Below are 55241 nucleotides of genomic sequence, written 5' to 3' on the forward strand. Positions count from 1 at the left end.
TCACGCCGCACGCGGCCTACGAGGATATCGACGGCGAGTGCGAACTGGTGGCCAAGTTCGGCGGCCATCTGTGGCGCACGACCCTCGACCATTCACCGCTGGACGTGGTGGCCTGGCACGGCAATTACGCGCCGTACAAATACGATTTGCGCCGCTTTAATGTCATTGGCTCGATCAGCTACGACCATCCGGACCCGTCGATCTTCCTCGTGCTGCAGGCACCGAGCGAAAATCCGCTGTTCGGCGCCATCGACTTCGCCATCTTCCCGCCCCGCTGGCTGGCCGCCGAGCACACGTTCCGCCCGCCCTGGTTCCACCGCAACGTGGCCAGCGAATTCATGGGACTGATCCACGGCGTGTACGACGCCAAGGCGGCCGGCTTCGTGCCGGGCGGCGCCAGCCTGCACAACTGCATGTCCGGCCACGGCCCCGATGCGCAGACGTTCGAGAAGGCCTCGCACGGCGACACGTCCGCGCCCGTGAAAGTGGCCGACACCATGGCTTTCATGTTCGAGACGCGCACCATCCTCAAGCCCACGCCGTTCGCGCTGGATGGTGGCCTGCTGCAAAACGACTATTTCGCATGCTGGCAAGGCTTGCGCAAGCATTTTGATCCCGATCAAGCCTAGTCTAGCCTTGGTCAGGCGGCCTGCGCCCGCCCCAGCGTATGCGGGTTGGCGGGCCGCGCCAGTCCCAGGTGGCCGCGCAGGGTGCTGGCCGCATACTCGGTGCGGAACAGGCCACGCCGCTGCAGTTCCGGCACCACCAGGCGCGTAAAGTCCTCGAAGCCTTGCGGCAGCAGGGGCGGCACGACGTTGAAGCCGTCCGCGCCCCGTTCCACGAACCACTGCTCCATCACGTCGGCCACCGTCTTGACGGAGCCGATCGCTTGCAGGTGGCCGCGCGCCACGCGAAAGCGCAGCACCAGCTGGCGCAAGGTCAGGTGCTCGCGGCGGGCCAGATCCAGTTGCTGTTGAAAACGCCCCTTGCCATTGTCGCCCGCCTCGTAGGGCAGGTCGGGCAGGGGGCCGTCGAGCGGATAGCCGGACAAGTCGAAGCCGCCAAATTCCAGGTTGCTGAAGTCGACCAGGTCCTGCAGCTCGCCGAACTGGTCCTGCGCCTGCTGATCCGACTCCGCCACCACGACGGACAGGCCCGGCGTGACTTTCAATTGATCTTCGGCGCGGCCATATTTCGCCATGCGCCCTTTCACGTCCGCGTAATACGCCTGCGCCACTGGCAGCGAGGTGGCGGAGCAGTACACCATCTCGGCCAGCCGCGCGGCAAATTCGCGGCCCGTCTCGGAATTGCCCGCCTGGACCAGCACGGGGTGGCCCTGCACGGGGCGGGGCAAGTCCAGCAAGCCTTGCGAGGCGAAATACTCGCCCTGGAAATCGAGCGCATGGCCGGCTGCCGGCTGGTAGAACCGGCCGCCGGCGCGGTCTGGCCGGTCGAAGGCGTCGTCGTCCCAGCTGTCCCACAGGGCCTTGGACAGGGTGACGAATTCATCGGCGCGCGCATAGCGCTGCGCGTGGCTGCGCGGCGCATCGATGCCGAAATTGCGCGCCGTATGCTCGGCGAACGAGGAAACGACGTTCCAGCCCGCGCGCCCGCCGCTCAGGTGGTCGAGCGAGCTGAATTTGCGCGCCACGTGGTACGGGTGCTCGTAATTCGTGTTGACGGTGGCGATCAGGCCGATATGACGGGTGACGGCGGCAATGGCCGACAGCAGCGTGAAGGGTTCGAACGGCAGGCCGATGGCGGCGCGGCCCGTGTCGGGCATGACGTCGCCCGAGCGGCCGATGAAGTCGGCGATGAAAAAGCTGTCGAACCTGGCCGCCTCGGCCAGCCTGGCGGCGCGCAGCCACCAGGCCAGGTCGGGCCGTCCGCTGGCGCTGGCGGACGGATGGCGCCAGGCGGCCGGATGGTGGCCGTGGCGCTGCAAAAAAACGTTCAGGACGAGCTGGCGTGCTGGCATGGGGGAAGCTCCGTGGTGGGTTGGCAACATGATCTGCGTCAATGCTGATGCAAGCTTCGGGCCAGCATTGGACCGGCGTCCGCATATGCAAAATCCGGATAAGCTAGCGCGGCACCATTCGTTCACGCCTTCAGATGGCGCGCGGTATAGTCGGCCCATGGAACTCTTAGCCCACAATTTCAGCAGCGATTTCGCGCGCAGCGCCCACCTTGCCCGCGGCGCCAGCGCCGACGATGATGGTGCGCTCGTCGCCTTCCGCGACCCGCAGCAAATGAGCTTGCTGGTGCGCGCCACGGCCTTTGTTTTTGCCGATCCCCGTTCGCGCCAGTTGCACGAGCTGATCGAGCGCATCGCGCCCAGCGAGGCGACGGTGCTGATCACGGGCGAGACGGGGACGGGAAAAGAGCTGATTGCGCGCCACGTGCACGGCTTGAGCGGGCGCGCCGAACAGACTTTCGTGGCGATCAACTGCGGCGCGTTTTCCGAAACCCTGGTCGAGAGCGAACTGTTTGGCTATGAAAAAGGCGCATTTACGGGCGCGCAGCAGGGCAAACCGGGCTGGTTCGAGACGGCCAGCGGCGGCACCCTGTTCCTCGACGAGATCGGCGACTTGCCGCTGGCGATGCAGGTCAAGCTGCTGCGCGTGCTGCAGGAGCGCGAAGTGGTGCGCCTGGGCGCGCGGCGCGCCATCCCCATCGACGTGCGCCTGATCGCCGCCACCAACGTGGACCTGGCCGAAGCCGTGCGGGCCGGGCGCTTCCGCGAAGACCTGTATTACCGGCTACAGGTGATCGGCCTGCCGCTGCGCCCCTGCGTGAGCGCCCGGGCGACATCATGCCGCTGACGCGCCACTTCATGGCCATCTATGCGCAGCGCCTGCACCTGGGCGAGGTGGAACTGGGCCTGGACGCGCAAGAGGCCTTGCTGGCCTATCCATGGCCGGGCAATATCCGCGAACTGGAAAACGTCATCCACCGCGCGCTGCTCGTCTGCCGTAGCGGCGTGGTGCGCGCCGAGGACCTGAGTTTGTCTGGCTGGCACCGCGCTCCGGCGCCCGCGTCCGCCCCTGTGCCCGTGCCGGACGCGTGGGCCGGCGGCGCCGACATCGCCTACGCGGCCCACGGCGCAGCGGGCCAGGACGATTTGCTGGCCGCCGAGCGCTTTGCCCGCGCCTGGCAAGCCTTGCTCGACTCGGGCGAGGCCGTGGAATTCGAAGCGATGCAGCAGGAACTGGTGCGCGCCGCGTGGGAGCGCAATGAACGCAACCAGGTGCGCACGGCGAAACACCTGAACCTGAGCCGCAACATCCTGCGCACCTTCCTGAAAAAGGCGGGCGCCATCGACTAGCCGCGCGACTACTTTCCTGGAGCCGGACCCGCAGCAATGCGGCGCCGGCTTTTTTCATGGCTGCTGCGTGCGCAGCACATTGCTGCCGTGGGCGCAGCCGATTGCTGCGCAAGCAGCAGCTTCGGGCGTCGCTGGCTCTCCGACGCCTGGCATGTTTTCTGCGAGGAGGGAAGGGCAGGCCGCTGCGCCAATGTGCAGCGGTGTTTTCTTCGACCCACGACAGGAGTCCATGCATGACCATCGAATTCATCTGGCAATTGCCCACCAGCGGCGACGGCCGTTATGCGGCGCCCGGCATCACGCGCCGGGGCGAACGGGCCGCTGGCGTGCCCAGTCCCCTGCAGGCGGGCGTGAGCGACCCGCGCGGCGCGCGTCCGCCCTTCAATTACTTCGACTACCTGCACCAGATCGCCCGCGCGGCCGACCTTTCCGGCTTTGACGGCATCCAGATACGCCACGATACGCAGGGCGATGAAAGCTGGATCGTCGCCGGCTACCTGGCCCGCAGCACGCGCCACCTGAAGCTGATCGCCGAATTCGACGCGGCCTGGGGTTCGGCCGTGTACGCGGCAAAGAACGCCGTCAGCTTCCAGCGCTTCACGGGCGGGCGCTTCGCCTGGCAGATCGGCCACGGCGGCGATGCGGCAGCGCGCCGGCGCCGGGGCGATGCGGCGCCCGATGCCGACATTCTGCCCCGCATCGATGAATTCATCACGGTGGCACGCGGCGTGCAAAGTACGTCGCCGTTCAGCTTCAAGGGCAGGTTCTTCGAAGTGCAGGATGGCGGCTTCAAGGGCCCGCTGGCGAACCATCCCGTCAACGGCATCTACCTGACGGGCGAAAGCCCCGAGGCGCTGGCCCTGTCGGCGCGCCAGGCCGACGTGCACGTCTTCGATGCGGCGCCCGTGGCGGACTTGCAGCCTTCCATCGGCGGCCTGCAGACGCAGGCGCGCCAGCTGGGCCGCGCCGTGGCGGCGGGTTTGCGCATCGACGTGCTGGCCCGTGAAACGTTCGACGAAGCCTTGCGCGACGCGCGCCGTTACCGCAGCGGGGCCGGGCTGCCTGACGATGCGCCCTTCGATGACCGTGCCGCCGCCTTCTGGCCCGGCTTTGCGCAAGCGCAAACGGGCGCCCACGGGGCCCTGGTGGGCAGTTATGCGCAGGTCAGCGCCGCGCTGCAAGCGTACGCGCAGGCGGGCGTGTCGAGCTTCGTGCTGGCGGCCATCCCCCATTTCGAGGAAGCCTACCGCATCGGCGAACACGTATTGCCAGCCTTGCGGGCATCGTTGACGGCATCCGCGCTGCAAGCGGCTTGAATCCAACTTATTAAGGAGTACTCCACATGGCAATCGATTTTTCTGGCGCATCCCCACACATGGCGAACCGAGTTCGCACCGCGCCCGCACGCCGTTTCGCGGCGACTGGTTCCCCGGCAATGACAACCTGCGCCAGGCCGGCCTCGGTGGCGGCGGCGCCGACGGTTTTACGTATATTGACTACCTGGCGGAAATCGCCCGCGCGGCCGAACTATCGGGCTTCCAGGGCGGCCTGATCCCGTCGTTTCCCATGACGGATGAACCATGGGCCATTTCCGCGCTGCTGGCGCGCGAAACGCGCACCTTCCGCTTCATGATCCCGTTCCAGCCCGGCTTTCTGAACCCCGTGGTGGCCGCGCGCATGACGGCCAGCCTGCAGCGGGCCACGGGCGGGCGCGCCCTGTACAACGTGATCACGGGCGGCGGCGGCCCGGCGCAGCTGTGGTGGGGCGATGCGGCCGGCCACGACGACCGCTACACGCGCACGACGGAATTTCTCGACGTGGTGCGCGGCGTGTGGCGCGGCGGGCCGTTTTCCTACCAGGGCAAGTTCTACCAGGTGGAAGACGCGGGCCTGGCCACGCCATTGTCGGAGCAGGACTTTCCCGAGATTTACTTTTCCGGCTCGTCCGACGCGGCCCTCGGTTCGGCCTCGAAGCACGCCGATTACTACCTGACGTGGCTGGAACCGTTCGAGCAGCTGCGCGAGAAATTCGCCCGCGTGCATGAAAAGACGGCGCTGCTGGGGCGCAAGATCAAGTGCGCCGTGCGTGTCGACATCGTCGCCCGCGCCACGGAGGAAGAGGCGTGGGACGAGGTGCGCAAGGGTTTTGACGCCGTCGATGCGGCCACCCTGCGCCAGTTCCTCGGTGCCGATGGCGGCGATTCCGTGGGCGCGGCGCGCCAGCGGGGCAACCGCCCGACCACCTTGAACAGCTACAAGGACCTGATCACGGCGCCGAATATCTGGTCCGGCTTCAACCTGCTGCGCGGCGGGCAGACGCAGGGCATCGTCGGCAGCTACCAGCAGGTGGCCGAACGCCTCGATGAACTGGTGCAACTGGGCGCCGACGCCTTCATCCTGGCCAGCACGCCGCACCTGGAAGAAGCGTACCGCGTGGGCGAGGAAGTGCTGCCCCTCGTGCGCGGTCACACGGCGGCACTGCTGCGCGCCGCCTGATCCTTTCCCCTGTTGCCGCGACAGCAGCGCCACCGCCTGCTGTCGCGCAGGCAGCACGCGGCACCGGCGCTGCTGCCAAATCAACAGCGCTATCATCACGATAGTCTTCCTTTGAAATCAAACACTTAAGTTCTATTTTGCTGCGCTGCGGCAGCGGGCATGCGCCTTGCAATACTGGTCATCACCATCTCGCGTTTTGACTTTACTCAAGGATAATCACCCATGCGCCGTTCGACTGCTCCCGCCGACTCTTCCCCATTTCCTTTCCACCTGACGCCAGTGCGCCGCGCGCTGCGCTCGGCCTTCGCCATCGGCGGCCTGATGCTCGCCCCAGGTCTGGCCCATGCGGAAACGCCTGGCGCCGATGTCATTGCCGCGGCCGACGCGAATGGCGCTGGCGAGGGCGCCTCGCTGCAATCGGTGACGGTGACGGCGCAAAAGCGCGAGGAATCGGCACAGAAGGTGCCCAGCGCGATTACGGTGTTAGGCGGCAAGGAGCTGCTCGACACGGGTATCGGCCGCTCGGCCAGCGAAATCCTCAATTACGTGCCGAACGCTTCGGCCGGCACGCAGCAGCACGGCCGCCCGCGCTGGTGGATACGCGGCGTGGGCGCGGGCCAGCAGCAGGTGGACTTTCCGAATCCCGTCGGCTTCTACCTCGATGACGTCTACATCAGCAATTCCAGCGCCACGGGCTTTCCCCTGTTCGACCTGGACCGGGTGGAAGTGCTGCGCGGCCCGCAAGGCACCCTATGGGGCAAGAACACGACGGGCGGCGCCATCAACGTGATCTCGCGCAAACCCTCGTTCAAATCCAGCGGCTACGCCAAGCTCGACTACGGCAGCTACGACACCACCGTGGCCGAAGGCGCCATCGGCGGCGCGCTGGTCGACGAGGTGCTGGCGGGGCGGCTGTCCTTCCATACGGAGCAGCAGGACAGGGGCCGCTTCCACAACCAGTTTACGGGCGAGCGCGATGGAAAGCTCAAGGACAGCGCCATCCGCGGCCAGCTCAAGGCCCTGATCGGGCGCGACCTGACGGCGAACCTGAACCTGCATTACCGCGATTACACGACCAAGGGCGCCACCACCACCGTGGCCAGCTACGGTGCCAATGGCGTCTACCGCAACGGCTACGTCCCCAGCACCAATCCCGACGACGTCAGCACGAATGCGCCGGCCGACAGCGACGTGAAACAGGGCGGCGCCCAGCTGAACCTCGAATATGCGCTGGGCGAACTGACCCTCACTTCCATCACGGGCTATGAAAATTTCAGGAACGAAGCCACGGGCGACAGCGACAATACGCCGCTGGAAGTGGGCCGCAGCCGCGCCAAGGCCAGCAGCCGGCAAGTGTCGCAGGAGCTGCGCCTGACGTCGCCGCAGAACGGCGCCGTGAGCTGGGTGGCGGGCCTGTTCTACTTCAATGAAAAGATCGACGCCGATTCGGCCGGCGCGCGCCTGCCCAACGGCACGGTGCCGGCGCTGGCGGGCAGCACCCAGCCCGTCGGCTACAACCGCACCATCTACCAGCACAAGGCGCGCAGCGCGGCCATCTTCGGCAGCACGACCGTCAACTTCAGCGAGCAGCTGCTGTCCACGTTCGGCCTGCGCTGGACCACGGAAACCAAGGACCTCGATTTGCGGCGCGTGCAGGCCGCATCGAACACGGTGACGTTCGGCGACGCGGCCAACTGGTGGAACACGGTCCGGGGCGGCAATTACACGGCCGCTTCGGTGGCCAACAACAATTTCACGTCGAATCCATCGACCACGTGGAACGCGCTGACGTATGACGTGACGCCCGAATACCGCTTCAGCCGTACCCTGCGCGGCTACCTGAAATACGCGCATGGCATCAAGTCGGGCGGCTACAACACCAGCGCCACGGACGTGCGGGCATTGAACACGGTCAAGCCGGAAACCCTGAACTCGTTCGAGGTGGGCATCAAGTCCGAATGGCTGGACGGGCGCCTGAACTTCAACGCCAACGTTTTTCACTATGATTACAAGAACGTGCAGGTGAATATCACGGGCGTGTACAACGGCGACCCCACGCAAAGCGTCAATTACCTGCAGAACGTGCGCAAGGCCCATGTCAACGGCGCGGAATTCGAGGTCGAGGTGCAGCCGACGGACAACCTGCACGTCAACGCCAACCTGGGCCTGCTGCGCACGGAATTCGACGATTTCGCCATCCAGAACAATGGCGGCGACCGCTCCGGCAACGAATTCGTGCGCTCGCCCCACGTGACGGCCCTGCTGGCGGCCGACTACCGCTACCCGCTGGGCAATGGCGCGCAGCTGGTCTTCAGCGGCGACGTGCGCTACACGTCGAAGCAGTACTACTATGTCGACCCGCAAAATGCCGCGCGCGACCTGCTGAACCAGGGCGGCTTCGCGCTGGCCAATGCGCGCCTGTCGTACGTGCTCCCGGGCGGCAAGCAGCGCATCACGGCGTATGCGAACAACCTGGCCGACAAGGTCTACCGCAACCACACGCTTACCAGCTTCGTGCCCGGCGCCGTCAACGGCGACACGGTGATCATCGGCCAGGGCCGCACGGTGGGCGCGTCGTACGCGCTGCAGTTCTGACCGCGCAGGGCAGAGGCAGGGGCGATATGCTATAGTCGCCGGGCATGGCTGCCGCACCCGCTGCGCTGGCCATGCAACGTTCTCAGGGCGGGGTGCGATTCCCCACCGGCGGTAATGGCATGCGTGCCTAGCCCGCGAGCGCTTGCCGGCACGGTCTTCGGGCCATGACGGCAAGGTCAGCAGACCTGGTGTGATTCCGGGGCCGACGGTATAGTCCGGATAAAGAGAGAGCGGGATGGCATCATTGTGTCGACGCCGGCATCCGCCCGGCGCATGGACGGCCTCGCCGTCGGTGCGTCTGCGCGCGTGCCTGCATGCGCAGTTGGGCGTGGCTTTCATGTGCCCGTCATATCCCCTTCGATCCGATGCCCTGTTTTTATCATTCTTGAAAACAGGAGTCTTTTATATGTCACAAGCATCACACGCAACACCAGCCAAACGCATCGCCTTCATCCAGGCGGGCTGGCACCGCGACATCGTCGCGCAATGCAGGCTGTCGTTTATCGCGGAAATGGCCGCGCTGGGCTTCGCCGAGAGCGATATCGACGTCATTGACGTCGCCGGCGCCTTTGAAATCCCCCTGCATGCGCAATTGCTGGCCACAAGCGGCCGGTACGCGGCGATTGCCGCTTCCGCCCTGGTGGTGGACGGCGGCATCTACCGCCATGATTTCGTCGCCGATGCCGTCATTTCCGGCATGATGCAGGTACAGCTGGCGACGGGCGTGCCCGTGCTGTCGGCCGTGCTGACCCCGCACCACTTCCATGCGGGCCAGGAGCACCAGGCATTCTACTTCCAGCACTTCAAGGTCAAGGGCGTGGAACTGGCGACGGCCTGCGCCGCCACCATCCATTCGCTGCAGCGGCTGGCGCAACCGGCCAGCGTGCCGCAGGCGGCGCTGGCAGCCTAGCAGCCGGCCTGCCGTGAATCGATAGTGCCCGTGGGGCCAGCACATGTTGCCATGTGCTGGCCCCATTTCCTTATGCCGCCTGCCGCAGCAGCGCGTCGAGCCTGCGCTGCGCCTCTTCCAATGGCCGGCGGTCGATCCAGCTGTCGATATCGACGTCGCGGTCGAGAAAACCGTGCTGCAATTGAAAATCCTTCTGCTGGCGGAACAGCGCCACCTTGTCGTCGGACAGGTCGGGCGCCAGCGTCAGGTGAAAACCGTCGCGGTAGGCTTCGGCCACGGCGTCGGCGCCGGCCCGCGTCTCGCCCTGCAGGATGGCCAGCACATCTTCTTTGTGGCTGCGCGCCCAGTGCGCGGCGCGCAAGGTCTGCGTCAAAAAGCGCACGACCAGCTCGAAATGCTGTTCCAGCATGGATGCATGCACGGTGATCGGGCGCGGCGTGCCGTTGTTGACGCGGAAGCGCCGGTCGGGCAGGGCGTCGATGTCGATGCCCACTTCCAGCCCCGCCGCGCGCGCCGCCTCGGCCGCCGCCGCGCCTTTCACGTAGACGGCGTCGACTTCGCCGCGCAAGAGCGGCGCGATGCCTTGCCACAGGCCCGCGCCCAGATTGGCCGATGCCTGGGCGTCGCCCCCCACTTCCACCAGATGCACATCATCGAGCGTGAGGCCGGCCGACGCCAGCACGCCCTTGTAGCCGGCCAGGCTCATGCCGCGCGCGATGCTGCGCCCGCGCCGGTTCTCGCGCAAGTCCTCGGCGCGGAACACGGGCAGCGCCAGGCGCTTGCCCTGCAGCTGCGCGGCCGTGGCGATGCCGGAACCCGGGCGCACGAGGATGGCTTGCCATTCGTCGATCCAGGTCAGGCCGATCAGGCGCGTGGGCGCCCCTTGCGCGCGCGCGGGCAGGGCCAGCAGGTTGCCGCCTTCGCGCACGAGCGTGGACAGACCATGGTCGTAGTGGTGGCGCGCCAGCTCGCCGCCCACTTCCTGCAGCGTCTTCAAGGCGATGCCGTCGCGGGCGAATTCCTCGTCCAGCCAGCCAAGCTTGTAGGCCAGGCCCGTGGCCGTGGGCACGGGGCAGCGGGTGAACCAGACGGTATCGACGGCGGGGGCGGTTGCGGTAGTCATGGGATTCTTTCGTGGTGGGTGGAGCCTGGAAGCGTGCAGGAACCGTGCCCGCGCCGCTTGCTGGCTTGCCGACAGCCGCTGTGCACAACGCTGCTGCCGCGCCAGCAGCCGCTGTTGTGCAGGCAGCAGCGCTCCGCCATTTGTGCGGCCCCAGCGCTGGCACGCGTCTTGCGAAAGTAGACGGTAGACGAAACCCGGTCTCAACATCTTTACCGAATGGAGCATGACATGACGGACGTGGCACAAGCACAAGCACCAGAGCAAGTACAAACCCAGGAGTTGACGGCGGCCGAACTGGCCTTCGTGGAGCAGGTGCGTCGCGATGCGCAGACCGCCTTCGACGGCTTGCGCGAGACGGGCAGCCTGACGGCCAACGGCACGGTGGGCTTTGTCGAGCGCACGCCCGGCGGCGACAAGGTCGTGGTGGTCAACGACCCGGGCCCGTTCCGCCGCGGCCAGCCTCTGAAGGCGGCCGTGCTGGCGCTGGACGGCACGGTGCTGCTCGGCGACGCGAACAACGGCGGCGCACGCTATTTGAAGCTGTTCCGCGAGCGGCCCGAGGTCACGTCGATCTCGCACGTGCACTCGCCGTCCTTGGGCGCGTGGGCGCAGACGCACCGCACCCTGCCGATCCGCTACGTGCCCGTGCAGCGCTTCCAGCTGATCCGCGAAATCCCCATCTATATCGACCGCCGCCAGCCGGAAGTCGATTTCATCCTCGGCGAAATCGCCCGCAATACGCATGCCACGGCCATCCTGGAAGCGAATGGCGGCGCCACCGTGTGGGGCAAGCAGGGCTTGCTGAAGCTGGCCGAATTCATCCTGCTGCTGGAAGAGGGCGCAAAAATCCAGATCGCGGCCGAAGCCATCGGCGGCTCGCGCGACTTCGGCCCGGGCGTACTGCTGCAGCAATGGAAGATGAGCAAGCTGATCGACACGGCGCGCGCGCTGTCGCTCCTGCCTGCCACCGACCTGGTCAACACCTGACCAAACCTGCTGCGCGTCGCGCCTTGCGGCCTGTGATGCTCGCTGTGCATGTGCACAGCTGCGCTTCTCGGCCACAAATCGCTGCCGCTCGCGACGGTTTTGTCAGGTGTCGTTGTGTAAAAAATATTTAATTAAGAACAGGCCCCAGATGTCATTGAAATTCTTACGTTTGCGCTGGCGCAAAGTATTCGCTGCCGCCGTGGCGGCCAGCCTGCTGGCGCCAGCCATCGCGGCGGCCGCCGATCCGCTGCCGGCCGCCGTGCGCATCGCCGTCGTGGCGCGCACGGCATCGTCCGGCAAGACCGTGTTTGCCGGTTCTGCCGCCCAGGTGGCCGCGCAAGGCTGGCTGGCGGCCGAACTGGGCAAGCTGGGCGTGAAGCTGGAATGGGTGCCCGTCACCACCAATTCCGTGGCGACGCAAGTCAACGAGGCGTTTGCCAACCACTCGATCGACCTGGCCCAGTATGGCGACCTGCCATCGATCATCGCCAATGCCTCGGGCTTGCAGACGCGGCTGATTTTGCCTGGCGGCAGCTTCAGCAACACCTACCTGGTGGTGCCGAACGGCTCCACGGCGAAGTCGATCAAGGAGCTGAAGGGCAAGAAGATCGCCCTGCACCGGGGGCGGCCATGGGAATATCCGTTCGCGCGGCTGCTCGAAGCGAATGGCATGACCTTGCGCGACGTCAAGATCCTCAACCTGAACCCGCAGGCGGGCGCGGCGGCCGTGGCGACGGGCGGCGCCGACGCCCTCTTCACCCTCAGCGACGCCTTTTTGCTGGAAGATAAAAAGGTCGGCAAGATCATCTGGTCCAGCAAGGCGCCGCCGCAGGACTGGAAGATGCGCGCCGAACTGTGGGCCGACAGCGGCTTCCTGCAACGCTGGCCGCAACTGGCCCAGCTGGTGGTGACGGCGTATGTGCGCGAGCACCACCGGGCCGCCGGCACCGGTGGCGAAGACGAGTACGTGCGCACGGAGGCGTCCGCGGGCCAGGTGGAAAGCGTGGTGCGGCGCGAGCTGGCGGGCGACCATACGCCGTGGCAGGCGCGCTGGTCCCCCTGTTTACGGCCAGCCTGCGCCAGCATTACGTGGGCGAGGCGGCGTATGCGAAGAGCGCGGGGCTGATCGGGCGTCCGCTGCAAGTCGACAGCCTGTTCGCGCCCCAGTTCGTCAACCAGGCGCTGACGCAGCTGAAGCTGCAAACCTACTGGTCGCCATGACGGAGCGCGCATGAATACTCTCGTCAACGCCATCGCCTTGCCGCGTGCTCCCGCGCCGGCGCGTGCCGCGCATGGCCCGTGGCTGCAGCGCTTTGTGCGCTCGCGCTGGTCCGTGTGGGCCTCGCCGCTCGCCTTGCTGCTGCTGTGGACGGCCGCCACCACCTTCGAATGGATGCCTGCGCACATCTTGATGTCGCCCTGGCAAGTATTGCTGACGGCGGCGGACCTGGCCGAAAGCGGAGAATTGGGCCAGCACCTGGGCATCAGCCTGTTCCGCCTGCTGGCCGGTTTCGGCCTGGGCGCCAGCGCGGGCCTGGCCTTCGGCGTCGTGCTGGGTTTGTCGCCTGGCTTGCGCAGCTATGTCGATCCCACTTTCAATGTCTTGCGCCAGTTGCCAACCGTGGCCCTGATCCCTTTGTTTATCTTGCTGTTCGGCATAGGCGAGAGTTTCAAGGTGTTTATCGTGGCCAAGGCCAGCTTCTTCATCGTGGCGCTGGCCGTGCATGACGCCATCCGCAACCTGTCTCAGCGCTATTTTGAGGTAGCGCAAGTGTATTGCTTTTCGCGCTGGCAGCGCATCTGTTTCATCGTCCTGCCCGCCATCGTGCCGGCCGCGCTGACGGGCATGCGCATCGCCCTGTCGCGTTCGTGGATGGTGCTGGTGGGCGCGGAATTGCTGGCTGCCGACAGCGGCCTGGGCCAGATGATGGAAATGGGCCGGCAAATGTTCCGCCTCGACGTGGTGATGGTGGGCGTGGTGCTGACGGGCGTGATCGGCTTTGGCCTGGACCGGGCGTGCCATGCGCTGGAGGCAAGATTGATGCGCTGGAAGCGTAATGGGGAGTCCGCATGAGGCAGCGTGTAGTGTTGGTGATCAAGGGCGCGCTGCTGCCGCTGGCCTTGCTGGGCGCCTGGCAATGGGCATCGGGCCAGGGGCGGCCGCCGCCTACATCTTCGTCTCGCTGGGCGATCTGGCGCACAGCCTGCGCGACCTGGTCTTGACGGGCGAACTGTGGGTGCATCTGCGCGCCAGCCTGGGACGCACGCTGGCCGGCTTGCTGCTGGGCGGCAGCGCCGGCATCGTCACGGGCGCGCTGATGGCGCAGTCGCCGCTGGCGGACCGCCTCATCGGCCCGCTGTTCCACAGCATCCGTCAGGTCCCCCTGTTGGGCCTGATTCCACTGCTGGGCTTGTGGGTGGGCAATGGCGACGGCGCCAAGCTGCTGGTGATCGCCATCGCCGCCTTTTATCCTACCGTGCTCAACACGTATGCGGGCATGCGCCAGGTGGAGGGGAGATTACGCGAAGTGGGGCAGGTGCTGACCCTGACGCGCTGGCAGACCTTGCGCCAGATTCTGTTGCCGGGCGCCATGCCGGCCATCGTCACCGGTGTCACGCATGCGCTGGCGTTCGCCTGGCTGGCGTGCCTGGGCGGCGAACTGCTGTTTGCGGCCGGTCCCGGCATGGGTTCCTTGCTGCTCAATGGCGAAGTGTCGGGCCGCATGGACGTCGTCCTGCTGGCCGTGCTGGTGATCGCCTTGCTGGCGCAAGCGATGAACGTGGCGTTTGCGCGACTCGCGCGTCTGCTGGTGAAGGGGCGCAGCAGTGAGTAAATCCCTGCCATTCCAGCCCGACGCGGCCGTCAGTGCCCGCGAAGGGGAGCTGCGCGCCTTCCTGCTGCGCTTTATCGGCCTGACCTTGCTGTCGGGCGTGACCATCGGCATGAACAAGGTGCTGGCCACCTTGCTGGGCTTGCATTTGCACGTGAGCAATTTCCAGCTGGCCGCGATCAGCAGCGCGGAAACCCTGGCCATGGCGTTGGGCACCATTCCTGCCGGCTATATCTTGTCGCGCGGCAATCCGAAGCACCTGTACGCGGGCGTGAGCCTGAGCCTGGCGCTGGCCTTTTGCGTGCTGCCGTGGCTGCCCGGCTGGCAATGGGTGGCCCTGCTGATGTTTCTCGTGGGACTGTGCATCTCGCTGCGCATCGTGGCCATGAGCACGGTGTTTCTCGTGCGCCTGCCGGAACTGGGGCAGGGCAAGGCGGGCTGGTACAAAGGCACATTAATCCTCGGCATGCAGTTCCTGGGGCCTTTGTGCGGCAATTACCTGATCGCGCAGCTGGGCCTGAAGGCGGGCTTCCTGATTTCCGCCCTGATGTTTGCCATCCTGGCCGTGCTGGGCTGGCAAGTGTTGCCTGACAATACGGCACCCCGCAAGCAGGCGGGACAGGGTGCGCTGCCCGGTGCGGCCGGCCTGCGCGAACTGCTGCGACTGCCCATCGTGCGCGTGACTTACCTGTTCGAAATCCTTGCCAGCTTCACGGCATCCAGCGTGGGCGTGTTTTCCATCCTGCTGGCCATCCGCGTGCTGCACTGGCCTGCGCACCACTCCGTCTGGCTGATGGCCGTGCAGGGACTCAGCTGCGTGCTGGTGCTGCTGTTCCTGGGGCGCTTCGTGCTGGCCAGCCGTTACCGCGAGCAACTGTATGGCGGCGCCCACCTGGCCATCATGGCGGCCTTGCTGATCCTGGGCCTGTGGCCGTCCAGCATCGCCTACCTGGGCGCCTCCGTGCTGCTGGGCCTGGGCCTGGGCGTGAATAACCTCGTCAATACGGACAATATCGCCCGCGCACCTGTCGACAAGGCCCGCGTTTCCGCCCATCTGACCCTGTTCGGCATGGTGGGCGGCACGGCTGGCGCGCTGGCGGCCGGCCATCTGGCCGACGTGACGGGCTTGCGCAATGTATTTCTGATCTGGCTGTTTCCCTGGCTGGCCGCCTGGCTCTGTTTCCACGGCATCCGCTGGCTGCGCCGGGCGCCTCCGGCCGCCATTCCTTCCCTCGCCCCCACCGTAGAGAGCGCACCATGAATGATTTTGTTTCCCCCTCGACCTTGCTGCCGCAGCGGCAGCACCTGAACGGCGGCTTGCAAGTGCAGCACGTGAGCAAGTCGTTTGCGCTGAAAGGCGCGCCGCTGCTGGTGCTCGACGATATTTCCCTGACGATCGCCCCCGGCGAATTCGTCGCCATCGTGGGCGCGTCCGGTTGCGGAAAATCCACCCTGCTGCGCCTGCTGGCGGGTCTCGATACGGAGTACACGGGCTTGCTTCTGCACGATGGCGTGCCGATCCGTGGCACGGACTTGCGCCGGGGCCTCGTGTTCCAGGACCACCGTTTGTTTCCGTGGCTGACGGTGCAGCAGAACGTGGCCGTGGCCTTCAGCAATACCCGTGTGCCGCAGGCCGAGCGCGACGCCCGCGTGGCGGCGGAAATCGCGCGCGTGGGCCTCGACGGCTATGCGGATGCCTATCCGCATCAATTATCGGGCGGCATGTCGCAACGGGCGGCGATTGCCCGCGCCCTGGTCGGGCGGCCCGACGTGCTGCTGCTGGACGAGCCGCTCGGTGCGCTCGACGCGCTGACCCGCTTGCGTTTGCAGCAGGAATTGCGCCGCCTGTGGCAGGACGAGGGCATCACCATGGTGATGGTCACGCATGACATCGATGAAGCCGTCTACCTGGCTGACCGCATCGTCGTGCTCGATGCGCGGCCGGGCAAGGTGCGCCGGGTGCAGGACGTGCTGCTGGCCCACCCGCGCCAGCGCGGTTCGGCCGGCTTTGTCGCCATCCGCGACGGCTTGCATGCGGATTTCAGCGACCTCGACGATGCGCACGCGCCCGTGGCGCAGGAAGTGGATCCCAGCATCTTGTGGGATGGCAATGAATGGGCGCGCAGGATGGCGCTGTAGTTTTTTTGATATCCATCAACCTGGAGAGACAGCATGAGCAATGAAAGTCAGGCAGCAAACCAAGCACTCGACACCCTGTGGTACACGCGCTGCCCCGTCCCGACGGGCCTGGGCATTTCCCTGCAGCAAGGCTGGCTGGAAGAAGCCTTGCGCGCCGACGGTACCAGCTTGCGCTCCTTGCGCGAGTCGGAGCAGGAAGCCGTGCGCGAATCGCATTTCGACCATACCCTGCAGAACTCCGTGCGCCACGGCGGCAATATTCCCGCCCTGTGGGCGCGCGCGGCGGGACGCGACACGCGCGTGATCGGCCTGTCGTGGTCGGACGAGACGCAGCTGATATTGACCCTGCCCGACAGCGGCATTCAAACGGTGCGCGACTTGAAGGGCCGGCGTTTCGGCTTGCCCCTGTGGGCCAGGGCGCAGATCGACTTTGCGCGCGCGCAAGCCTTGCGGGGGCTGGAAAATGCGCTCAGCCTGGAAGGGCTGGCCGTGTCCGACGTGGAACTGGTCGATTATGTGATCCAGGCGGGCCAGAGCGAGACGGCGCCGGATCGGGGCGCGGCAACGAATCTGTTCAGCGGCGCGCGGCGCGGCGGGCAAAGCCCTGAGCTGCTGGGCTTGCTGCGGCGCGAGGTGGATGCCATTTTCCTGAAAGGTGCTTCGGCCGCCCAGCTGGCCCAGCAGTTCGGCTTGCACACGGTGATCGACACGGGCAGCCACCCGGAACCGTTGATCCGCGCCAACAACGGCACGCCGCGCACCCTGAGCGTCGATGCGCACCTGCTCGACCACCATTTTGCTTCCGCCGTGACCCTGGTGAAGCAGGTGCTGCGGGCCGAAGCGTGGGCACGCGGCCATGCGGACGAGACGCGGCGCTTCCTGGCGCGCGAATCGAATGCCAGCGAGCACTGGGTGCAAGTGGCCTATGGCAAGGATGCCCATCTGCGCCTGGACACGGATCTGGCGGAAACGTCGATCGCCGGCTTGCAGGATTTCAGCGACTTTTTGTTCCGCTGGAACTTCCTGCCCAGCAAGGTCGACGTGCGCGCGTGGATCGATCCCCGTCCTTTCGACGCGGCGCTGGCGCACACGCGCCGCGCGGCCTGAGCGGGAAGCACGTCAACGGTGGCCATGTTCGATGATGAGGAGAATGCGATGCGGCGACGCACGGTGATGGGCGGGCTGGCCTTGCTGCCCCTGGCGGGAAAGGCGGCCTCGGCTGCGGCGAAAACGGGGGGCGCCGCCGGCGGCCCTGCGCATCGCCTCGACGGGCTTTGCGGAAAACGGCAAGGCGGAACTGGGCGGTATCGCTTACCGCGTGCAGCAGGAAGGCTGGCTGGCCCGTGAACTCAAGCTGCGCGGCGTGCGGCTGGAATGGCTGCCCGTCACGGGCGACACGGGCGCGACCATGAACGAGGCGTTCGCCAGCGGGCGCATCGACATGGCCGCGTATGGCGACCTGCCGTCCGTCATACTCAACGCAGGCGGCGTGCGCACGCAGGTGATCGTGCCGGCGGGGCGGGGCACGGACCAGTTCTTGCTGGTACCCACCGCCTCGCGCGCCACGTCCCTGGCCGACCTGAAGGGCAAGCGCATCAGCGTGCACCGGGGCCGGCCGTGGGAGCTGGGCTTGCGCCAGCTGATCGCCGACCAGCGCATGTCGCCCACGGATTTTCGCCTGATTAATATGGATTTGAAGCCGGGCACGGCCGCGCTGGCCACGGGCGCCGTCGACGCCTTGTTCATGATCAATGGCTATCCGCTGGAAGACAAGGGCATCGGCCGCATCATCTGGTCCAGCAAGGGCTTGCCGGAGAGGAAAATGCGGGCGGAACTGTGGGCGCGGCGCGACTTTACGCAAGCCCATCCCGATATCGCCGAACTGGTGGCCACGGCCTGGCTGCGGGCCCAGCATTGGGCGGCGCTCGATGGCAACCGCGAGGCGATCATCAAGGATGGCACGCGCAACGGCACACCGGACAGCGTGGTGCGGCGCAGCTACGACGATCCGGGCCTGCAGTGGAAGGAGCGCTGGTCGCCCCTGTATGACGACGCCGTGTACCGCCATTACCGCCGGGTACTGGCGTTTGCGCAGGAACAAAAGCTGATCCGTCAGCCGTTGACGGCGGAAGAGTTGCTGGAACCGCGCTTCGTGGCGGCCGGCTTGAAAAAGCTGGGTCTGGCCAATTACTGGGAACCGGCCAAGGTGTAGTCCGGCCGCAGGGCGTGGCTCAGTGCGGCAGGCACACGCGCCCAGCCACATTGGCCACGCCATCGCCCGCATGCGCGCGCAGTTGCAGCAGCATCAGGGCCACGCCCAGCATCAGCGCCGCAGCGCAGAGTTTCTTGTGCATCGTCTTTCCCGTTTTCACTTCATTGTGAGTTTGCGGCCGTATTATTGCTCAAATTCAGTGTGCGGGATGAGCATTTTGCCAAGCGTGCTCTACAATTATGCATCTTGCGCATCCGCGCCATCTGAATGTAATGCATAGTATGTGAAGGGAATGACAAGCCTGTGACTTCCAAGCCGATCAAGATCGCCGCCACCGTCGTCGTGGCTCTCGCCGCTGGGGCCGGCATTTATAGCTATACCCGACCGGCCGCCACCGCCACCGCCACGCCGGGCGCCCCGGCCTCGGGCACCCCGGCCGCCGCGCCGCATTCCGGCGTCGACACGGCCGCCGTGGCCGCCCAATTCCGCGACTTGCTGGGCAATTTCCGCAAGATCATCGTGCTGCTGGCCGACGAGCAAAGCTTGCCCGAAGGGGCGCGCGACGAAGCCCGTAAAGTGGGGCAGGCCCTGTTCCATGAAAACCAGGAACGCATCGCCAAGCTCGATCTTGCGCTGGATCAATTGACGGCGTCCACCAATCCGGGCCGCTTCGAGGCGCTCGACAGTTTATTGACATATATCGAATCCGACCCGGGCCTGTACGACGCCGACCGCCTGGCTTTCCGCGAGCTGCTGCAAAGCATGCTGGCCGACGTGGCCAAGGATTCGTCCTTGCCGGCGATCAAGCTGCACAAGCGCATTTCCGAGGATCTCGACGCGCTGGGCGAGATCGAGCGCAATTACGAAAAGGAAATCCGGCAAATTTTCGGCAACCTGGGCCAGCGCGCCATCGAACTCAAGCGCGAACGGTGGGACGATTACGTGGCGCAGCTGAAAAAACTGTACAGCCGCGAACAGATTCTCAAGGAAAACGGCATCGTCGTGCCGTATGCTGTTCCTCCCGCCGGCTCCATGCCCGAAGCCAAGCCGGCGCCAAAAAAGATGAGGCGGAAATCTTCGGCCTGGGCTTGCCGAAGAAAACCATCGTGCTGACCTTCGACGACGGCCCGCACCGCCGCTACACGGAAGAAATCAGCGCCATCCTGAAACAATATGGCGTGCCGGCCGTGTTCTTCAACGTGGGCCGCAACCTGGGGTCGCTGGACGCGGAAGGCCATGCCAAGCTGGGCGCGGGCGCGGAAGTGAGCCGCAAGCTGATGAAGGAAGGCTATGCCGTGGGCAACCACAGTTTCAGCCACGCACAGTTGTCGAAGCAGACGGGCGATAAGCTGAAAGGCGAAATCCTCGGCACCGACACTTTATTGAAAGCCATCAGCCCCGAGCGGGCCGCGCTGTTCCGCTTTCCGTATGGCGCGCGCAACAGCGAAGGCATGGCCGCGCTGGCCGATGCGCATCTGAAATCCGTGATGTGGAATATCGATTCGCTGGATTGGGCCGATCCCGTGCCCAGCTCGATCACGAACCGGGTGCTGGCGTCCGTCGACAAGGCGGGGCGCGGCATCGTGCTGTTCCACGACATCCATGAACGCACGGTGAAAGCCTTGCCGGCCGTGCTGGACAAGCTGATCGCCGAAGGCTATCAATTCGCGGGCTGGGATGGCACCAGCTTCCAGGTGGCGAAAAGCTCGGCGCCGGCGCCGGAAAAAGTACCCGTCACCACGGGCTACGCCAATTCATGGGCCGTCGTGATCGGCATCGATGACTACGCGAAATGGCCGAAACTGCAATATGCGGTGCGCGACGCGCAAGGCATCCGCGAGACCCTGATCGAAAAATTCGCGTTTGCGCCCGAGCGCGTCGTGACCCTGAAGAATGGCGAGGCGACGCGCAATAACATCCTGGCCGCCTTCCATGACAAGCTGGCCCATGGCGGCGTGCAAAAGAACGACCGCATCTTCGTCTTCTTCGCCGGCCACGGCGCCACGCGCAAGCTGAGCTCCGGGCGCGACCTCGGCTACATCGTGCCGTTTGATTCCGACCCGGCGCAGTTCGCCACGGATGCGATCCCGATGACGGAAATCCAGAATATCGCGGAGTCCTTGACGGCCAAGCATGCCTTCTTCGTGATGGATGCCTGCTACAGCGGCCTGGGCCTGACGCGCGGCGCCGGTTCCAGTTCCTTCTTGCGCGATAACGCCAAACGCATCGGCCGGCAAATGCTGACGGCCGGCGGCGGCGATCAGCTGGTCGCCGACGGCGGGCCGAACGGCCACTCCGTGTTCACGTGGACCCTGCTGCAGGGCCTGGCGGGCAAGGGGACCTGAACGGCGACGGCCTGATCACGGCCACGGAACTGGCGGCGTATGTAGCGCCGGCCGTGTCCAGCGTGTCGAACCAGACGCCCGCGTTCGGCAGCCTGCCTGGTTCGGAAGGAGGCGATTTCGTCTTCGAATTGCCGGGCGAGACGGAATTCCTCAGCCCGAACACGACCCAGCTGTCGACGGAAGCCATTGCCCTGAACAGCAAGCTCGACGCCAAGCCGCAAGCGGCCAGCGTGACGGTGAAGGATTTGCAGGGCGGCGAACAGAAGATCGTCACGCCGGGCGCCGTACCGACCTCGACGCGCCAGCTGGCGCAGCGGGCCAACGACCGCGGCTTGCAGCTGTACAAGGAGAAACAGTACGCGCAGGCGGAAGCGCAATTTACGGAAGCGCTGAAATTGCGTCCCGACTTCGCGCTGGCGGCCAACAACCTGGGCTTTGTTTTCTACAAGCAGGAAAAATACCGCGAAGCGGCCCGCTGGTTTGAAAACACGGTCAAGATGGATCCGTCGCGCGCCATTGCCTATTTGAACCTGGGCGACGCGTATGCCAAGGCCGGCGATGCCGCGAAGGCGAAAGCCGCCTATAAAACCTATCTGGAACTGGCGCCGACGGCCTCGACGGCGCCGGCCGTGCGGCAAAAGATGGAGAAGCTGTAAGCGTGTCCACCGTCCACGTATTTGCCTGCAGCGGCCGCTTTGCCAGCTGGGAAGCGCTGCAGGCGTTCCTGGCGCCCGCATACACGGACGATGGCGATGCCGTGCCGTCGCCATTCTGCCTGGAAACGGGCCTGACGCGGTATGAGCCGGCCTGCATCGAGAGCGCGCTGCTGGCGTCGCCCGCGCCGCTGGCAGAGCTGCTCGATGGCATGTCGTACGCGGACAGTTGGCTGGCGCAGGCGTGCGCGGACGCGCAGGGCGTGCTGGCCGATACTGTCGTGTGCGTGTTTGCGCCGAATCAACTGGCGCATCCGCAGCGCAGCTCGCTGCACCACGTGGGCAGCTATGTCTGCGACGGCGGCTGAGCCTCATTTCCGCGTTGTTCATGTATGAGCTTGTTGACGCTGGCCAGCAGGCTGGTGCCCGAGGTGGTGATGAAACGGGCGCCCGCCGCCTGCGCTTCCGTGCCATAGCTTGCCAACGTATCCTTGTTGCAATAGACGATGATCGGTAATGCGGGCTGCGCCTGCCGCACTTCGCGCACCGTGCGCACGCCCGCATCCTTGACCCGGCGGCCGTTTTCCACCCTGGCCATGTCCGTGATGAATAGCGCGTAGTGCTTCTGTTGCAGCATGGCCAGTGCCTGCCGCGTCGACACGGCCTGGTCCACCTTGATGTTTTCCCGCTCCAGCTGCTCCATCAGCAAGGTATTGTTGCGCGGATGGTCGTCCAGCCACAACACGAGGCTGACGGGCCGTTGCGCCGTCGGCGCGGCGGCCAGGGCCGTGACGGCGGCGGCGCCATCGGGCGGATGCGCCAGCAGCAGCTGCGTGACGGCTTCCTGCATGTCGTCGAGCGACTTTTGCTGTAAGCGGCTCAGTTCCGTCACTTCGATTTCCTTGCCGCTTTCGAGGCGCACGGATTCGTTCTTGACGAGGCTGTCGGCCCGCTTGATCATGATGGACAGGTAAATGCGCGTGAGCAGGTAGCCGATCAAAAAACCATGCACGGAAAAGAACAGCATGATGCCGCCGACGATGGCCATGGCCGTGGGCGTGTCCGTGGCCAGGCTGGGCGCGATGAAGGCGGCCATGCTGCGCGCGCTGCCGGGCAGGCTTTTGAGCTCGATCAAGCCCACGCCGACGATGATTTTCGTCAGCCAGTCCGACACTTCCACCAGGTTTGAATTGATTTCCATGGGCGTGGGCGTGCCCAGGAACAGGGTATTGCTGGGGTTGCCGGTTGCCGCGTCGGCGCTTGCCGGGGGCGGCTCGTCCGTGGGACGGCTTTTGCCATTGGCCAGCTCGTCGGGCGGGGCGGCGTTGACGGTGCCCGAGGGCAGACTGCGCGGTATGCCGAACAGAAAGCCCAGCAGCATGCCGCTGACGCAAAAGCCCAGGCTCCACAGCAGGGCCGGCACGGCGTGGTAGTAGGGCGGCAGCAGGGCGCCCGCCAGCACGGCCAGCAAGCCCGCCAGCAAGATGAACAGCAGGATATAGGGCAGCACGTCGCGCTTGCGCACGACCGCCGTGACGCTTTTGCCCGCCTTGCCGCTGCTGTCGCTCAGGTCCACGGTCGCTCCTTGAAAAATGCTGAATCCAGGCAGCCAGCCTGCCGCGTATATATCCCGTAGGAGCCTGTACTGACATCATAAAAAGGGGAGACGCGATGCGGTTGATAAAACGCAAACAGCTGGCAGCTTGTGCCTTGTTGCTGCTGACCGGCGCCGGCAAGGCGGCTGGGCCGGAGGCCGCATCGTCCACCGATGCGTCGCGTACCGTGCGCGTGACAGGCCATTATGACAACGCCGTTGGCACCTCGGATGCGGCCAGCCAGGGCGTCATCACCAATGAGCTGATCGTCAACCGGCCCGCCTTGCGCACGGGCGAATTGCTGGAATTCGTGCCGGGCCTGATCGTCACCCAGCATAGCGGCGACGGCAAGGCCAACCAGTATTTCCTGCGCGGCTTTAACCTCGACCATGGCACGGATTTCGCCACCTACGTCGACGGCATGCCCGTCAACATGCGCACGCATGCGCATGGGCAAGGTTATTCGGACCTCAATTTCCTCATTCCCGAGCTGGTGCAGCGCATCGATTACAAGAAGGGGCCGTATTTTGCCGGCGAAGGCGACTTCGCTTCGGCCGGCGCGGCGCGCATCCGCCTGGCCGACAAATTGCCGCAAGGCCAGGCCAGCGTGTCCGTGGGCCAGCACGGCTATGTGCGGGGCGTCGTGGCCGATTCCGTCGCTGCCGGCCCCGGCACCCTGCTGTACGGCCTGGAAGTGAACCGCAACAACGGCCCCTGGGATGTGCCGGAGCGCGTGCGCAAATATAGCGGCGTGCTGCGCTACAGCCAGGGCACGCAGGACGACGGCTTCAGCGTGACGGCCATGGCCTACAAGAATAGCTGGAACGCCACGGACCAGGTGCCGCTGCGCGCCGTGGAGTCCGGCCAGATCGGCCGTTTCGGCTCGCTCGCGCCCAGCGACGGGGGAGATACGTCGCGCGCCAGCCTGTCGTATGCGATGCGCCAGCGCACGGAAAATCGCCTGTTCGAGTTTGACGCGTACCTGATCCGCTCACAGCTGGAGCTCAACAGCGATTTCACCTACTTCCTGGCCAGCCCGGCCACCGGCGACCAGTTCCAGCAAAGCGAGCGGCGCACGGTGGCCGGTGTCAACGCCAGCGAAAGCTGGGCCACGGAGCTGTTCGGACTTCCCCTGCGCAACAAGCTGGGCGTGCAGGCCCGTTATGACCGCCTGTCGCCCGTGGGACTGTACAGCACGGTGGACAGAGTGCGGCAAGCCACGGTGCGCGAAGACACGGTGCGCGAGGCCAGCGTCGGCCTGTACGGCGAAAACACGACCCAGTGGCTGCCGTGGCTGCGTTCCGTGGCGGGCGTACGCTACGACGCCTACCGTTTCAATGTGGCCAGCAGCATAGCCGGCAACAGCGGTGCGGCGAGCGACCACGTGGTGTCGCCGAAACTGTCCTTGATCCTGGGGCCGTGGAGCAAGACGGAGTTTTTTGTGAACTACGGCAAGGGTTTCCATAGCAACGATGCGCGGGGCACGACGCAGACGCGCTTGCCCGATGGCTCGCCTTCCGCGCCCGTGACGTCCCTCGTGCCGAGCAAGGGCATGGAACTGGGCGCGCGCACGGAATGGCTGCCGGGCCTGCAAAGCTCGCTGGCCCTGTGGCGGCTCGATCTCGCGTCGGAACTGCTGTTCGTGGGCGACGCGGGCGAAACGCAGCCCAGCCGTGCCAGCCGCCGCCACGGCATCGAGTGGAACAACCATTATGTTGCCGCGCCGTGGCTGCTGTTCGACCTGGACCTGGCCGCCTCGCGCTCGCGCTACACGCAAAACGATGCAGCCGGCAATTATATTCCTGGTTCGATCGACAGGGTGGCGTCGTTCGGCGTGACGGTGACGGACCGGGGCCCGTGGTCGGGCGCCTTGCAGCTGCGCTACTTCGGCCCCCGTCCCTTGATCGAAGACAATAGCGTGCGCTCGGCCTCGACGACCCTCGCGTATGCGCGCCTCGCTTACCAGCTCAACCGCAGGACGCGGCTGTCGCTCGACGTCTTCAACCTGTTCAACAAGCGTGCCAGCGATATCGACTATTACTATGCGTCGCGCCTGTCTGGCGAGGCGGCGGACGGGGTGAATGACCGGCATTTTCACCCGGTCGAACCGCGCTCCGCGCGCCTGACCTTGTCGTATGCGTTCTGATAACGGTAAACTGGGGCATGACCGATCACCTAGTACAAACCAGTAAATTCCTTTCCCTCATACTGCGCCATGCGCCTGAAAAAATCGGCCTCGCACTCGATGCCCAGGGCTGGGCCGACATCGGCCTGCTGCTGGCGCTGGCAGCCCGGCATGGGCGCCACCTTTCCCGCGAACAATTGGATGACGTGGTGGCGCGCGACAGCAAGACGCGCTACGCCATCAGCGACGATGGCTTGCGCATCCGCGCCAACCAGGGGCATTCCTTGGCCGCCGTCGATATCGCCTTGCCGCCCGCCACGCCGCCCGCCATGCTGTACCACGGCACGGCCAGCCGCTTTGTCGAGGCGATCCATGCCGCCGGCTTGCTGCCTGGAGCGCGCAAGCACGTGCACCTGTCGTCCAGCCGCGAAACGGCCGTGGCCGTGGGCGCGCGCCATGGCAAGCCCGTCGTGCTGACGGTCGATGTGGCCGCCATGCAGGCGCAGGGCCACGTGTTTTATGTGTCCGACAATGGCGTGTGGCTGACGCAGGCCGTGCCGGTAGAATTTATCAGCTTCCCCTGAGGACAGGCCGAGCTGCGGCTTCCACGCCCGAATAGGCGAGCACGGCATCGGGCAGGCGCGCGCCCCGGATGGCGATGGCGGCGATCGATTGATTCAGTTCGCTCAGTTCCGCCGGGGTAAAACGCACGCCAGCCGCGCCCAGGTTGTCTTCCAGGTGCGCCATCTGCGTGGTGCCGGGAATGGGCACGATCCATGGCCGCTGGGCCAGCAGCCAGGCCAGGGCGATACGGGCCGGTGTCGCCTGCTTGCGCGCCGCCCAGTTTTTTGCCAATGTCACCAGCGCCAGGTTGTGCGGCATGTTTTCCGGTGCAAAGCGCGATTCGACCTGGCGGATGTCGCCCTCGGCAAAACGGGTTTTCGCGTCGATGGCGCCCGCCAGGAAGCCCACGCCCAGCGGGCTCCACGGCACGAAGCCGATGCCCAGCTCTTCGCACAGGGCCAGCACGCCGTCTTCCGGCCCGCGCCACAGCATCGAGTATTCGCTTTGCACGGCGGAAACGGGCAGGGCCGCATGGGCGCGCCGCAGGGTGTTCAAGCCCATCTCGGACAAGCCCCAGTGCAGCACTTTGCCTTCGCGCATCAGATCCTGCACGGCGCCGGCCACGTCTTCGATGGGCACTTGCGGGTCGACCCGGTGCTGGTACAGCAAGTCGATGCGGTCCGTGCGCAGGCGTTGCAGCATGCCGTCGACGACCAGCTTGACGTGATCGGGGCGGCTGTTGGTGCCGGGGCGGCGCTCGCCCGTCTGCTGGTCGATGTTCCAGCCGAACTTGGTGGCGATGACGATGTCATTGCGGAATGGCGCCACGCCTTCGCCCAGAATCCTCTCCACCTCGTGCGGGCCGTAGGCTTCGGCCGCGTCAAACAAGGTGACGCCCCGTTCGTAGGCCGTGCGGATAATTCTATGCATTTCAGGACGGCTGGGTATCGTCGTCTGGTAGCTGCGGCTCATGTTTTGCACGCCCAGGCCCAGGCTGGACACTTCCAGCGTGCCCAGCTTGCGGCGGCCCGCCACCGTTGCCCGCAGAGCCTGGTCTTGCGCCTGGGCGATCAATGGCGTGGCGGCCAGGCTGCCCGCCGCCAGCAGGAAACCGCGGCGGCCCGTGCTTGTATCTTTTGTTGGCATGTGTGTTTTCCCTTAAATATCAAGCTTGCGTTCGGCCATCCATTGGACGATGGCGGGATCGCGGTGCGAAAAGAAGCTGCTGTTGCCCGTTTCCAGGGTGGCGATGGCGGCCATGTCGGCTTCGTCCAGGTCAAAGTCGTCAATCGCCAGGTTTTCCGCCATGCGCTCGCGGCGCACGGTTTTGGCCAGCACGGCCACGCCCCGCTGCGTCAGCCAGCGCAGGACGATTTGGCCCACGGACTTGCCGTGTTTGCCGGCGATGCCCAGCAGCAACTCGTTGTTGAACAGCTTGTTGCGGCCTTCGGCGAACGGCGCCCACGCTTGCGGCTGCACACCGTGCTCGAGCATGAAGGCCACGCTGTCGGCCTGCTGGTGGAAAGGGTTCACTTCGATCTGGTTGACGGCGGGCGCGATGTCGTTGAAGGCGATGATGTCCATCAGGCGGTCGGGCTGGAAATTGCTCACGCCGATGGCGCGCAGCTTGCCGCTGCGATACGCATCCTGCATGGCGCGCCAGGAGCCGTGCACGTCGCCGAACGGCTGGTGGATGAGGAACAGGTCCAGATAGTCGAGTTGCAGGCGCCGCAGCGACTGCTCGATGGCGTCGCGCGTGCGCTCGTAGCCCGTGTCCTGCACCCACAGCTTGCTGGTGACGAACAGCTGCTCGCGCGCCACGCCGCTGTGGCGGATGCCCTGGCCGACGGCCGCCTCGTTCAGATAGGACGCGGCCGTGTCGATCAGGCGGTAGCCGGCGCCAATGGCGTCGATCACGGCGCGTTCGCATTCGGCCGGGTCGGGTATCTGGAAGACGCCGTAGCCGGCGACGGGCATGCTGATGCCGTTGTTCAGGGTGACGCGGTCCATGGCAAAGCTCCTTCGGTTATTGACAGGAACTACTCTAAGGCACCATCCACCCGTTGATAAGCCATTGTAATCGGCATGATCTTATAAGCCGTGCTAATGAATCGGATGCGATCACGCGCTGATCAGCTTGATATCGGCCACCCGCTCCACCAGCCACACGCACGCCACCAGGGCAATCGCCAGCGAACCGACGGTCAGCACTTGCCGGTACAGCCAGGTCTTGCGCAGCAGCCAGGCGAGGGGCAAGAAGGCGGCGACGATGGCCAGCTGGCCCAGTTCCACGCCCACGTTGAAGCCCAGCAAGCTGGCCAGCAGCGAGCCTTGCGGCAAGCCCAGGTCGCGCAGCACGCTGGCAAAACCGAAACCGTGGATCAGGCCAAAGGCAAAGGCGGCCACGGGGCGCTTGCCGCGGAACAGGGGCAGCAGGTTGTTCAGCGCGGCCAAAATGACGGAAGCGGCGATGGCCGACTCCACCCAGCGCGAAGGCAGCGAGACGAGCGACAGGCTGGCCAGGCTCAATGTGATGGAATGGGCCAGCGTGAAGGCCGTGACCACTTTCAGCACGTCATAGAAGGCCGCCTTCAGCCCCTGCTGCTGTTCGCGCAAGCCCGGCAGCAGCACGGCCGGCAGCAGCAGCGACAGCAAAAACAAAATATGGTCGTAGCCGATCCAGATATGCCAGATGCCGTGCTTGACGTACGCGCCGAACTGCGCCAGGCGGTCGGGCGCGGCCAGGGAGATAGTCTGGCGCGGGCTGTCCGGATCGAAGATGGCCGTTTGCGTGGCGCCGCCGCTGTCGATCTTGAGCAGCCCCTTGTGCTGCGGATCGAGGTCGGCGAACAGCGTATAGCCAATGGTCAGATTGGCCGGCGCAGCGCCCGGGCAGTCGGCGCGAAAGCGCAGCACGTTGTAGGCGCCGTCCGTGTGGTTGTCGACCAGCTGTTCAACGGCTTGCAAGGGGCAGGCGCCCTGGTCGCTGGCCAGCTGCAGGCGCTGCAGCACGTAGGCGGCAATGGCCGCGTGGCGGGCGCGGATTTCGTCCCAGGTCAGGGCGCCGTCGCCATTGCCGTCGAGGCCGATGGCGAAATCGAGGTCGCGCAGGGCGATATCCCATTGCCCTTCGACCTGCTGGCCGTGCACGGCCAGGCTCAGATAGCTGTCGCTGGGCTTGTGCGCTTGCGCGGGAGCCAGCCAGGCGCACAGGAACAGGATGAACAGGCAGCGTTTCACAGCACACCTGCTTTCTTGATAAAACTGATTTTTTGTCCATCCTGCGGCCCCAGCTGCCTGGCAAGCCGCTGCAGGGCCACGTCTTCCACGCCGTTGGCCGCGATCCAGGCCAGCACCGGTTGCGCGGCGCCGTAGTTGCGCGCGGCCAGGGCCGCTTCGAGCAGGATGCGCATGTCGGGCACTTCCTTCTGGATGGCCCAGTTTTTCTGCGCCAGTTGCAGCGCGGACGGCACATCCTGTTGCAAGAACAGGGCGAAACGGGCTTGCTCGCGCTGGTGCACGGTGTCGCCCCGCTGCATGGCGGCGGTGAAGCGGGCCGCCAGCTCCGCCTTCGCCGCCAGGAAGGCCGCTTGCTGGCCGGGCAACGCCTGCAGCGCCAGCGCGTAACGCAGCAGCAGGGCGTCGATGCGCTGCTGGTCCTTGAGTAACTTGACGACTTCCTGCGGGCGCTGCCGGTCGAGCAGGAAATCCGCGTAGGCACCCAGCAGATAGCTGTCGCGCGGCTGCCGCGCCAGCGCGGTCTTGTAGCGGGCTTCGGCCAGCGTGATTTCGCCGCGCCGCGTGGCCATTTCCGCCAGCAGGGTGGCGGCCCAGTTTTCCAGCTCGGGCGCCGCGCCGGCGCTCCTTTGCAAGGTCAGGTCCAGCAGGCGCTCGCTGGCGGCGGCGCGGCCCGTGACGCTGGCGATATTGGCAAGGCAGGTGACGGTGACCAGCTGCGTGGAAAGCGCCGACAGGCGCGCGCAGCTGGCCGTCGCCTGCGCGTAATCGCCCTGCACGGTGAGGACGGTGGCGCGCGTCAGCCAGGCCTGGCCGTTGTGCGGCTGCTGCGCGATGACGGCGTCGAGGTCTTGCAGGGCGAGACCGAACTTGTGGGTGCTTTGCAATATGGTGGCGCGCAGCAGGCGCACGGGCAGGGGCGGCGCCGCTTGCCGCCACCAGGGCGCCAAGGCCGCTTGCGCGTAGCCGAGGTAGCGCGGGTCCGTTTCGCTGCGCGCCAGGGCGATGTAGCGCTGCGCCAGGCTTGCCGCCAAGGTCAGGTCTTGCGGCGTAGCATTCAATTGCTGTCGCAGGCCGCGCAGCTCGCTCTGCGTGGTGTCGGCGCGGCGCGGCAGCTGTTCGATGACGGCGCCGCCATCTTTCGGCGTGTAGGGCGCGGCCCAGGCCAGCAGGGGCAGGCAGGCGCACAGCAGGGAAATCGGTGTTTTCATCATGGATGCCATCAACAGTCATTGATGCGGGCGCCGGAGAGCGGACTCCCCGGCGCCAGCAAGGGCCTTACAACGGCACCGGTTCCGTGTCTTCCGGCGACGTCGCCATGATGGCGTCGATGGCGATGTCTTCCTTGTCATCGCCGGTGTTCGCGATAACGTTGCTGACGGCCGTATAGAAGGCGTCGAGCATGGTCACGGGGGCGGCGTGGTGCCGCCGTTGCCGTTATCTGCGCCGTGGCTGCTGCCGCCGCCACCGCAGCCTGCCAGCAGGGCCGTGAGCGCCAGGGCGCTGAGTGCATGGAGCTTTTTCATCGCGTTCTCCTTGTTACATCTGCGGCGAACCGGCGATGGGGTTTTTCAGGTAGGGAAAGCCTGCCGTGAAGTAGGTTTCATCGAGGAAGGCGCCGTCCGTGAAGTGCAGGCCACCGGCCGGCGCGTCGGCCGGAGCGCAGCCGATGTTCAAGGTGCACAGCTTGCCCATGGCCACGCGCAGCACCACGTCGACCACGTCGTCGCCGGGACGCCGGCCGTTCGGGAAGCCGGCGTTATCGCCGCCGATCACGCCCAGGCGGTTTTGCGCACCGACGTTGGTGGGCGCGATCGACGTATTCAGGCGCAGCATTTCCGATGCCGTCACGGTGACGGGCTGGTTCACGCCCTTGATGCCCGTCAAGAAGGTGGCCACCAGGTCGTTGCGGGGGAAGTTGGTGGGCGCCTTGGCGCCTGCCGAGCCGAACAGCACTTCCACCAGGGCGGGCACGGTGGGATTTTTCACGTAGTCGGCAAATTGCGCATCGCCCGACGGCTTGCTGGCGTTGAAGCGGTCCTTGTCCTTCAGGCCGATCACCACTTCATTTACCAGCGGCATGCCCAGCCGCGACACCTGCACCCAGGCGCCGCCTTCCTTCGACGCCGGAATGGCGCCCGGTGCCGGGTTCAGCAAACGTCCCTGGCGCAGGCTGGCCGTGGTCCAGCCGCCGATGACAGGGTCGCTACCGGCCGTCAGGCAGGCGGTCGGCACTTCCATTTCGAGGGCCGTGACGTTCTTGCGCGCCAGGTCGTCCCTGGCGGCCGACTCCGCATTCGCGGCAAACTCCGTGGCGGGCGCCTTGATGTTAATCAAGTCAAACGTTTCGCCCAGGTTCACCACGAACGGGTCCTTGCGCTGGCCGACGAACATGCGCGCCGGCGTGGCGCAGCCGGGGATGTTGACCGTGTAGACGTGCTGCGCGGCATACGCGGCATAGTTGGGGATGGACTTGTTGCCGATATTGTCGACGGGCTTGTCGAACACGCTGCCGCCGCCGCTGGCATTGGTGACGCTGCTGCGCGTGCCGCTGCGGCGGTCGCCCCGCACCACCGTCACGCTGTAGGTTTCGCGCACGTTCAGGCCCGGCGGGTTGACGGAATCGATGGCGCCGCCGTTGATGACGAGCGGAATCGAGACTTTCTTGCCGCCGACGGTGAACTGGTCATCCTTGATGGTGTTGGTGAAGCGGAACTGGAAGGTGAGGTCTTCCTTGCCGTCGCCATTGTTGTCGATATGGATTTCGTACAAGGCGTTCGGGTCCATGGCGAAATAATTCGGGCCGCCATAGGCGTCCTGCAAGGGAAGGTAGTCGGCCACCAGGGTGGTGTAGGCGCCGCGTCCCGCCTCATAGCTGCGGAACATATAGAAGTCGGTGCCGTCGACCTTGGGGCTTTGCGTGATGAACGGCGCTTCGCGGTGGCTGGAAGCGTAGGCGGCTGGCGCGATGGCCAAAGTGAAGGAAACGGCGAGAAGGTTGCCCAGGAGTGCGGCGCCCAGTGCGGTTTTCGAGTGTGACAATGACATTTCGATTCTCCCGATTTTTGTTAGCGTTGACAGACAAGTCCAAGAAACTGCAGGCTGCCTGACTTATACGAACGGCTACAAAAAACGGATTCAACTCTTTGTCAAAGTCTGCAACTGACCTTGGCGGCCCCTTACCAGGCCAGCACTTTGGGACCGAGGGCCGCGCCGATGGCGGTCGGCACCAGCATGCCCAGTACGTACCAGAAACCGACGAAGCTGGCCGCCAGCTCGGGGCAGTGCAGGCAATACACGAGGGCCGCCACGGCACCGGCGGCAAAACCGGCGGCGGCGCCGGCCAGGCGCAGGCGCGTGGGCGCCAGCTGGCGCATCAGGCGCAGCACGGCGGCAAGGATGGGCAGCGACAGCATGGCGATCAGCAGGGGGCAGCTGCGCCAGGTGGCGCCCCAGAACAGCTCGGCGCGCTGTTCGGGCGGCGCTTCCTGCACGATGACGGCGCCCAGCGTCCACATCAGCAGCACGGGCATGGCGAGCAGCAGGGGCAGGGTGCTGGTGGCGGCGCCCGGCACGCACAGGCGGCGGCTGACGTGCCAGGCCGCCAGGCACAGGCACACGACGAAGCCCACCTTGATCCAGAAGTCGGGCAGCAGGGCCAGCTGTTCCAGGTTGGGCCGCACGCCCAGCAGCATGGCCATCAAGGCCACGCTGGCCAGCAGGCCGGCGCCCAAGGTGCCTGCCGCGCGCCAGTGCGTGCCGGGTGGCGCCGCGGCGGCCACGTCGGGGCCGCTGGCCAGCATGGCGATCAAGTCTTCGGTTTTCATGGTGCGTTTCCTTCTATCCTTAAATGGGCCGCCAGGGCCTTCAAGCCGCGATGCACGGCCACCTTGACGCTGGCTTCCGAAATGGCCATGGCGGCCGCCGTGTCGCGCACGGACCAGCCGTCGAGCTTGGTATGCACGATGGCGTCGCGCTGCTGCGCCGGCAAGGTGGCCAGCAGCTTGCCCAGGTCGCGGCTGGCCTCGGCCGCCTCGGCATCGGCGCTGGAAAACAGTTCCTGCGCGCTATCTTCTTCGTCATACGGCAAATGCTGCGCCTCGCGCCGCCCATGCCGGCGCAGCCAGTCGATCATCTTGTAGCGCGCGATCGCATGGATCCACGATGTCAGCGGCACGCCCGTGTCATACGTCAAGCGCTGGTTGTGGATGGCTAATAAACATTCCTGCACCAGGTCTTCCACCTCGTCCGGCCAACGCTGCAGGCGGCGCCGGAAAAACGCGCGCAAATGAGCGCTGCTTGCCTGCAAAAAACTGCGATACGCCGCCGCATCGCCATCGAGGCCGCGCAGCATCAAGCCGTGCAGCCGCAATTCCGTGCCGTGCAACTGCTCGCTTATTGGTATTCGTTGCATGCAAGCCTTTGGTGACAGGCGTTGAAAAAAATAAATCTTAAATTATTTGAGGGCGGCTGTAACCAATCCGCATGGCGCGGCGAATTGACAGGCAAGCACGTTTCTTCATTCACTATAACGGGTAGTCATCATGCATATCAAGCACCGCCTTGCCGCCAGCCTCGTTCCGCTCTGTCTGTGGGCCGCGACGGCACCCGCGTACGCGCAACTGGCGTCCGGCCAGCGCTGCGAAGTCAAAAGCGGTGCGCGGACGGCGGCGCTGGTGGAACTGTACAGCAGCGAAGGCTGTTCCAGCTGCCCGCCCGCCGACCGGCGCCTGAACGCCTTGCGCCAGGAAGCGGGGGCGGACAGCCTGGTCGTGCCGCTGGCCTTGCACGTCACCTACTGGGACCAGATCGGCTGGACGGACCCGCTGGCGCAGGCGCAATTCGATGCGCGCCAGGCCGAGCTGCTGCGCCACCAGCCGCGCCACGTGGCCTATACGCCGCAGTTCTTCGTCGGCGGCACGGAATTGCGCGGCTGGGATACGCAGTTGCCGGCCGCCATCCGCCGCATCAACGCGACCGCCGCGCCCGTCGCTATCCGCCTGTCCGCCGTGCCGGCGCCGGGTGGGACGCTGCTGCTGGAAGCCGATGCCAGCGCGCCGGACGCGCGGACGGACGGCCAGCTGTATGTGGCCGTCAGCGAAAGCGGCATCGTCTCGACCGTGCTGCGCGGCGAAAACCGGGGCGCCACCTTGCGCCATGATGCGGCCGTGCGCCTGTGGCTGGGGCCGGTTGCGCTGGCGCAAGGCCGCGCCCGGCTGCGCCGCGAAGTCAGCCTGCCGGCCAGCTGGCGCCCGGAAAACCTGCAAATCGTCGCCTTCGTGCAGCGGGCCGACAGCAGCGCCATCCTGCAAGCCGTCAGCACGGCATCCTGCGCGAAAGGGGTGATGTGATGAACGGACAAGCGAACGTGATCCACCCCGTTTGGCTGCGCGTGACGCACTGGCTCAATGCCGTGGCCGTGGTCGTGCTGGCCACCAGCGGCTGGCGCATCTACAACGCGGCGCCATTCTTCCCCTTCGAACTGCCGCGCGCGCTGACCCTGGGCGGCTGGCTGGGCGGCGCCCTGCAATGGCATTTCGCCGCCATGTGGCTGCTGGTGGCAAATGGCCTGTTGTATCTGGTCATCAATATCGTCTCGGGACGGCTGCGGCGCCAGTTCTTTCCCCTCTCGCCGCGCCTGCTGCTGGCCGATTTCACCGCCGCGCTGAAGGGTAAGCTGGCCCATGCGGACCCGCGCCGCTACAACATGGTGCAGCGTGCCGCCTACCTGTTCGTCATGTTTGATTGCATCGTGCTGGTGCTGTCCGGCCTGGTGCTGTGGAAATCCGTGCAGTTTCCCCTGCTGCGCGAGCTGCTGGGCGGCTACGAGAGCGCGCGCAGGGTCCACTTCATCGCGATGGCGCTGCTGACGGGTTTTGTCGGCGTGCACCTGCTGATGGTGGCGCTGGTGCCGCGCACCCTGGTCGCCATGCTGCGCGGCCGCTAAGGAGATGAGCATGAAAAAATCCATCCTCGTGCAAGCACAGGGCCAGGCCATGCTGACCGACGCCTTGCGCCAGATCAAACAGCCGTCGCGCCGCCTGTTCCTGCAGCGCAGCCTGACCCTGGGCGGCCTGTTCTTGCTGACGGGCTGCAACGCCAGCGACCCGTCCAGCATCGAGACGGCCTTGATGGCCGTGTCGCGCATGAACGACCGGGTGCAGGGCTGGCTGTTCGACCCGAATAAACTGGCGCCCACGTATCCGGACTCCATGATCACGCGGCCGTTTCCCTTCAACGCCTATTACGGCGAGGATGAGGTGGAACAGGTCGACGGCGACGCCTGGCGCCTGGAATTGAGCGGCTTGATCGCCGACAAGAAGCCGTGGACCCTGCCGCAGCTGCGCGCCCTGCCGCAGGAAACGCAGGTCACGCGTCATATCTGCGTGGAAGGCTGGAGCGCCATCGGCAAGTGGGGCGGCGTGCCGTTTTCCCATTTCCTCAAGCGGGTCGGCGCCGACACGACGGCCAGATACATCGGCTTCCAGTGCGCCGACGATTATTTCACGAGCATCGACATGGCCACGGCCCTGCATCCGCAAACCATCCTGGCCCTCACGTATGACGGCCAGGAATTGCCGCCGAAATACGGCTATCCGATGAAGCTGCGCATGCCGACCAAGCTGGGCTACAAGAACCCGAAGCACATCCAGGCCATTTTCGTCACGAATACCTACCCGGGAGGGTATTGGGAAAACCAGGGATACAACTGGTTCGGCGGTTCCTAGGAAGGCCGGGGAGCCGGCCAGGGCGGCGTTGCATTGCTTTGCCTTGTCGTACTAGTCGTACTGCCTGCGGCAATGCGCCTGGCCCTGACCACCTCCCGGCCTTCCTTATGTTCAGCAGCAAGCAGCACCCTGTAGCACAGCAATAGTTTTACCACCGGGCAATCTCGCCCATCCAACACTGAGACAAGGACTTATCATGAAAACCACCATTACTGCCATCCTCGCTTCCGCCATCCTCATGTCGGGCGCCGCGTTTGCCCAGGACGCCATGCAGAAAGACGCGATGGCCAAGCCTGCCTCGGCCGACGCCATGCACAAGGATGCGATGGACAAGGACGGCATGCACAAGCCGATGGCCAAGAAACACATGAAAAAGGATCACATGGCCAAGGACGGCATGGCAAAAGATGCCATGGCGAAAGACGGCATGAAAAAGGATGAAATGAAAAAGGATGAAATGAAAAAGGATGGCATGGCCAAGGATGCGATGGCCAAGTAGTGCAGGGGCCTGGCGCCGTCAACGCGATGGCGCCAGGCCGCGCGCGTCTTCCAGCGTTCACCCATGCTGCCGCCCGATGCGAAGTTGCTAATTGGTGTAAGCTGGACGCCTCCTGATTTCCCGCATGCACAGTCATGACCGAACCGTCCGTTGCCACGCTGTCCCCCGAAGCACATCCTTCCGATAAATCGATCCGCCGCCGCTCGCTGTTCGCCGCCTGCAGCGCGCATGCCGTGCATGACGGCTTGACGGACGTGATCTATGTGCTGCTGCCCATCTGGCAGGCGCAGTTTGCCATCAGCTACGCCATGGTGGGCCTGTTGCGCGGATCGTACTCGGGCATGATGGCCGGTTTCCAGCTGCTGGCCAGCCGGCTGGCCAGCAGCTGGGGACGCGAGCGCATGCTGGTGGGCGGCACGGCGCTGGCCGGCGTCGCCTACCTGATCGCGGGGCAGGCGGGCGGCCTGGCCGTGCTGCTGATCGCCTTGCTGCTGGGCGGCCTGGGCGCCAGCACCCAGCATCCGCTGGCCTCGTCCATCGTCACCGACACGCACGAGGCGGGCGGCGGCGTGAAGGAGGCGCTGTCGCACTACAATTTTGCGGGCGATATCGGCAAGACCCTGATTCCCGCGCTGGTGGGCTTGCTGTTGCTGGTGTGCAGCTGGCAAGCGAGCGTCTCGCTGCTGGGCTTGCTGGGTCTGGCGGCGGCCGGCTTGCTGTGGTGGCTGCTGCCGAAACCGGAAGACATCCAGGCCAGCCAGAAGAAAGCGGTCAAACCCATCACTGGCAGCGGCGCCAAAGGCAGCTTTCGCGCGCTGCTGGCCACGGGCACCCTGGACAGCGCCGTGCGCATGGGTTTTCTCACCTTCCTGCCGTTCTTGTTGAAAAGCAAGGGGGCGGGCACGGCCGGCATCGGCGTGGCCTTATCTCTGCTGTTCGTGGGCGGCGCCTTCGGCAAGCTGCTGTGCGGCTACCTGGGCGCGCGCATCGGCATGATGAAGACCGTGTGGCTGACGGAATCGATGACCTCGCTGCTGATCGTCGCGGCCCTGTGGCTGCCGCTGGCCGGCATCATGGCCATGCTGCCGTTGCTGGGGCTGGCGCTGAACGGCACCTCGTCCGTGCTGTACGGCGCGGTGCCGGAACTGGCCGAGTCCGGCAAGCGCGAGCACGCGTTTGCCCTGTTCTACACGGGCAGCATCGGCGGCGGCGCGCTGTCGCCCGTGCTGTTCGGCGCGCTGGGCGACCATACCAGCGTACCCACGGCCTTGCTGGCGCTGGCGGCCGTATTGCTGCTGACCTTGCCGCTGGCGTGGAAGGTGCAGCGGGGCCTGGCGCATGGCAGCGCCGCATGACAGGATGCCTCGCATGAGTCTGCCATTGCCGCGCGATAAACACGATACGGGCAATGCGCAAGCCCTGAGCGCCTTGCCATGGGAGGAAATCCGTCCCGCCATGCCGCAGATCCTCGAGTGGGTGCAGGACGCGAACTGGCCCGTGGCCGCCATCCTCCTGCCTTTTCTGGCCGGCATTGGCCCACGCCTGGCTCCGTATCTCAAAACGGTGCTGGCCAGTGACGATGAACAGTGGAAATATGTTGTTTTGCTGGGCATCGTGCGCCATTCCCCCGGGCTGGCAGCGGCCCTGGACGGGGAATTGCAGCGTTTCGCCCTGGCGCCTACGACTGCCGAGCTGGAGGAAGGCGTGGCGGAGGCGGCCCGGGAAATTTTGGCGCGCAGCGCTGCCGGTGCGGCGTGACTTGCCCGCCAGCACTTCCATCGTCTACACTCGCCGCATGAAAAATTTTGCAAAGCGGCGCGACCGCTACGACTTGTTCCGGGCGTTTGACAATCCCCTCGTCAACATCAACTTCCAGCTCGACGTGCCGGATTTCCGGCCCTGGTGCAAGGAGCGGAACGTTCCCGTGTTTCACTTTTTCCTGTTTTGCCTGCTCAATACGGTCAAGGACATCGACAACTTCATGTACCGCATCTGCCAGGGCGAAGTGATCAGGATCGACGACTTTCCCGCTTCCTACACCGTCATCAACGGCGACGAGAACCTCAATTACACGCGTTTTGCCATGACCGACCAGCTCGACCTATTCATCGAACGCAGCCTGGAAGCGAAGCGCATCGCCGAAGCGAGCTGCGCGCTGATCAACACGGGCGAGGGAGAGAGCGAACGCGAGCAGCGCAACAATATCTTCATCACCTGCCTGCCATGGCTGGAGCTGGCGGCCATCGAGCACCCGATCTGCCGCCACCGCGACGCCGACATCCCGACCTTTACCTGGGGCAAATTCGGCCCCGCGCAGCAGGATGGCCGCATGCGGATACCGTTTTCCGCGCAGGCCCACCATGGCTTTGTCGATGGCTACCATGTGCAGAAACTGGCGCAGGCGCTGGCGCAGCGCATCGCCGCCATCATTTCCTAGGCTAGATAGTCGCTGGGCGCCTGGCCTAGCACGCGGCGGAAGGCGGCCGTAAAAGCGCTGGGACTGGCATAACCGAGATCGAGCGCCACGCGGGTGACGGCTTGCCCCTCGGCCAGCCGCGTGATGGCGGCCAGCAGGCACGCTTGCTGGCGCCACTGGGCAAAGGCCAGCCCCGTCTGGGCGCGGAACTGCCGCGTGAACGTGCGCCGGCTCATGCCCGCCTGCATCGCCATCGCGTCCAGGCCGCTGTCCAGACGCGGTTGCCGCAGCATGTCCATGCACAGCCGCGCCAGCCTGGCGTCCAGCGGCAGGGGCGCGCTCAGGGGCAGGGGACTGGCAGCGGCGATCTCGTCGAGCAGCAAGGCCATCAACCGCCCGGCGCGCGATGCCTGCACATACAAGGCATCGACGGTCACGGCCTCGGCCAGCAGCTGGCGCAGCAGCGGCGTGGCATCGAGCACCTGGCAATCGGGCGGCAAATCCATGCCGGCGATGGCGTGCGGATCGATAAACACATTGTGCATGGTCACGGCGCCGTGCATGCGCATGCCGTGGACGAGCCCGGCCGGTACCCAGCAAGCCCGTTGCGGCGGCACCAGCCAGTTGCCCTGCGGCGTGTGCACGCTGATGACGCCGCGTGCCGCATAGGCGAATTGCCCACGTGCATGGCTGTGGCTGGGAAATATCTCGCCGGAGGCATGGTCGCGCGCGGTGGCGATCAGTGTTCGCGGCACTTCCGTATAAAAATTATCCATGGCCCGTACTCTACAGTATTTGACCTGCCATCGAAGGCGGGCCGCTTGCCGGCCGCTTACCATCACACTCTTTTTCAGGAGTGAACATGCACAATACCTATCATCGCGTGGGCCATGGCCCCCACGCCGTCATCGTCCTGCACGGCTGGTTCGGCGACGCGCACGCGTTTGCGCCGATGGAAGCGGCCCTCGATGGCGGCGCTTTCAGCTATGTCTTCATGGACAATCGCGGCTATGGCGGCATGCGCGGCGCGGCGGGAACATATTCGATGGAAGAGGTCGCCCGGGACGCCCTGGCGCTGGCCGATGCGCTGGGCTTTGCCACGTTCAGCGTGGTTGGTCACTCCATGGGCGGCATGGCGCTGGAACGGCTGGCCTTGCTGGCGCCCTTGCGTTTGCGCAAGCTGGTGGCCGTGGCGCCCGTGCCCAGCTGTGGCGTGGCGCTGCAGGGGACGGCGCGCGCGCTGTTTCTCGACGCCAGCGGCAATGTGCAGGCGCGGCGCGCCATCATCGACCGCAGCACGGGCGGGCGCTTGTCGGCCGCCTGGCTGGACTGGAAGGCGCGGTATTCGTGGGGAAGTTCGGATCAGGCCGCGTTCGCCGCCTATTTTCTCGCGTGGAGCGAAACGGATTTCAGCGGCGAAGTGCAAGGATCGGCGCCGAACCTGCCCTTGCTGGCGCTGGTGGGGGAACACGACCCCCGTTTTGATGCGGACTTGATGCGCCGCACGTATCTGGCGTGGTACCCGCAAGCCCGGCTGGAGGTGCTGGGCAATGCGGGACACTATCCGATGAATGAAACGCCGCTGGCCCTGGCGGCCAGCATCGAGGCGTTTCTATCGGCGCAGTGACCTTATGCGGCCTTGCTGCGCAGGCGCAGCAGGCTCAGGCCCAGCAGCACGAAGGCGCCGCCCGTGATGCGGTTGAACAACTTGGCGCGGCCCGGCGTGGCCAGCTGGGTTTTCAGCAGGCGCGCCAGGTTGGCGTAGAACAGGTGGGCCAGCATGGCGCAGGCGACAAACGAGGTCGTCAGCACGGTGAACTGGATGGCCACCGGCTCGCCCGGCGTGATGAATTGCGGAAACAGGGCCGAGAAGAACAGGATGGCTTTCGGATTGGTCAGCGCGACCGTCAAGCCCTGGCGGAAGAGTTTCCAGAACGAATTGGGATTCGCCGCGCCTTGCACCACGGGCGCATCGGCCACGACGCTGGTCTTGCTGCGCCATTGCTTGATGCCCAGGAACACCAGATACAGGGCACCGGCCAGTTTCAGCAGCATGAAGGCCGTGGCCGAGGTGGCCAGCACGACGCCCATGCCGGCCATGGCCACGCCGGAAATGATGAACAAGCCGAAACCGTTGCCCATGCTGCTGATCATCGCGCGGCGCGGGCCGACGGCGATGGCATTCGAGATGGCCAGCAAGACGGCCGGGCCGGGAGAAAACGTGACGAGCAGGGCGACGCTGCAGAAAAGCAGCCAGTTCGAGAGGTGCATGGGTGTTCCTGGGTGGGGCCGGAGCCGGATTGAGAGTCAAAACACGCTTATTGTACGAAGTTTTCGACTCCCGCGCCGGCGGCCCCGCCTGAATCAGGCTTTGCTTCAGGCAAACAGGCTGGCGACCACATGGTTGATGGCGGCGCCGCCGGCGATCAGCCAGCAGAACAGCAGGCCGGCCAGCAACAGGGGCTTGATGCCGGCGCGGCGGATGGCCGACATGTGCGTGGTCAAGCCCAGGGCCGCCATGGCCATGGCCAGCAGGGCCGTGTCGATGTCGGTGATGGTGGCGACCATGCTGGCTGGCAACAGGCCCAGCGAATTGAAGGCCACCACGCCGATGAAGATGAAGGCGAACCAGGGGATGGCCAGCTTGGCCGTCTTGTCGTGGCTGCCGGCCTTGGCCTTGCCGCGCGCCAGCAGGGCCGACAGGATGACGAGGAACGGTGCCAGCATCATCACGCGCACCATCTTGGCGATCACGGCCGCATTCGCCGCCTCTTGCCCGATCGACTTGCCGGCCGCCACCACTTGCGCCACTTCATGCACGGTCGAACCGATGTACACGCCGAAGGCCGTGGGCGTGGCGCCCAGCACTTGCCAGCCCAGGTTCAGCTGGTACAGCACGGGATACAGAAAGATGGCGATGGTGCCGAACACCACGACGGTGGAGACCGCCACGGTGACATCCTCGCTGCGGCCCTTGACGACGGGTTCCGTCGCCATCACGGCCGCCGCGCCGCAGATCGAGCTGCCCGCGCCGATCAGGATGGCGCTGTTGCGTTCCAGCTTGAACACCTTGGTGCCGAGGAACATGGCCAGGCCAAACGTGGAGGTCAGCACCAGCGCGTCGATGGCGATGCCTGCCAGACCCACTTGCCCGATGTCCTGGAAGGTCAAACGGAAGCCATACAGGATGATGCCAAGACGCAATAACGTCTGCTTGGAAAAAGCCACGCCCGCACCGCAGGTGGGGGCCAGGCCGCCATACACGCTGTTGCCCAGCACAATGCCCAGCATGATGGCCAGGGTCAGGGCGCTCATGCCGTGGCTTTGCATCCATTCCAGCTTGCCCAGCGCGATGGCGCCCCAGGCGATGATGCCGCTCAGCAGCAGGCCGGGAAGGAGGCGGCCGTAGCGGTCGCTGAAACTTGTTGTGTTGCTTGTTGAGAGGGAAGACATGCCGTACTCCATGGTTCTTGGTTCGTATGGCATGACTGTACAGTTCGCTGATTAAATGGTAAAACGGATTGTTTTTGTATGTTTAACCCGGAAAATAGGTAAATTGAGAGAGGAAACAGCATGGCTTTGACTTTGCGGCAACTGCAGATTTTCCTGGCCGTGGCGGACACCGGCAGCACCAGCGCGGCCGGCGAGCTGATCGCGCTGTCGCAATCGGCCACCAGCGCGGCCCTGAACGAACTGGAAACCCTGCTCGGGGCGCAACTGTTCGACCGCGTGGGCAAGCGATTGCTGCTCAACGACAATGGCCGTCTGCTGTTGCCGCAGGCGCGGCAGATGCGCGACGGGGCCGCCAGTATCGAGCGCCAGTTCGCGGGCGCCGACCCGTCTGTGCCCGTCAGTCTGCAGATCGGCGCCAGCACGACGATAGGCATCTATCTGCTGCCGCAGATCCTGGCCCAGGCGGCGCAGCAGTACGGGCGCAGCATTCCGCAGGTGACGATTGCCAACACGGCCGACATCGCGGCCGCCGTGGCGGAGTTCCGTGTCGATATCGGCCTGATCGAAGGACCGTGCCACGAAGCGGGCTTGCTGGTGGAGCCGTGGCTGACGGACCAGATGCTGATCGTGGCCGCACCCGCGCACCCGCTGGCGCAGTTGCGCCATCTGCTCAGTTTTGCGGAGTTGAACCAGGCGGGCTGGCTGCTGCGCGAAGCGGGCTCGGGCACGCGCGAAGCCGTGGAGCAAGCGCTGGTGCCGTATCTGCACTATCTGCGCGCCGCGGGCGAGTTCAGCAATTCGGAAGCGATCAAGTATGGCGCGGCGGCCGGTCTCGGCATCGCCTGCCTGTCGCGGGTCGTCGTGGCCGATTTGCTGGCCAGCGGGCAACTGGTGGAACTGGAAACCATGCTGCCGCCCCTGGAGCGCAACTTTTATCTGATTCGCCAATCGAAGAAGATCCTCTCGCCCCGTTTGAGGGGTTTTCTGGAACTGTGCCGCCACGCCTCGCGCATGGCTTGACGTTTTTCCATATATGGAATAAATTCCCTTATATGGAAAATTCGACACTCGCAGAGAACGATACGGAACAGCGTCTGGCCGCGCGATTAAAACAGTTGCGCGTGGAGCGGGGCTGGTCGCTGGACCAGTTGGCCCACTTGAGCCAGGTTAGCCGTGCAACCTTGTCGCGCCTGGAAAACGGCGAAGTCAGCCCGACGACTAGCGTGCTGGGCAAGCTGTGCGCCGCGTATGGCTTGGCCATGTCGCGCCTGCTGCGCATGGTAGAGGACGATTTTCCGCCCCTGCTGCGGCGGGCCGAGCAAAGCGTGTGGACGGACCCGGAGACCGGTTTTGTCCGCCGCTCCGTCTCGCCCCCGTCGCGCGCGCTGGCCGGCGAAGCGCTCGCATGCGAGTTGGGTGCGGGCGTGACGATCGCCTACGCGGCCTCGCCCCGGCCCGGCATGGAACACCATCTGTTGCTGCAGGACGGCAAGCTCAACGTAACGGTCGACGGCCGCTCCCACGCTTTGATGCCCGGCGATTGCCTGCGCTACCAATTGCATGGCGCCAGCGCGTTCACGACGCCAGCCGACAGCGGCGCCCGCTATTTTTTGTTCATCGTCTGAGGTTGATATGTCCCCATCGCTACGCTATTTTTCGTCCGCCGATATTCTCGAACGCCTGCCGGAACTGGGCGCCTTGCTGCAAGACTGCGTGCACGACGGCGCCAGCATCGGTTTCATCCTGCCGTTCGATACGGCGGCCAGCCAGGCGTTCTGGACGGACAATGTGCTGCCTGCCGTGACGCGCGGCGTGCGCCTGCTGCTGGTGGCCGAAGTGGCGGGCAAGGTGGCGGGCGCCGTGCAGCTGGACTGGGACACCAATCCCAACCAGGCGCACCGGGCCGAAGTGCGCAAGCTGCTGGTCGCGCCCGCCTTTCGACGGCATGGCATCGCCCGCCAGCTGATGCAGGCGCTGGAAGAACAGGCACGCCTCTTGCCGTGCAGCCTGCTGACCCTGGACACGCGCAGCGGCGACCACGCGGAACCGCTGTACCTGTCGCTCGGTTACGTGGTGGCGGGCAGCATCCCCGGCTACGCGCTGGCGCCGGCCGGCGACAGGCTGGACGCCACCACCATCATGTACAAGCAACTGCAGCCATGACCTGGCAAGGCAAACTCTGGCATCACAAGGACCGTACGATGCCGCTGCCCGCCACTGTGGGCTGGCTTGTTGCCAGATAAAATCACCCACCTGATTACAGATCCCTCCTACCCCGATACCCGGCATCGTCCGACTGGCGCGTGCCGGCGCCGCGCCTACACTGTTCCTTGCAGAGACCCGGCGGCGGGTCCTTTCTTCTATCAGGAGGTTGATATGGCGAATATCCAGGCAGGATCGGACGGTGCGGCAAAACAGGAAATGACGGCAAAGCGCCTGAACGTGGTCGACTGGATCTCGATGATCCTCTTGATCGTGGGCGGCTTGAACTGGGCGCTGGTGGGCCTGTTCGATATCGACATCGTGGCCCGCATCCTGGGCGCCATGACGACGGCGTCGCGCGGCGTGTACGTGCTGGTGGGGCTGGCGGCGCTGTATTCCATCTATCTGTGCGTGCGCAAGCTGCCGGCCAAGCCTTAGGCGGGAGGTGACATGCCTGTCGGTGCCAGTCCCAAGCGCGAACGTGAATTCAGGAAGCTGGAAAAAGAATTCAAGCGGGAAGGGCGCTATCCGGGCCGCGAGGACGAAGTCGCGGCCCGCATCGTGAACACGCAAAGGGCGCAGGCGGGTGAAACGCTGGAGGCACATGGCGAGAAAGGGGCGGGCAAGCCTGTGGCCAAGGCAGCTGACGCACCAGCGGCACGCGACTTGCCGATTGCCGGCTATCAGCACCTGACGGTGGCGCAGATACGCGACAAGCTGGACGGCCTGTCTGCCGCCCAGCGCAAGCGCCTGCGCGAATACGAGGCGGCGCACAGGAAGCGCAAGGGCGTGTTCGATGCCTTGGATCGCTAAGGGGAACGATGCGGATCCATCTGCCTGCGTGCGCCATGCTTGTGCTTGGCCTGATGCCTGTCTGGCTTTATACCTGGCTTCTTGCGTTTTACGGTTTTACGCCTTGCTGCGTGCGCAGGTAGGCCAGCAGGTCGGCCACATGCTGGGCATTGCCGATGCCCCAGAAGCGCATGTTGTTTCCCGGGATGAAATCGCTCGGTGCTTTGAGGAAGCTGGCCAGGTTCTGCTCGGTCCAGATGATATTCGCGTTTTTCATGGCTGCCGAGTATTTGTAGTCGGTAGTGGTGCCGGCCTTGCGGCCGATCACGCCTGTCAGCTTGGGGCCGAAGCCGCCGCGCGCCGATGGTCCCACCTGATGGCAGGAGGCGCACTTGCGAAACGCCGCCTTGCCCGCTTCCGCATTGCCCTGCACGGCAGGCTTAGCGGCAGGCGCGACCGCGTTGGCCATGGCGGCTGGCGCCAGCAGCAGGGCTGTCGCGGTCAGAGGGAAAAGCAAGCGAAAAGCAAATGGAGATGTCATTGGCGAGGCGGAATTGGACTGAATGGGCTGTATGGCAAGCGCTGACATATTTTACAGGCCGGCATCAAAAGCTGCCTGTCTGCTGTGCAGCGAAGCAGGCATCGCTGCCGGATGCAGTGAATGCAGCTAAGTAATTCACAATAATTTCCTGAGGATTACTTAGCGCTTGCCGCCCTGTGCGCCCAGCGCCGCCATGGCTGACGCGAACACGATGCAAGCGATGGCCAGCCACTGGGTCAGGCTCAGCAATTCTCCCAGCACGACCATGGCGGCCAGCGCGCTGACGGCCGGCGCCGCGCTGCTGAACATGCCGAACACGCCCTGCGGCAAGCGGCGCAGGGCAAAGATTTCCAGCGAATATGGCAGGGCGCTGGACAGCATGGCGATTGCCAGGCCCATCAAGGCAATCGATGGCGCCAGCAGGGCCGTGCCCGAATACGCGACACCGATGGGCACCGTCACCATGGCCGCCACCGTCATGCCCCAGGCCACCGCCTGGCCGCCCTGCAAGGTCGAGGCGCGCTTGCCGAAGATGATGTACAGCGCCCAGCACAACGCCGCCCCGAGCGCGTAGGCTACGCCCACGGGGTCCAGGCTGCCCGGGCTGCCTTGCAGGGGCAGCAGCAAATACAAGCCGAACACGGCACAGGCGACGGCGAATAAATCGCGGGGCCGCCGCGACGACAGCATGGCCACAGCCAGCGGCCCCGTCACCTCGATGGCCACCGCAATACCGATCGGTATCAGCGCAAATGCCCGGTAAATCAGCAAGTTCATCAGCCCCAGCACGGAGCCATAGACCAGCAAATTCAGCACATCCTTGCGCGTCAGCCGGTAGCGCCACGGCCGGAAGATGGCCAGCAGGATCAGCGCCGAGAACCCTACGCGGTACGCCGTAATCCCCTCGACCCCGATGACGGGAAACAGATTCTTCGCAATCGCCGCCCCCAGATTGACGGAAATCTGCCCTCCCAATACGGCCAGGGAAGGGAGCAGGATGCTGTCGGGGAGAGAGGAGGTCGAGGCGGGGGAGGTCATGGGACGGTATTTTAATATGCCTGAGGCTGGCAATCGCTGGCAGATTGGTAAGCCGGGGAGATTTAACGAGGTAGTTGCTGACATGACTGGTGCATTGCGGCTTCTTTTTCGATATCATGTTGCAAGATACGCTACAGTTGTGGAATCGTTTACTACTAATGGTCAGAAGTAGCCGCTCCTAATCGAACAGCCTTTACCATTTTGAGTCTTAACACTTTCGGGAGCTGCCATGCAAATGGTCCGGGTAAATTCCAGCGCCATTGTTGCAATTGGTTACGACGAGCAAACAGCTCACATGCGCATCCAATTCCAGCAGGGACATAGTTATGATTTTTGCCGAGTACCTCCAAATGTGCATGCTGCGTTCATGCGTGCCTACTCCAAGGGTATTTACTACAATGAGCACATCAAAGACCGATACCAATGCTAATCGGAATTTTGACTAAAAGAGTCGGCAATCGGCCAACAGCGGGCATTTATGGATAGCATGAATTTTAAAGTACGCCCTCGATATGCGAGCGTCCCGGCGCTTGCTTTCGCAGCAGGATGTGTCCCCGTCTCCAAAATCGCGCTGATGTACTGGCAGTACCGGCTGCCGTGGCCCTTCCCTGAATTTATTGAGCCAATTTCCCTCTTTCTGGCACTGGGTGCTGCAGTTCTCACCGTAAGCTATTTTTCCTATTCTTTGGTGAGGAAACTGCTTTGGGTTGTGGCCGTTAGCGTTTGGTCTTGCTTAGCGTACCTTATTGTTTCATTTGTACCTGGCTGTATGTGGGCACCTGCGTGCCTCTAAGGTCCGCATCGGCCAGATCGAAATTGTCCGCTTCGGGGCGGAAGCGGGCATTACAAATTTTACGTGTTTTTCGGAGTAAGTGACGGTTTAAAAACTTCATAGCAACTTTCAGGTCAAAGCATCTTTGATGTTTTGGAGTGATTGACGATGTGGACACAAGAGAATCGAAGCCGGCATCAGCAGGTGAGGACGGCACTCAAACGTGGCTATCCCACAGATGTGAAAGATGAAGAGTGGCGTCTGATCGCACCGCTGCTGCCAAGGCAAGCGAAGACGGGAAGACCTCGCAAGACAGATTTGCGCACGGTGATCAATGCGCTGCGTTACATGGTACGGTCCGGATGCGAGTGGCGCATGCTGCCCAATGATTTCCCGCCGTATCAGACGGTTTATTACTGGTTTCGGCGGCTGATGCGGCGCATGCTGTTTCGTACCATTCATGACTTGGCGCTGATGCTCGATCGTATGTGCAATGAACGGGAGGTGCTGCCGAGTGCCGGTGTTGTCGATAGCCAGAGCGTGAAAGCGCCAGGGGCACGAACGAGAGGCTATGACGCCCACAAGAAACTCAGCGGGCGCAAACGCCATATCGCGGTCGATACGGACGGTCGCTTGCTGGCGATGAACCTGACGCCGGCCGATATCGCCGACTCCACTGGTGCTCAGATGGTGCTCGACGGCCTGATTAAACGCTGGCCATGGGTGAAGCATCTGTTTGGGGATGCGGCATATGACCGCACACAGTTGATGGACAAGGCCGCGTTTCTTGACTTCACGGTGGAGGTCGTGCGGCGCCTGCAAGGGCAGCAAGGTTTCGCTGTTCAGCCCAGGCGCTGGGTGGTCGAGCGAACGTTTGCATGGCTGATGCGTTACCGGCGCCTGGTGCGCGACTACGAGCAGCGCATTGATGTTTCGGAAAATATGATTTACCTGGCCATGGGTTCGTTGCTGCTGCGTCGACTAAATTTCCGCTAAGTTTTTAAACCGTCACTAAACGGCCCTTTCTTGCTTTCATTGACATTATTAAAGGCGGTAAAGTTTAATGTCATTGCTGTGCGCATTGACAATAGTTGAATGAATATGGTGAAGACAGGGCAATTCTGCATTTCTTGCTGTTTATCGCACCGTATATTTGCTTGTAACTCAGGAGTAGTATTGAATGACTGTTTTCAGTATCGGCAACACCAATTTTGAAGTGGATGTAGCGAAATCAAACATTAGTCTGGAAGCCCATGGCAGCGGAATGCTGGAGCTAAACATCGATATTCATGGCGACGACGATGTGTTTATGCGCTTGACCGAGCCGGAGGATGCGGAGTGGTCGTGGGCGCTGTATCCGCCGGCCTTTTTCCTGCATGGCTTGCGCATACCGGAAGGGCAGGGAGGATCGCTGGCGATCGGGATGCTGGATATGCATCCAGAGGCGGAGGAATCGGGTATCTATCTGATGGAATATGGTGACGTGTCGGCCGTCAACATCATTGAATTGTCGGCGGATCGACTAGCCATGTCGGGCATGGTGGACTTGTGCGGCAAGCGCCTGCCATTTCATATCGATATGCCGCGCAGATAGTATCGGGGCCGGGCTCGTCGGGATTGGAATGCGCCCCATTGGTGCGCATTCCCCGGCGGGGCCGGCCCCGCTCCAGTCTGATTATTCCAGCTTCAACGCCTTCGCCACATCCCCCCACGCCACATATTTGAAGTTCTGTGGTCCGTCCGGCAGGCGCTTGTAGCCGTCCTGGATCACCAGCATGCCTTGCGCATACGCGCCGCCCAGGTTGGCGGAGGTGACGTCGAGGCCATCCGTTTCCGACGTGCCGTCTATGCCGGCCGGCAAGTTGAAGCCTACCTTGAAGCGGCCGCGCACCTTGTAGGGCGCTTGCGCGTCGAGCACCACGTAGCTGTTGTCGCCCTGGCTGGAGACGATCAGGTAGCCGGTGCCGGGCTTGGCGCCCGGCTGGCGGTAGATGGCCATGCCTTCCACGTCGGCCGCCAGGTTCGCGCCCACGGGCAAGACCATGGTCAGCTCGTCCGGCTTGGCGGCGTCGGCCGAGGTGGTCCAGATGCCGCGCGTTTCCTCGCCCAGGAACAGTCTGGCGTTGGCATCGTCGGCCACGCAGCCTTCCGGCTGGGTGGCGACCTTGAAGCTGCGCAACAGAGTCGCGCTGAACTTGTCGCCTTCCAGGCCGATGCTGTATTGCTGGAAGGTGCCGTCCTTGTCGTTGATGAACGCCTGCACGCCGCCGGCCGCTGGCTGATACAAGCACATGCCGTAGATGCTTTTCAGGCCGGTAGCAAAACGGCCCGCTTCCGCCACCTCGCCGCTGGCATTGATGGTAAATAACATCATGCTGTTGTCGTCGCGCTGCGTGGCCACGGCCAGGTCGACCTTGCTGCCGCCCAGCTGAATGTTCTGCCGCACGTCGACGTTGTTCAAACGGCCCACTTCCAGCAGCTGCGTCTGCTTGCCTTGCAGGTCGTAGACCAATAGCCCCTGTTTCTTGTTGGTGCCGAGAATGCGCGCATCGGCCGGGTTGCTGGCCAGCCAGATGGCCGGGTCGTCGGCTGCATCGCCCTGGCGCGCCATCGGTTCCGTCTGCGCTTGCGGGGCGATGATGGCCTCCGCCGGCGCTGTTTTCGCCTTGCCTGTCCATTTCACGGGCCGCGCCTGCCAACCGTTCTTGCCGCGCAGTAGCAAGGCGTCCTTGTCCAGCGCCAGCTGGCTGTCGCCCTTGCGCACGTTCAAGGCGACGGTTTGGGTTGGTTGCGCCGTCCACTGCCCGCCTTGATGAGCAAACAGGTGCAGCTTGTCCGCCTTGCCGTCGAGCACGGCCACGCCGCTGGGCAGCACGGCCAAGGCGCCGGCGCCGCCGTCCAGCTGGCCATACGGCTTGCGCAGGGCCACCACTTCGCGCTTGCCCATGCCTTCGGACTCGGCCTCATACGCCCATACGCCCATGTTGGCCTCGCTCACCAGCAGGCGCTGGGCGCCATCGTCGGCGCGGCAATGTTTCGCGTGCGGGGGCAAGGCCAGTTTGCGTACCAGGCTGCGCTGCTCGCCCTGCATCACCCACTGTTCCGCCTGCCCATCCTTGCCGATCAAGAACAGATGATCGAGCTGCTGGGCGTCGCGGTACAGGCACGACGCTTCCACGGAAAACGTCGGCACGGGAAACGGCGCCAGTTTCACGAGCTTGCCAGCCTGCACGTCGACGGACACGGGCAGCGGGCGCTGCGTGTCCGCTTCCAGGAACACGGCCAGCACCTTGCCGCCATCGATGCGCGTGTCGAGCTGCTTGGCGCGCACGGCGATGCGGTCCTGTTCCTGGCCGGCCGCATTGAACAGGCGCAAGCCGTGCTTGTCCAACGTCAACCAGCCGCCGCCGGGCAGGCGGGCCAGTTCTTCCGCCTCCTGCGTGAAGGCCGGCAAGGCGTTGGCGGGCGCGGCCTGCGCGATGCCGCCCAGGCAGAAGGCAGCCAGCAAAGCGCTGCAGAGTACGGTTTTTTTCATGTTATTTGAAATCATCATCAGAAGGCGCTGGCTTTCAGGCTCACTTTGAACGTGCGGCCGTATTGTTCGTTCTGCACGTTGTATTGCTTCGTGCCCTGGTAAACATAGTATTTCTCGTTGTTCAGGTTGGCCGCCTCGAACGTCACCTGGAACTGCTTGCTGATCTGGTACGACAGCGAGAAATCGAGCTGCTTCTGGCTGGCGACGATATGGTCCTGGCTCTGGTCGAGGATGTCGCCACCCATTTCCAGCAGGTAAGGCGACTTGTAGTTGAGGGCCAGGCGGGCGCTGACGGGCCCCGTTTCATAGCCCAGCATCAGGTTCATCACCTGATTCGACTGGCCGGGCAGGCGGATGTCGCGGTTCATCTGCTGCTTGCTCGCCTTGTCGTAGCGGCCGATTTGCGCGCGCGAGGTGCTCAGGGTGCCGTTGACGCCCACAAGGAACTTGTTGAAGGGCGCCGGCAGCATGCGCAACGGCTGCATGTAAGCCAGTTCGATGCCTTTGACTTTCGCCGCGTCGCCGTTCGCATACGAGGTGGCCGTCGTGTAGCCCGTCCAAGCTCCCGTGCCGGCCAGGTTGGTCGTGTACGTGAAATTCTTGATGTCCTTGTAGAAGCCGTAGGCCGACATCACGCCGTCGTTGCCCAGCACGCGCTCGATACCGAGGTCGAGGTTGTTGGCCTTCAAGGGTTTCAAGTCCGGATTGCCGATCACGGCTTCCGTGTTGCTGGCCAGGCTGATGCCGGGCGCCAGCTGGCTGAAGTTGGCGCGCACCACGGCTTGCGTCCAGGCGGCCCGCACGCTGGTCTTTTGATCGACGTCATAACGGGCTTGCAGGTTTGGCAGCCAATTGGTGTACGAACGTTCGCGCGTCAAAGGCGTGGCGACGCCGGCGCTGTCCACTTGCGAACCGGCGGCCTCGAAACTGGTGCGTTCGGCGCGCACGCCGCCCAGGATGTGCCAGGCGTCGAAATCATAGCTGTTCTGCACATACATGGCGTTGATGTCTTCATGCATGCGGTAATCGTTGATGATGGATTCCGTGGCCAGGCGCGCCTTGTCGCGGTCCAGTCCGGCGACCCTGGCGCGTATCAGGGCCGGGTCCAGCGCCACGCCGATGTTGCCCAGGTCGTAGTCGAGCTTGTGGCCCTGCACGAAGTTGCTCATCGAGGTGGAGCCGGCGCCCCAGTAATTGCCGCTGGAAGCCTTGCTGCTGTTATACGCCCATTGATCCGTGTCATTGCTTTTTTCGCGGCGGCTGACTTTCGCGCCGAATTTCAGGGTGGCGATGTCGAACTTGCGCGCTAGGTCGATGCGCGCGTGGTGTTCATTGTCCTTCGAATAGCGCTTTTGCAGGGTGATGGCGTTCAGAGCATAGCTGGCCGGATCGTACAGCGAGGCGGGGCCGCTCAACAATGGTTGCTCGGTGCCGTTGAAGCTGATGCCGTTAAAGTTGCTGACGCCGCGGAAACGGCCGTCGTTCAAGGATTCCGGCGTGTCTTCCGTGGCGCGGCTCAGGCCGCCTTTCACGTCCAGGGTCCAGTCGCCTGATTTCTGCTGCGTGCCCAGCACGAGCGAGCGCACTTGCTGCGTGTACTTGCGCTGGCGGATGCGGCGTTCGGCGCGCGCACTGGCCGTCTGGCCTTCGGCCAGGCTGCCGCCCGCGATATTGCTGATGGTCAGGCGGTCGCGCACTTCATCGTCGGAAAATTCGCTCACAAAAGAGCGCAAGAACCAGCTGTTGCCCGCTTCGGGACGGTAATCGAGGTTGACGGCCAGGGCGCCGCGCTTGCGCACGGGCAGGTAGTCGCGCAATTCCAGGCCTGACAATTTACCCTTGCTCCAGGCGCCGCCCGTTTCCACGTCATCGGAGCCGAACGAGCGCTTTTCCGCGCTCAGGCCGGCGGCCACGCCCAGTTTGCCGTCGAGGAAGCGCTGGGCCCACAGGGCGCCGCCGCTGGGGCTGGTCTTGCCCGTCTTTTCATCATGGCTGGCGGCCACGTTGGCCGACAGCAGCTTGCCCGGCAAGTCGAAGGCGGACAGCGATTTTACCTCGACCGTGGCGCCCAGCGAGTTGGCGTCCATTTCCGGCAGCAAGGTTTTCGAGACTTCCAGCGTGCGGATCAGGCCGGCAGGCAGGATATCGAGTGCCACGGCGCGGCGGCCCGCTTCCGGCGACGGCACCAGCGCGCCGTTGATGGTGACCGCGTTCAGGTCCGGGCCCAGGCCGCGCACCGTGATGTAGCGGCCTTCGCCCTGGTCGCGCTGCACGGACACGCCCGGCAAGCGGGCCAGTGCCTCGGCCGCGTTTTTATCGGGCAAGCCGCCGATATCGTCGCTGCTGATGACGCTGATGATGTTGTCGGCTTTCTCTTGCGCGGCGATGGCGTTGCGCAGGCTGGCGCGCTGGCCGCTGACGACCACGGTGGCGGCCGGCTGGCCGTCGTCCTGTGCTTGTGCCTGGCTGGCGCCGCTGAAGACAGCCATGACGGCCAGGGCCACGGCCGTCAGGCGCAGCGGGGAGGGGAAGGAAGGGTGCATGGTTTTCATGAAGAGCTCGGTTAGGGAGGAAGGAACCGGGCGGATTCTAGGCAGCAAATATGACGGTTGCGTGACAGGCAAGGGCTTGCCACCCTGAAAACAACGGCGGGTGAACGCTTTCCAACCGGAAATGAACCGGGGTGAGCTGAATTGACCTGCCGGCGCGGGGCGCATGGGCAATGGCTTGCCGCATTTGCCTGCGCCGCGCTGCTGATGTTGAGCCGTTTGCACCTGCCGCACGGGCGCGGGGCATGTCATCGTGCCGTCATGGGCGGGCGCTATCGTGGCGACAGCACCACTTTTAAAGGTTCCCCACATGCTGCCGTTGCACCGTAACAGTCTGATTGCCGCCGCGCTGGCATTGCCCCTGTTTTTATTCCTGTACGCCACACTGGGCCATGTTAAACCGTTTGCCATCTGGAAGTGGATGGATATCGTCTGCGAAGGCGGCACGGCCGTCATGGCGGGCATCTGGTTTTTGTTTACCCTCAGCAGCCGTCCACGGGGGCGGGTGACGAGCCTGATCGCCGGCGGCCTGTGCGCCATCATGCTGGGTTCCTGGGCCGATTGCCTGGACGAATTCTTTGCCGTCGACAAGAGCGCCGTGTGGGACAACTGGCTGGAAGCCTTGATTCCGTTTGGCATGCTGGTGCTGACGATCGGCATGTATTACTGGCGCCTGGAACAGTTCCGCCTGAACGAACACCTGCAAAAGCGCGAACGCCTGTTCCGCGACCACCGCGCCTTCGACCGCATCACGCAGCTGGCCGACGCCAGCTACCTGCGCACGCAGATGCGCCTGGAGCAGGAACGCCGCCCCGGCCTCGATTGCGCGCTGGTCTTGCTCGACATCGACAGCTTTCACCTGATTAACCGCGAATATGGCCACCGCGAAGGCGACCGCGTGCTGCAAGCCGTGGGCCACATGCTGTTGTTGAACTTGCGCAATGACGACTTGCTGTGCCGCTATGCGGGCGACCGCTTCGCCGTGCTGATGCCGGGCGTGTCGCGCGAGGATGCGGCCGTCAAGGCGCGCCACCTGTGCGCCATGGTGGGGCAGATGCGCCACCATGCCAACGACAACCGCGAAATCCGCCTGAGCCTGCGGCATGCGTGTTCGCTCACCGAAGGCGTGCCGGAAGTGGTGCTGGCCGAGCTGAGCCGGGCGGTGGAAACGCCGCAGCCGCGTTCCGCCAGCGCCGCGCCCGCCTGATGCCGCTGAACCAGCAGGGCGACCCCAGCATCGCGGCCCATCACCAGCCGGCGCTGGTGCTCGATTATGCGCGCAGCCGCGACCTGGCCACGGCGCCCTTGCTCAAGGGTACGGGCCTGGACGGCGGCGCGCTGCCGTCCGCGGAAAGCCAGGTCAGCGCCGCGCAATACCTGCAGTTGCTGGCCAACGTGGCGCGCGGCCTCGACAGTGCCGACACCAGCTTCATGCTGGGCCAGCAAATGCTGCCCGGCCATTACGGCGCGGCCAGCCACGCCTTGCTGCAGGCGCAGAATCTGCGCCAGGCCTTGACCATCCTGTGCGACTTCCATACCTTGCTGTGTCCGCTGCTGCAGCCCCGGCTGCGTGTGGCGG

Annotated in this window: 57 protein-coding genes, 1 pseudogene and 1 riboswitch (2 of these 59 only partly in view); of the genes and pseudogenes, 39 read left to right on the forward strand and 19 right to left on the reverse strand. The window is 64.7% G+C overall.

Features of this window, described 5'->3' with window-relative positions:
- On the forward strand, positions 1-629 hold the 3' portion of the coding sequence (gene hmgA, locus ACRHIG_RS16585; RefSeq protein ID WP_489627137.1) for a homogentisate 1,2-dioxygenase. The gene continues 676 nt to the left of window position 1, outside the view; the window shows 629 of its 1305 coding nt (coding positions 677-1305); the start codon falls outside the window, past its left edge; its stop codon occupies positions 627-629.
- 11 nt (positions 630-640) lie between these two features.
- On the opposite strand, the gene ACRHIG_RS16590 is transcribed toward hmgA, so the two are convergent.
- Positions 641-1978, reverse strand: coding sequence for an LLM class flavin-dependent oxidoreductase (locus ACRHIG_RS16590; protein WP_489627138.1), 1338 nt, complete (start codon positions 1976-1978; stop codon positions 641-643).
- Positions 1979-2249: 271 nt separating this feature from the next.
- Between ACRHIG_RS16590 and ACRHIG_RS16595 the strand changes: the two are divergent.
- The 5 genes and pseudogenes from ACRHIG_RS16595 to ACRHIG_RS16615 all read left to right on the forward strand — a co-directional run bounded on the left by ACRHIG_RS16595 (position 2250) and on the right by ACRHIG_RS16615 (position 9326).
- A pseudogene (locus ACRHIG_RS16595) lies at positions 2250-3325 on the forward strand (sigma-54 interaction domain-containing protein).
- 233 nt (positions 3326-3558) lie between these two features.
- Complete coding sequence (locus ACRHIG_RS16600; RefSeq protein ID WP_489627139.1) at positions 3559-4641, forward strand: LLM class flavin-dependent oxidoreductase; 1083 nt, start codon at positions 3559-3561, stop codon at positions 4639-4641.
- A 49-nt stretch (positions 4642-4690) separates the two neighbouring features.
- A complete protein-coding gene (locus tag ACRHIG_RS16605; protein WP_489630818.1) occupies positions 4691-5821 on the forward strand; it encodes an LLM class flavin-dependent oxidoreductase in 1131 nt (376 codons plus the stop codon).
- A gap of 222 nt (positions 5822-6043) precedes the next feature.
- On the forward strand, positions 6044-8416 hold the full coding sequence (locus ACRHIG_RS16610) for a TonB-dependent receptor (RefSeq protein ID WP_489627140.1): 2373 nt from the start codon (positions 6044-6046) through the stop codon (positions 8414-8416).
- A 74-nt stretch (positions 8417-8490) separates the two neighbouring features.
- Positions 8491-8652, forward strand: a riboswitch (FMN riboswitch).
- A gap of 170 nt (positions 8653-8822) precedes the next feature.
- A complete protein-coding gene (locus ACRHIG_RS16615; RefSeq protein ID WP_489627141.1) occupies positions 8823-9326 on the forward strand; it encodes a 6,7-dimethyl-8-ribityllumazine synthase in 504 nt (167 codons plus the stop codon).
- Between the two features lie 70 nt (positions 9327-9396).
- On the opposite strand, the gene ACRHIG_RS16620 is transcribed toward ACRHIG_RS16615, so the two are convergent.
- Positions 9397-10449, reverse strand: a complete 1053-nt coding sequence (locus ACRHIG_RS16620) for an ABC transporter substrate-binding protein (protein ID WP_475414988.1) — start codon at positions 10447-10449, stop codon at positions 9397-9399.
- A gap of 228 nt (positions 10450-10677) precedes the next feature.
- Between ACRHIG_RS16620 and ACRHIG_RS16625 the strand changes: the two genes are divergently transcribed.
- The 9 genes from ACRHIG_RS16625 to ACRHIG_RS16665 all read left to right on the forward strand — a co-directional run bounded on the left by ACRHIG_RS16625 (position 10678) and on the right by ACRHIG_RS16665 (position 18618).
- Positions 10678-11436, forward strand: coding sequence for a class II aldolase/adducin family protein (locus ACRHIG_RS16625; RefSeq protein WP_475414989.1), 759 nt, complete (start codon positions 10678-10680; stop codon positions 11434-11436).
- A 148-nt stretch (positions 11437-11584) separates the two neighbouring features.
- Positions 11585-12562, forward strand: a complete 978-nt coding sequence (locus ACRHIG_RS16630; protein ID WP_489627142.1) for a PhnD/SsuA/transferrin family substrate-binding protein — start codon at positions 11585-11587, stop codon at positions 12560-12562.
- Positions 12526-12657 carry a hypothetical protein gene (locus tag ACRHIG_RS16635; protein WP_489627143.1) on the forward strand — a complete coding sequence of 44 codons (132 nt, stop codon included), beginning with the start codon at positions 12526-12528 and terminating at the stop codon, positions 12655-12657. The genes ACRHIG_RS16630 and ACRHIG_RS16635 overlap by 37 nt, the downstream gene beginning before the upstream one ends.
- Before the next feature lie 10 nt (positions 12658-12667).
- Positions 12668-13510: an ABC transporter permease gene (locus ACRHIG_RS16640; RefSeq protein ID WP_489627144.1), complete on the forward strand. Its 843-nt coding sequence runs from the start codon at positions 12668-12670 to the stop codon at positions 13508-13510.
- A 64-nt stretch (positions 13511-13574) separates the two neighbouring features.
- A complete protein-coding gene (locus ACRHIG_RS16645) occupies positions 13575-14270 on the forward strand; it encodes an ABC transporter permease (RefSeq protein WP_489627145.1) in 696 nt (231 codons plus the stop codon).
- Positions 14263-15528, forward strand: a complete 1266-nt coding sequence (locus ACRHIG_RS16650) for an MFS transporter (protein WP_489627146.1) — start codon at positions 14263-14265, stop codon at positions 15526-15528. The genes ACRHIG_RS16645 and ACRHIG_RS16650 overlap by 8 nt, the downstream gene beginning before the upstream one ends.
- Positions 15525-16406 carry an ABC transporter ATP-binding protein gene (locus ACRHIG_RS16655; RefSeq protein WP_475414994.1) on the forward strand — a complete coding sequence of 294 codons (882 nt, stop codon included), beginning with the start codon at positions 15525-15527 and terminating at the stop codon, positions 16404-16406. The genes ACRHIG_RS16650 and ACRHIG_RS16655 overlap by 4 nt, the downstream gene beginning before the upstream one ends.
- 33 nt (positions 16407-16439) lie before the next feature.
- Positions 16440-17513 carry an ABC transporter substrate-binding protein gene (locus ACRHIG_RS16660; RefSeq protein WP_489627147.1) on the forward strand — a complete coding sequence of 358 codons (1074 nt, stop codon included), beginning with the start codon at positions 16440-16442 and terminating at the stop codon, positions 17511-17513.
- A 211-nt stretch (positions 17514-17724) separates the two neighbouring features.
- The gene (locus tag ACRHIG_RS16665) at positions 17725-18618 is read left to right on the forward strand and encodes an ABC transporter substrate-binding protein (RefSeq protein ID WP_489627148.1); all 894 of its coding nucleotides are present in this window, start codon (positions 17725-17727) and stop codon (positions 18616-18618) included.
- 19 nt (positions 18619-18637) lie between these two features.
- Here the strand turns inward: ACRHIG_RS16665 and ACRHIG_RS16670 are convergent, their stop codons facing one another.
- On the reverse strand, positions 18638-18760 hold the full coding sequence (locus ACRHIG_RS16670; protein WP_489627149.1) for a hypothetical protein: 123 nt from the start codon (positions 18758-18760) through the stop codon (positions 18638-18640).
- 161 nt (positions 18761-18921) lie between these two features.
- On the opposite strand from ACRHIG_RS16670, the gene ACRHIG_RS16675 reads away from it, so the two are divergent.
- Genes ACRHIG_RS16675 through ACRHIG_RS16690 form a run of 4 tightly spaced genes read left to right on the forward strand, consistent with a single transcriptional unit; the run spans position 18922 to position 21984 of the window.
- Positions 18922-19731: a hypothetical protein gene (locus ACRHIG_RS16675; RefSeq protein ID WP_489627150.1), complete on the forward strand. Its 810-nt coding sequence runs from the start codon at positions 18922-18924 to the stop codon at positions 19729-19731.
- Positions 19707-20963, forward strand: coding sequence for a polysaccharide deacetylase family protein (locus tag ACRHIG_RS16680; protein WP_489627151.1), 1257 nt, complete (start codon positions 19707-19709; stop codon positions 20961-20963). The genes ACRHIG_RS16675 and ACRHIG_RS16680 overlap by 25 nt, the downstream gene beginning before the upstream one ends.
- Complete coding sequence (locus ACRHIG_RS16685; RefSeq protein ID WP_489627152.1) at positions 20924-21619, forward strand: tetratricopeptide repeat protein; 696 nt, start codon at positions 20924-20926, stop codon at positions 21617-21619. The genes ACRHIG_RS16680 and ACRHIG_RS16685 overlap by 40 nt, the downstream gene beginning before the upstream one ends.
- 2 nt (positions 21620-21621) lie before the next feature.
- Complete coding sequence (locus ACRHIG_RS16690) at positions 21622-21984, forward strand: immunity 22 family protein (RefSeq protein WP_489627153.1); 363 nt, start codon at positions 21622-21624, stop codon at positions 21982-21984.
- Here the strand turns inward: ACRHIG_RS16690 and ACRHIG_RS16695 are convergent.
- Positions 21963-23192 carry a response regulator gene (locus tag ACRHIG_RS16695; RefSeq protein WP_475415000.1) on the reverse strand — a complete coding sequence of 410 codons (1230 nt, stop codon included), beginning with the start codon at positions 23190-23192 and terminating at the stop codon, positions 21963-21965. The two genes, ACRHIG_RS16690 and ACRHIG_RS16695, sit on opposite strands and share 22 nt — an antisense overlap.
- 95 nt (positions 23193-23287) lie before the next feature.
- On the opposite strand from ACRHIG_RS16695, the gene ACRHIG_RS16700 reads away from it, so the two are divergent.
- Positions 23288-25357, forward strand: coding sequence for a TonB-dependent receptor (locus tag ACRHIG_RS16700; protein ID WP_489627154.1), 2070 nt, complete (start codon positions 23288-23290; stop codon positions 25355-25357).
- 17 nt (positions 25358-25374) lie between these two features.
- Positions 25375-25920 carry an RNA 2'-phosphotransferase gene (locus tag ACRHIG_RS16705; protein ID WP_489627155.1) on the forward strand — a complete coding sequence of 182 codons (546 nt, stop codon included), beginning with the start codon at positions 25375-25377 and terminating at the stop codon, positions 25918-25920.
- On the opposite strand, the gene ACRHIG_RS16710 is transcribed toward ACRHIG_RS16705, so the two are convergent.
- From ACRHIG_RS16710 to ACRHIG_RS16745, 8 genes are all read right to left on the reverse strand, one after another.
- Complete coding sequence (locus tag ACRHIG_RS16710; RefSeq protein ID WP_489627156.1) at positions 25907-27046, reverse strand: aldo/keto reductase; 1140 nt, start codon at positions 27044-27046, stop codon at positions 25907-25909. The genes ACRHIG_RS16705 and ACRHIG_RS16710 overlap by 14 nt on opposite strands.
- Before the next feature lie 12 nt (positions 27047-27058).
- Positions 27059-27910: an aldo/keto reductase gene (locus ACRHIG_RS16715; RefSeq protein ID WP_489627157.1), complete on the reverse strand. Its 852-nt coding sequence runs from the start codon at positions 27908-27910 to the stop codon at positions 27059-27061.
- A gap of 111 nt (positions 27911-28021) precedes the next feature.
- Positions 28022-29140, reverse strand: coding sequence for a HupE/UreJ family protein (locus tag ACRHIG_RS16720; RefSeq protein ID WP_489627158.1), 1119 nt, complete (start codon positions 29138-29140; stop codon positions 28022-28024).
- On the reverse strand, positions 29137-30348 hold the full coding sequence (locus ACRHIG_RS16725) for a hypothetical protein (RefSeq protein WP_489627159.1): 1212 nt from the start codon (positions 30346-30348) through the stop codon (positions 29137-29139). Before ACRHIG_RS16725 ends, ACRHIG_RS16720 begins: the two co-directional genes overlap by 4 nt.
- Before the next feature lie 67 nt (positions 30349-30415).
- Positions 30416-30547, reverse strand: a complete 132-nt coding sequence (locus ACRHIG_RS16730; RefSeq protein ID WP_489627160.1) for a hypothetical protein — start codon at positions 30545-30547, stop codon at positions 30416-30418.
- A gap of 129 nt (positions 30548-30676) precedes the next feature.
- Positions 30677-32185: a DUF4331 domain-containing protein gene (locus ACRHIG_RS16735; protein WP_489627161.1), complete on the reverse strand. Its 1509-nt coding sequence runs from the start codon at positions 32183-32185 to the stop codon at positions 30677-30679.
- 131 nt (positions 32186-32316) lie between these two features.
- Positions 32317-32964: an NrsF family protein gene (locus ACRHIG_RS16740; protein WP_489627162.1), complete on the reverse strand. Its 648-nt coding sequence runs from the start codon at positions 32962-32964 to the stop codon at positions 32317-32319.
- A complete protein-coding gene (locus tag ACRHIG_RS16745) occupies positions 32961-33551 on the reverse strand; it encodes a sigma-70 family RNA polymerase sigma factor (RefSeq protein WP_475415010.1) in 591 nt (196 codons plus the stop codon). The genes ACRHIG_RS16740 and ACRHIG_RS16745 overlap by 4 nt, the downstream gene beginning before the upstream one ends.
- 130 nt (positions 33552-33681) lie before the next feature.
- Here ACRHIG_RS16745 and ACRHIG_RS16750 point away from each other — a divergent pair, with 130 nt between their 5' ends.
- The 7 genes from ACRHIG_RS16750 (at position 33682) to ACRHIG_RS16780 (ending at position 38801) form a co-directional block, all read left to right on the forward strand.
- The gene (locus tag ACRHIG_RS16750) at positions 33682-34488 is read left to right on the forward strand and encodes a DUF1223 domain-containing protein (RefSeq protein WP_489627163.1); all 807 of its coding nucleotides are present in this window, start codon (positions 33682-33684) and stop codon (positions 34486-34488) included.
- Positions 34488-35084, forward strand: coding sequence for a cytochrome b/b6 domain-containing protein (locus tag ACRHIG_RS16755; protein WP_489627164.1), 597 nt, complete (start codon positions 34488-34490; stop codon positions 35082-35084). The genes ACRHIG_RS16750 and ACRHIG_RS16755 overlap by 1 nt, the downstream gene beginning before the upstream one ends.
- Before the next feature lie 4 nt (positions 35085-35088).
- Positions 35089-35865 (forward strand): molybdopterin-dependent oxidoreductase, encoded by a 777-nt coding sequence (locus tag ACRHIG_RS16760; RefSeq protein ID WP_489627165.1) that lies wholly within the window; start codon positions 35089-35091, stop codon positions 35863-35865.
- Between the two features lie 196 nt (positions 35866-36061).
- Entirely contained in the window at positions 36062-36364 is a 303-nt protein-coding gene (locus tag ACRHIG_RS16765; protein ID WP_489627166.1) for a pentapeptide MXKDX repeat protein, read from the forward strand.
- A gap of 134 nt (positions 36365-36498) precedes the next feature.
- Positions 36499-37719, forward strand: coding sequence for an MFS transporter (locus ACRHIG_RS16770; protein WP_489627167.1), 1221 nt, complete (start codon positions 36499-36501; stop codon positions 37717-37719).
- Between the two features lie 13 nt (positions 37720-37732).
- A complete protein-coding gene (locus ACRHIG_RS16775; RefSeq protein ID WP_489627168.1) occupies positions 37733-38122 on the forward strand; it encodes a DUF5071 domain-containing protein in 390 nt (129 codons plus the stop codon).
- A 37-nt stretch (positions 38123-38159) separates the two neighbouring features.
- Positions 38160-38801, forward strand: a complete 642-nt coding sequence (locus tag ACRHIG_RS16780; RefSeq protein WP_489627169.1) for a CatA-like O-acetyltransferase — start codon at positions 38160-38162, stop codon at positions 38799-38801.
- Here the strand turns inward: ACRHIG_RS16780 and ACRHIG_RS16785 are convergent.
- Entirely contained in the window at positions 38798-39556 is a 759-nt protein-coding gene (locus ACRHIG_RS16785) for an AraC family transcriptional regulator (RefSeq protein WP_489627170.1), read from the reverse strand. The two genes, ACRHIG_RS16780 and ACRHIG_RS16785, sit on opposite strands and share 4 nt — an antisense overlap.
- A gap of 86 nt (positions 39557-39642) precedes the next feature.
- On the opposite strand from ACRHIG_RS16785, the gene ACRHIG_RS16790 reads away from it, so the two are divergent.
- Positions 39643-40407 (forward strand): alpha/beta fold hydrolase, encoded by a 765-nt coding sequence (locus ACRHIG_RS16790; protein ID WP_489627171.1) that lies wholly within the window; start codon positions 39643-39645, stop codon positions 40405-40407.
- A gap of 2 nt (positions 40408-40409) precedes the next feature.
- Here the strand turns inward: ACRHIG_RS16790 and ACRHIG_RS16795 are convergent, their stop codons facing one another.
- Both ACRHIG_RS16795 and ACRHIG_RS16800 read right to left on the reverse strand, forming a co-directional pair.
- Positions 40410-41051 (reverse strand): LysE family translocator, encoded by a 642-nt coding sequence (locus tag ACRHIG_RS16795; protein ID WP_070218425.1) that lies wholly within the window; start codon positions 41049-41051, stop codon positions 40410-40412.
- A 105-nt stretch (positions 41052-41156) separates the two neighbouring features.
- Entirely contained in the window at positions 41157-42233 is a 1077-nt protein-coding gene (locus tag ACRHIG_RS16800) for a YeiH family protein (RefSeq protein ID WP_489627172.1), read from the reverse strand.
- A 120-nt stretch (positions 42234-42353) separates the two neighbouring features.
- On the opposite strand from ACRHIG_RS16800, the gene ACRHIG_RS16805 reads away from it, so the two are divergent.
- The 5 genes from ACRHIG_RS16805 (at position 42354) to ACRHIG_RS16825 (ending at position 45248) form a co-directional block, all read left to right on the forward strand.
- Complete coding sequence (locus tag ACRHIG_RS16805; protein WP_489627173.1) at positions 42354-43253, forward strand: LysR family transcriptional regulator; 900 nt, start codon at positions 42354-42356, stop codon at positions 43251-43253.
- A gap of 32 nt (positions 43254-43285) precedes the next feature.
- Positions 43286-43858 (forward strand): helix-turn-helix domain-containing protein, encoded by a 573-nt coding sequence (locus tag ACRHIG_RS16810; RefSeq protein WP_489627174.1) that lies wholly within the window; start codon positions 43286-43288, stop codon positions 43856-43858.
- A 7-nt stretch (positions 43859-43865) separates the two neighbouring features.
- A complete protein-coding gene (locus ACRHIG_RS16815) occupies positions 43866-44396 on the forward strand; it encodes a GNAT family N-acetyltransferase (protein ID WP_489627175.1) in 531 nt (176 codons plus the stop codon).
- A 213-nt stretch (positions 44397-44609) separates the two neighbouring features.
- Positions 44610-44873 carry a DUF378 domain-containing protein gene (locus ACRHIG_RS16820; RefSeq protein WP_326456128.1) on the forward strand — a complete coding sequence of 88 codons (264 nt, stop codon included), beginning with the start codon at positions 44610-44612 and terminating at the stop codon, positions 44871-44873.
- A 12-nt stretch (positions 44874-44885) separates the two neighbouring features.
- Positions 44886-45248, forward strand: coding sequence for a hypothetical protein (locus ACRHIG_RS16825; RefSeq protein ID WP_489627176.1), 363 nt, complete (start codon positions 44886-44888; stop codon positions 45246-45248).
- 88 nt (positions 45249-45336) lie between these two features.
- Here the strand turns inward: ACRHIG_RS16825 and ACRHIG_RS16830 are convergent, their stop codons facing one another.
- Both ACRHIG_RS16830 and ACRHIG_RS16835 read right to left on the reverse strand, forming a co-directional pair.
- A complete protein-coding gene (locus ACRHIG_RS16830; RefSeq protein WP_489630819.1) occupies positions 45337-45696 on the reverse strand; it encodes a c-type cytochrome in 360 nt (119 codons plus the stop codon).
- A 231-nt stretch (positions 45697-45927) separates the two neighbouring features.
- Positions 45928-46806, reverse strand: a complete 879-nt coding sequence (locus tag ACRHIG_RS16835; protein ID WP_489627177.1) for an EamA family transporter — start codon at positions 46804-46806, stop codon at positions 45928-45930.
- 235 nt (positions 46807-47041) lie between these two features.
- On the opposite strand from ACRHIG_RS16835, the gene ACRHIG_RS16840 reads away from it, so the two are divergent.
- The 3 genes from ACRHIG_RS16840 to ACRHIG_RS16850 all read left to right on the forward strand — a co-directional run bounded on the left by ACRHIG_RS16840 (position 47042) and on the right by ACRHIG_RS16850 (position 49172).
- Positions 47042-47236, forward strand: coding sequence for a KTSC domain-containing protein (locus ACRHIG_RS16840; protein WP_489630820.1), 195 nt, complete (start codon positions 47042-47044; stop codon positions 47234-47236).
- A gap of 510 nt (positions 47237-47746) precedes the next feature.
- Positions 47747-48574, forward strand: coding sequence for an IS5 family transposase (locus ACRHIG_RS16845; RefSeq protein ID WP_489627178.1), 828 nt, complete (start codon positions 47747-47749; stop codon positions 48572-48574).
- Between the two features lie 184 nt (positions 48575-48758).
- Positions 48759-49172, forward strand: coding sequence for a hypothetical protein (locus tag ACRHIG_RS16850; protein ID WP_489627179.1), 414 nt, complete (start codon positions 48759-48761; stop codon positions 49170-49172).
- A gap of 81 nt (positions 49173-49253) precedes the next feature.
- On the opposite strand, the gene ACRHIG_RS16855 is transcribed toward ACRHIG_RS16850, so the two are convergent.
- Together ACRHIG_RS16855 and ACRHIG_RS16860 are read right to left on the reverse strand one after the other, a co-directional pair.
- A complete protein-coding gene (locus ACRHIG_RS16855) occupies positions 49254-51113 on the reverse strand; it encodes a phytase (RefSeq protein WP_489627180.1) in 1860 nt (619 codons plus the stop codon).
- A gap of 17 nt (positions 51114-51130) precedes the next feature.
- Positions 51131-53665, reverse strand: a complete 2535-nt coding sequence (locus ACRHIG_RS16860) for a TonB-dependent receptor (protein WP_489627181.1) — start codon at positions 53663-53665, stop codon at positions 51131-51133.
- 307 nt (positions 53666-53972) lie between these two features.
- Between ACRHIG_RS16860 and ACRHIG_RS16865 the strand changes: the two genes are divergently transcribed.
- Entirely contained in the window at positions 53973-54869 is an 897-nt protein-coding gene (locus ACRHIG_RS16865) for a GGDEF domain-containing protein (RefSeq protein WP_489627182.1), read from the forward strand.
- Positions 54869-55241: the start of an AraC family transcriptional regulator gene (locus tag ACRHIG_RS16870; protein WP_489627183.1), read on the forward strand. Its footprint extends 653 nt past the window's final position; the window shows 373 of its 1026 coding nt (coding positions 1-373); the start codon lies at positions 54869-54871; the stop codon falls past the right edge of the window. Before ACRHIG_RS16865 ends, ACRHIG_RS16870 begins: the two co-directional genes overlap by 1 nt.

It is taken from the genome of Janthinobacterium sp. C22 (assembly GCF_057919405.1).

Bases quoted from the DNA above. Each gene is read 5' to 3' on its own strand.
- ACRHIG_RS16830 (WP_489630819.1), bottom strand. From the start codon at position 45,696: ATGGCCAACGCGGTCGCGCCTGCCGCTAAGCCTGCCGTGCAGGGCAAT.
- ACRHIG_RS16785 (WP_489627170.1), bottom strand. From the start codon at position 39,556: ATGGATAATTTTTATACGGAAGTGCCGCGAACACTGATCGCCACCGCG.
- ACRHIG_RS16705 (WP_489627155.1), top strand. From the start codon at position 25,375: ATGACCGATCACCTAGTACAAACCAGTAAATTCCTTTCCCTCATACTG.
- ACRHIG_RS16630 (WP_489627142.1), top strand. From the start codon at position 11,585: ATGTCATTGAAATTCTTACGTTTGCGCTGGCGCAAAGTATTCGCTGCC.
- ACRHIG_RS16795 (WP_070218425.1), bottom strand. From the start codon at position 41,051: ATGCACCTCTCGAACTGGCTGCTTTTCTGCAGCGTCGCCCTGCTCGTC.
- ACRHIG_RS16770 (WP_489627167.1), top strand. From the start codon at position 36,499: ATGACCGAACCGTCCGTTGCCACGCTGTCCCCCGAAGCACATCCTTCC.
- ACRHIG_RS16645 (WP_489627145.1), top strand. From the start codon at position 13,575: ATGGGCATCGGGCCAGGGGCGGCCGCCGCCTACATCTTCGTCTCGCTG.
- ACRHIG_RS16850 (WP_489627179.1), top strand. From the start codon at position 48,759: ATGACTGTTTTCAGTATCGGCAACACCAATTTTGAAGTGGATGTAGCG.
- ACRHIG_RS16865 (WP_489627182.1), top strand. From the start codon at position 53,973: ATGCTGCCGTTGCACCGTAACAGTCTGATTGCCGCCGCGCTGGCATTG.
- ACRHIG_RS16615 (WP_489627141.1), top strand. From the start codon at position 8,823: ATGTCACAAGCATCACACGCAACACCAGCCAAACGCATCGCCTTCATC.
- ACRHIG_RS16855 (WP_489627180.1), bottom strand. From the start codon at position 51,113: ATGAAAAAAACCGTACTCTGCAGCGCTTTGCTGGCTGCCTTCTGCCTG.
- ACRHIG_RS16860 (WP_489627181.1), bottom strand. From the start codon at position 53,665: ATGAAAACCATGCACCCTTCCTTCCCCTCCCCGCTGCGCCTGACGGCC.
- ACRHIG_RS16655 (WP_475414994.1), top strand. From the start codon at position 15,525: ATGAATGATTTTGTTTCCCCCTCGACCTTGCTGCCGCAGCGGCAGCAC.
- ACRHIG_RS16810 (WP_489627174.1), top strand. From the start codon at position 43,286: ATGGAAAATTCGACACTCGCAGAGAACGATACGGAACAGCGTCTGGCC.
- ACRHIG_RS16765 (WP_489627166.1), top strand. From the start codon at position 36,062: ATGAAAACCACCATTACTGCCATCCTCGCTTCCGCCATCCTCATGTCG.
- ACRHIG_RS16780 (WP_489627169.1), top strand. From the start codon at position 38,160: ATGAAAAATTTTGCAAAGCGGCGCGACCGCTACGACTTGTTCCGGGCG.
- ACRHIG_RS16735 (WP_489627161.1), bottom strand. From the start codon at position 32,185: ATGTCATTGTCACACTCGAAAACCGCACTGGGCGCCGCACTCCTGGGC.
- ACRHIG_RS16805 (WP_489627173.1), top strand. From the start codon at position 42,354: ATGGCTTTGACTTTGCGGCAACTGCAGATTTTCCTGGCCGTGGCGGAC.
- ACRHIG_RS16700 (WP_489627154.1), top strand. From the start codon at position 23,288: ATGCGGTTGATAAAACGCAAACAGCTGGCAGCTTGTGCCTTGTTGCTG.
- ACRHIG_RS16790 (WP_489627171.1), top strand. From the start codon at position 39,643: ATGCACAATACCTATCATCGCGTGGGCCATGGCCCCCACGCCGTCATC.
- ACRHIG_RS16755 (WP_489627164.1), top strand. From the start codon at position 34,488: ATGAACGGACAAGCGAACGTGATCCACCCCGTTTGGCTGCGCGTGACG.
- ACRHIG_RS16745 (WP_475415010.1), bottom strand. From the start codon at position 33,551: ATGCAACGAATACCAATAAGCGAGCAGTTGCACGGCACGGAATTGCGG.
- ACRHIG_RS16800 (WP_489627172.1), bottom strand. From the start codon at position 42,233: ATGTCTTCCCTCTCAACAAGCAACACAACAAGTTTCAGCGACCGCTAC.
- ACRHIG_RS16815 (WP_489627175.1), top strand. From the start codon at position 43,866: ATGTCCCCATCGCTACGCTATTTTTCGTCCGCCGATATTCTCGAACGC.
- ACRHIG_RS16610 (WP_489627140.1), top strand. From the start codon at position 6,044: ATGCGCCGTTCGACTGCTCCCGCCGACTCTTCCCCATTTCCTTTCCAC.
- ACRHIG_RS16845 (WP_489627178.1), top strand. From the start codon at position 47,747: ATGTGGACACAAGAGAATCGAAGCCGGCATCAGCAGGTGAGGACGGCA.
- ACRHIG_RS16760 (WP_489627165.1), top strand. From the start codon at position 35,089: ATGAGCATGAAAAAATCCATCCTCGTGCAAGCACAGGGCCAGGCCATG.
- ACRHIG_RS16660 (WP_489627147.1), top strand. From the start codon at position 16,440: ATGAGCAATGAAAGTCAGGCAGCAAACCAAGCACTCGACACCCTGTGG.
- ACRHIG_RS16670 (WP_489627149.1), bottom strand. From the start codon at position 18,760: ATGCACAAGAAACTCTGCGCTGCGGCGCTGATGCTGGGCGTGGCCCTG.
- ACRHIG_RS16750 (WP_489627163.1), top strand. From the start codon at position 33,682: ATGCATATCAAGCACCGCCTTGCCGCCAGCCTCGTTCCGCTCTGTCTG.
- ACRHIG_RS16710 (WP_489627156.1), bottom strand. From the start codon at position 27,046: ATGCCAACAAAAGATACAAGCACGGGCCGCCGCGGTTTCCTGCTGGCG.
- ACRHIG_RS16825 (WP_489627176.1), top strand. From the start codon at position 44,886: ATGCCTGTCGGTGCCAGTCCCAAGCGCGAACGTGAATTCAGGAAGCTG.
- ACRHIG_RS16620 (WP_475414988.1), bottom strand. From the start codon at position 10,449: ATGACTACCGCAACCGCCCCCGCCGTCGATACCGTCTGGTTCACCCGC.
- ACRHIG_RS16740 (WP_489627162.1), bottom strand. From the start codon at position 32,964: ATGAAAACCGAAGACTTGATCGCCATGCTGGCCAGCGGCCCCGACGTG.
- ACRHIG_RS16600 (WP_489627139.1), top strand. From the start codon at position 3,559: ATGACCATCGAATTCATCTGGCAATTGCCCACCAGCGGCGACGGCCGT.
- ACRHIG_RS16835 (WP_489627177.1), bottom strand. From the start codon at position 46,806: ATGACCTCCCCCGCCTCGACCTCCTCTCTCCCCGACAGCATCCTGCTC.
- ACRHIG_RS16715 (WP_489627157.1), bottom strand. From the start codon at position 27,910: ATGGACCGCGTCACCCTGAACAACGGCATCAGCATGCCCGTCGCCGGC.
- ACRHIG_RS16625 (WP_475414989.1), top strand. From the start codon at position 10,678: ATGACGGACGTGGCACAAGCACAAGCACCAGAGCAAGTACAAACCCAG.
- ACRHIG_RS16725 (WP_489627159.1), bottom strand. From the start codon at position 30,348: ATGAAAACACCGATTTCCCTGCTGTGCGCCTGCCTGCCCCTGCTGGCC.
- ACRHIG_RS16775 (WP_489627168.1), top strand. From the start codon at position 37,733: ATGAGTCTGCCATTGCCGCGCGATAAACACGATACGGGCAATGCGCAA.
- ACRHIG_RS16590 (WP_489627138.1), bottom strand. From the start codon at position 1,978: ATGCCAGCACGCCAGCTCGTCCTGAACGTTTTTTTGCAGCGCCACGGC.
- ACRHIG_RS16640 (WP_489627144.1), top strand. From the start codon at position 12,668: ATGAATACTCTCGTCAACGCCATCGCCTTGCCGCGTGCTCCCGCGCCG.
- ACRHIG_RS16840 (WP_489630820.1), top strand. From the start codon at position 47,042: ATGGTCCGGGTAAATTCCAGCGCCATTGTTGCAATTGGTTACGACGAG.
- ACRHIG_RS16820 (WP_326456128.1), top strand. From the start codon at position 44,610: ATGGCGAATATCCAGGCAGGATCGGACGGTGCGGCAAAACAGGAAATG.